Annotated in this window: 59 protein-coding genes and 1 tRNA gene (1 of these 60 running past the window's edge); 19 read left to right on the top strand and 41 right to left on the bottom strand. The window is 65.6% G+C overall.

All coding sequences use genetic code 11. The features are described 5' to 3' along the window. The 18 genes from ACTS1X_RS03130 to hisG all read right to left on the bottom strand — a co-directional run. Positions 1-463, bottom strand: a 463-nt coding sequence (locus ACTS1X_RS03130) for a DUF3422 family protein (RefSeq protein ID WP_442612925.1), incomplete at its 3' end; no start/stop codon positions are given. 156 nt (positions 464-619) lie between these two features. Further along, positions 620-695, bottom strand: a tRNA-Phe gene (locus ACTS1X_RS03135). Between the two features lie 40 nt (positions 696-735). Beyond that, the gene (locus ACTS1X_RS03140; RefSeq protein WP_442612926.1) at positions 736-945 is read right to left on the bottom strand and encodes a DNA gyrase inhibitor YacG; all 210 of its coding nucleotides are present in this window, start codon (positions 943-945) and stop codon (positions 736-738) included. 71 nt (positions 946-1016) lie between these two features. After that, the gene (locus ACTS1X_RS03145) at positions 1017-2066 is read right to left on the bottom strand and encodes a phosphotransferase family protein (protein ID WP_442612927.1); all 1050 of its coding nucleotides are present in this window, start codon (positions 2064-2066) and stop codon (positions 1017-1019) included. Between the two features lies 1 nt (position 2067). Further along, complete coding sequence (locus tag ACTS1X_RS03150; RefSeq protein ID WP_442612928.1) at positions 2068-3165, bottom strand: hypothetical protein; 1098 nt, start codon at positions 3163-3165, stop codon at positions 2068-2070. A gap of 59 nt (positions 3166-3224) precedes the next feature. Next, positions 3225-4229 carry a ribonuclease gene (locus ACTS1X_RS03155; RefSeq protein WP_442612929.1) on the bottom strand — a complete coding sequence of 335 codons (1005 nt, stop codon included), beginning with the start codon at positions 4227-4229 and terminating at the stop codon, positions 3225-3227. Then, entirely contained in the window at positions 4222-4794 is a 573-nt protein-coding gene (locus ACTS1X_RS03160; protein ID WP_442612986.1) for a Maf family protein, read from the bottom strand. The genes ACTS1X_RS03155 and ACTS1X_RS03160 overlap by 8 nt, the downstream gene beginning before the upstream one ends. 25 nt (positions 4795-4819) lie before the next feature. Further along, entirely contained in the window at positions 4820-5038 is a 219-nt protein-coding gene (infA, locus tag ACTS1X_RS03165; protein WP_176869654.1) for a translation initiation factor IF-1, read from the bottom strand. A 108-nt stretch (positions 5039-5146) separates the two neighbouring features. Continuing rightward, positions 5147-6007, bottom strand: a complete 861-nt coding sequence (locus ACTS1X_RS03170; RefSeq protein WP_442612930.1) for a cupin-like domain-containing protein — start codon at positions 6005-6007, stop codon at positions 5147-5149. Next, positions 6004-7218, bottom strand: a complete 1215-nt coding sequence (locus tag ACTS1X_RS03175) for a GNAT family N-acetyltransferase (RefSeq protein WP_442612931.1) — start codon at positions 7216-7218, stop codon at positions 6004-6006. The genes ACTS1X_RS03170 and ACTS1X_RS03175 overlap by 4 nt, the downstream gene beginning before the upstream one ends. Before the next feature lie 94 nt (positions 7219-7312). Further along, positions 7313-8173, bottom strand: coding sequence for a transcriptional regulator (locus ACTS1X_RS03180; RefSeq protein ID WP_442612932.1), 861 nt, complete (start codon positions 8171-8173; stop codon positions 7313-7315). Further along, on the bottom strand, positions 8166-9404 hold the full coding sequence (locus ACTS1X_RS03185; RefSeq protein ID WP_442612933.1) for a GNAT family N-acetyltransferase: 1239 nt from the start codon (positions 9402-9404) through the stop codon (positions 8166-8168). The genes ACTS1X_RS03180 and ACTS1X_RS03185 overlap by 8 nt, the downstream gene beginning before the upstream one ends. A gap of 291 nt (positions 9405-9695) precedes the next feature. Continuing rightward, positions 9696-11798: a sodium-translocating pyrophosphatase gene (locus tag ACTS1X_RS03190; RefSeq protein WP_442612934.1), complete on the bottom strand. Its 2103-nt coding sequence runs from the start codon at positions 11796-11798 to the stop codon at positions 9696-9698. 161 nt (positions 11799-11959) lie between these two features. After that, a complete protein-coding gene (thiL, locus tag ACTS1X_RS03195) occupies positions 11960-12901 on the bottom strand; it encodes a thiamine-phosphate kinase (protein WP_442612935.1) in 942 nt (313 codons plus the stop codon). A gap of 63 nt (positions 12902-12964) precedes the next feature. Further along, entirely contained in the window at positions 12965-13411 is a 447-nt protein-coding gene (gene nusB / locus ACTS1X_RS03200) for a transcription antitermination factor NusB (RefSeq protein ID WP_442612936.1), read from the bottom strand. After that, the gene (locus ACTS1X_RS03205) at positions 13408-13935 is read right to left on the bottom strand and encodes a DUF1993 domain-containing protein (protein ID WP_442612937.1); all 528 of its coding nucleotides are present in this window, start codon (positions 13933-13935) and stop codon (positions 13408-13410) included. Before ACTS1X_RS03205 ends, nusB begins: the two co-directional genes overlap by 4 nt. Positions 13936-13968: 33 nt before the next feature. After that, positions 13969-15261, bottom strand: coding sequence for a histidinol dehydrogenase (gene hisD / locus ACTS1X_RS03210; protein ID WP_442612938.1), 1293 nt, complete (start codon positions 15259-15261; stop codon positions 13969-13971). Next, positions 15254-15916, bottom strand: coding sequence for an ATP phosphoribosyltransferase (gene hisG, locus ACTS1X_RS03215; protein ID WP_442612939.1), 663 nt, complete (start codon positions 15914-15916; stop codon positions 15254-15256). The genes hisD and hisG overlap by 8 nt, the downstream gene beginning before the upstream one ends. Before the next feature lie 48 nt (positions 15917-15964). Here hisG and ACTS1X_RS03220 point away from each other — a divergent pair, with 48 nt between their 5' ends. Then, positions 15965-17008, top strand: a complete 1044-nt coding sequence (locus ACTS1X_RS03220; protein ID WP_442612940.1) for a DUF2332 domain-containing protein — start codon at positions 15965-15967, stop codon at positions 17006-17008. A 74-nt stretch (positions 17009-17082) separates the two neighbouring features. Here the strand turns inward: ACTS1X_RS03220 and ACTS1X_RS03225 are convergent, their stop codons facing one another. Further along, complete coding sequence (locus ACTS1X_RS03225) at positions 17083-17454, bottom strand: SPW repeat domain-containing protein (protein WP_442612941.1); 372 nt, start codon at positions 17452-17454, stop codon at positions 17083-17085. Positions 17455-17660: 206 nt separating this feature from the next. Here ACTS1X_RS03225 and ACTS1X_RS03230 point away from each other — a divergent pair, with 206 nt between their 5' ends. Then, positions 17661-18215, top strand: coding sequence for a TetR/AcrR family transcriptional regulator (locus ACTS1X_RS03230; RefSeq protein ID WP_442612942.1), 555 nt, complete (start codon positions 17661-17663; stop codon positions 18213-18215). Between the two features lie 9 nt (positions 18216-18224). Here ACTS1X_RS03230 and ACTS1X_RS03235 read toward each other — a convergent pair whose 3' ends face one another. The 3 genes from ACTS1X_RS03235 to ACTS1X_RS03245 all read right to left on the bottom strand — a co-directional run bounded on the left by ACTS1X_RS03235 (position 18225) and on the right by ACTS1X_RS03245 (position 20798). Next, positions 18225-19373 (bottom strand): EAL domain-containing protein, encoded by a 1149-nt coding sequence (locus ACTS1X_RS03235; RefSeq protein WP_442612943.1) that lies wholly within the window; start codon positions 19371-19373, stop codon positions 18225-18227. Between the two features lie 221 nt (positions 19374-19594). Continuing rightward, complete coding sequence (locus ACTS1X_RS03240; RefSeq protein WP_442612944.1) at positions 19595-20494, bottom strand: pirin family protein; 900 nt, start codon at positions 20492-20494, stop codon at positions 19595-19597. A 10-nt stretch (positions 20495-20504) separates the two neighbouring features. Beyond that, positions 20505-20798, bottom strand: coding sequence for a BolA family protein (locus ACTS1X_RS03245; RefSeq protein WP_442612945.1), 294 nt, complete (start codon positions 20796-20798; stop codon positions 20505-20507). A gap of 94 nt (positions 20799-20892) precedes the next feature. On the opposite strand from ACTS1X_RS03245, the gene ACTS1X_RS03250 reads away from it, so the two are divergent. From ACTS1X_RS03250 to cobT, 3 genes are read left to right on the top strand one after another with little or no spacing between them, the layout of a single operon-like run. Continuing rightward, entirely contained in the window at positions 20893-21429 is a 537-nt protein-coding gene (locus ACTS1X_RS03250; protein WP_442612987.1) for a J domain-containing protein, read from the top strand. A 22-nt stretch (positions 21430-21451) separates the two neighbouring features. Continuing rightward, on the top strand, positions 21452-22459 hold the full coding sequence (gene cobS, locus ACTS1X_RS03255) for a cobaltochelatase subunit CobS (RefSeq protein WP_442612988.1): 1008 nt from the start codon (positions 21452-21454) through the stop codon (positions 22457-22459). Between the two features lie 10 nt (positions 22460-22469). Next, positions 22470-24299 carry a cobaltochelatase subunit CobT gene (cobT, locus tag ACTS1X_RS03260; RefSeq protein ID WP_442612946.1) on the top strand — a complete coding sequence of 610 codons (1830 nt, stop codon included), beginning with the start codon at positions 22470-22472 and terminating at the stop codon, positions 24297-24299. 287 nt (positions 24300-24586) lie between these two features. Here the strand turns inward: cobT and ACTS1X_RS03265 are convergent, their stop codons facing one another. After that, the gene (locus ACTS1X_RS03265) at positions 24587-25057 is read right to left on the bottom strand and encodes a hypothetical protein (protein ID WP_442612947.1); all 471 of its coding nucleotides are present in this window, start codon (positions 25055-25057) and stop codon (positions 24587-24589) included. Positions 25058-25251: 194 nt separating this feature from the next. On the opposite strand from ACTS1X_RS03265, the gene ACTS1X_RS03270 reads away from it, so the two are divergent. After that, complete coding sequence (locus ACTS1X_RS03270; protein ID WP_442612948.1) at positions 25252-26250, top strand: esterase-like activity of phytase family protein; 999 nt, start codon at positions 25252-25254, stop codon at positions 26248-26250. A gap of 330 nt (positions 26251-26580) precedes the next feature. Here the strand turns inward: ACTS1X_RS03270 and rpmB are convergent, their stop codons facing one another. Then, positions 26581-26865 carry a 50S ribosomal protein L28 gene (rpmB, locus tag ACTS1X_RS03275; protein WP_442612949.1) on the bottom strand — a complete coding sequence of 95 codons (285 nt, stop codon included), beginning with the start codon at positions 26863-26865 and terminating at the stop codon, positions 26581-26583. A gap of 142 nt (positions 26866-27007) precedes the next feature. Here rpmB and ACTS1X_RS03280 point away from each other — a divergent pair, with 142 nt between their 5' ends. Both ACTS1X_RS03280 and ACTS1X_RS03285 read left to right on the top strand, forming a co-directional pair. Further along, entirely contained in the window at positions 27008-27232 is a 225-nt protein-coding gene (locus ACTS1X_RS03280; protein WP_442612950.1) for a hypothetical protein, read from the top strand. Between the two features lie 41 nt (positions 27233-27273). Continuing rightward, positions 27274-27729 carry a nucleoside deaminase gene (locus ACTS1X_RS03285; RefSeq protein ID WP_442612951.1) on the top strand — a complete coding sequence of 152 codons (456 nt, stop codon included), beginning with the start codon at positions 27274-27276 and terminating at the stop codon, positions 27727-27729. A 60-nt stretch (positions 27730-27789) separates the two neighbouring features. Here ACTS1X_RS03285 and ACTS1X_RS03290 read toward each other — a convergent pair whose 3' ends face one another. Continuing rightward, on the bottom strand, positions 27790-28440 hold the full coding sequence (locus tag ACTS1X_RS03290; protein WP_442612989.1) for an OmpA family protein: 651 nt from the start codon (positions 28438-28440) through the stop codon (positions 27790-27792). Positions 28441-28624: 184 nt separating this feature from the next. On the opposite strand from ACTS1X_RS03290, the gene ACTS1X_RS03295 reads away from it, so the two are divergent. Beyond that, positions 28625-29947, top strand: a complete 1323-nt coding sequence (locus tag ACTS1X_RS03295) for a hemolysin family protein (RefSeq protein WP_442612952.1) — start codon at positions 28625-28627, stop codon at positions 29945-29947. Positions 29948-29998: 51 nt separating this feature from the next. Next, on the top strand, positions 29999-30160 hold the full coding sequence (locus ACTS1X_RS03300; protein ID WP_442612953.1) for a hypothetical protein: 162 nt from the start codon (positions 29999-30001) through the stop codon (positions 30158-30160). Between the two features lie 14 nt (positions 30161-30174). On the opposite strand, the gene rpoN is transcribed toward ACTS1X_RS03300, so the two are convergent. The 6 genes from rpoN to ACTS1X_RS03330 all read right to left on the bottom strand — a co-directional run bounded on the left by rpoN (position 30175) and on the right by ACTS1X_RS03330 (position 35195). Then, positions 30175-31668 (bottom strand): RNA polymerase factor sigma-54, encoded by a 1494-nt coding sequence (gene rpoN / locus ACTS1X_RS03305; protein WP_442612954.1) that lies wholly within the window; start codon positions 31666-31668, stop codon positions 30175-30177. A 9-nt stretch (positions 31669-31677) separates the two neighbouring features. Continuing rightward, positions 31678-32457, bottom strand: a complete 780-nt coding sequence (lptB, locus tag ACTS1X_RS03310; protein WP_442612955.1) for an LPS export ABC transporter ATP-binding protein — start codon at positions 32455-32457, stop codon at positions 31678-31680. 84 nt (positions 32458-32541) lie between these two features. After that, complete coding sequence (locus ACTS1X_RS03315; protein ID WP_442612956.1) at positions 32542-33090, bottom strand: LptA/OstA family protein; 549 nt, start codon at positions 33088-33090, stop codon at positions 32542-32544. 5 nt (positions 33091-33095) lie between these two features. After that, positions 33096-33734: an LPS export ABC transporter periplasmic protein LptC gene (locus ACTS1X_RS03320; protein ID WP_442612957.1), complete on the bottom strand. Its 639-nt coding sequence runs from the start codon at positions 33732-33734 to the stop codon at positions 33096-33098. Continuing rightward, positions 33727-34344 (bottom strand): ribonuclease D, encoded by a 618-nt coding sequence (locus ACTS1X_RS03325; RefSeq protein WP_442612958.1) that lies wholly within the window; start codon positions 34342-34344, stop codon positions 33727-33729. Before ACTS1X_RS03325 ends, ACTS1X_RS03320 begins: the two co-directional genes overlap by 8 nt. A 32-nt stretch (positions 34345-34376) precedes the next feature. Continuing rightward, positions 34377-35195 carry a TerC family protein gene (locus ACTS1X_RS03330; protein ID WP_442612959.1) on the bottom strand — a complete coding sequence of 273 codons (819 nt, stop codon included), beginning with the start codon at positions 35193-35195 and terminating at the stop codon, positions 34377-34379. Positions 35196-35269: 74 nt separating this feature from the next. Here ACTS1X_RS03330 and ACTS1X_RS03335 point away from each other — a divergent pair, with 74 nt between their 5' ends. Together ACTS1X_RS03335 and ACTS1X_RS03340 are read left to right on the top strand one after the other, a co-directional pair. After that, a complete protein-coding gene (locus ACTS1X_RS03335) occupies positions 35270-35779 on the top strand; it encodes a DUF4870 family protein (protein ID WP_442612960.1) in 510 nt (169 codons plus the stop codon). A gap of 136 nt (positions 35780-35915) precedes the next feature. Further along, a complete protein-coding gene (locus ACTS1X_RS03340; RefSeq protein WP_442612961.1) occupies positions 35916-36623 on the top strand; it encodes a cold-shock protein in 708 nt (235 codons plus the stop codon). A 71-nt stretch (positions 36624-36694) separates the two neighbouring features. On the opposite strand, the gene ACTS1X_RS03345 is transcribed toward ACTS1X_RS03340, so the two are convergent. The 9 genes from ACTS1X_RS03345 to ACTS1X_RS03385 all read right to left on the bottom strand — a co-directional run bounded on the left by ACTS1X_RS03345 (position 36695) and on the right by ACTS1X_RS03385 (position 49445). Then, positions 36695-40045, bottom strand: a complete 3351-nt coding sequence (locus ACTS1X_RS03345) for an autotransporter domain-containing protein (RefSeq protein ID WP_442612962.1) — start codon at positions 40043-40045, stop codon at positions 36695-36697. A gap of 379 nt (positions 40046-40424) precedes the next feature. Next, positions 40425-43967 carry an autotransporter domain-containing protein gene (locus ACTS1X_RS03350; protein WP_442612963.1) on the bottom strand — a complete coding sequence of 1181 codons (3543 nt, stop codon included), beginning with the start codon at positions 43965-43967 and terminating at the stop codon, positions 40425-40427. A 262-nt stretch (positions 43968-44229) separates the two neighbouring features. Continuing rightward, positions 44230-45036 carry a hypothetical protein gene (locus ACTS1X_RS03355; RefSeq protein WP_442612964.1) on the bottom strand — a complete coding sequence of 269 codons (807 nt, stop codon included), beginning with the start codon at positions 45034-45036 and terminating at the stop codon, positions 44230-44232. Between the two features lie 317 nt (positions 45037-45353). After that, the gene (locus ACTS1X_RS03360; RefSeq protein WP_442612965.1) at positions 45354-46937 is read right to left on the bottom strand and encodes a cisplatin damage response ATP-dependent DNA ligase; all 1584 of its coding nucleotides are present in this window, start codon (positions 46935-46937) and stop codon (positions 45354-45356) included. 66 nt (positions 46938-47003) lie between these two features. After that, a complete protein-coding gene (locus ACTS1X_RS03365; protein WP_442612966.1) occupies positions 47004-47501 on the bottom strand; it encodes a DUF6265 family protein in 498 nt (165 codons plus the stop codon). Between the two features lie 127 nt (positions 47502-47628). Then, positions 47629-47799 carry a DUF1328 domain-containing protein gene (locus tag ACTS1X_RS03370; protein ID WP_442612967.1) on the bottom strand — a complete coding sequence of 57 codons (171 nt, stop codon included), beginning with the start codon at positions 47797-47799 and terminating at the stop codon, positions 47629-47631. Between the two features lie 130 nt (positions 47800-47929). Next, entirely contained in the window at positions 47930-48421 is a 492-nt protein-coding gene (locus tag ACTS1X_RS03375; protein ID WP_442612968.1) for a Dps family protein, read from the bottom strand. A gap of 119 nt (positions 48422-48540) precedes the next feature. Then, positions 48541-49107, bottom strand: a complete 567-nt coding sequence (locus ACTS1X_RS03380; RefSeq protein ID WP_442612969.1) for a TMEM165/GDT1 family protein — start codon at positions 49105-49107, stop codon at positions 48541-48543. Between the two features lie 11 nt (positions 49108-49118). Next, on the bottom strand, positions 49119-49445 hold the full coding sequence (locus ACTS1X_RS03385; RefSeq protein ID WP_442612970.1) for a hypothetical protein: 327 nt from the start codon (positions 49443-49445) through the stop codon (positions 49119-49121). Between the two features lie 190 nt (positions 49446-49635). Between ACTS1X_RS03385 and rpmG the strand changes: the two genes are divergently transcribed. Further along, positions 49636-49803: a 50S ribosomal protein L33 gene (rpmG, locus tag ACTS1X_RS03390; protein WP_116236689.1), complete on the top strand. Its 168-nt coding sequence runs from the start codon at positions 49636-49638 to the stop codon at positions 49801-49803. Positions 49804-49851: 48 nt separating this feature from the next. Here the strand turns inward: rpmG and ACTS1X_RS03395 are convergent, their stop codons facing one another. Continuing rightward, positions 49852-50214, bottom strand: coding sequence for a response regulator (locus ACTS1X_RS03395; RefSeq protein ID WP_442612971.1), 363 nt, complete (start codon positions 50212-50214; stop codon positions 49852-49854). 41 nt (positions 50215-50255) lie between these two features. Between ACTS1X_RS03395 and ACTS1X_RS03400 the strand changes: the two genes are divergently transcribed. From ACTS1X_RS03400 to ACTS1X_RS03425, 6 genes are all read left to right on the top strand, one after another. Beyond that, positions 50256-50534: a DUF3572 family protein gene (locus tag ACTS1X_RS03400; protein ID WP_442612972.1), complete on the top strand. Its 279-nt coding sequence runs from the start codon at positions 50256-50258 to the stop codon at positions 50532-50534. Further along, entirely contained in the window at positions 50531-51154 is a 624-nt protein-coding gene (locus tag ACTS1X_RS03405) for an HAD family hydrolase (protein ID WP_442612973.1), read from the top strand. Before ACTS1X_RS03400 ends, ACTS1X_RS03405 begins: the two co-directional genes overlap by 4 nt. Beyond that, complete coding sequence (locus tag ACTS1X_RS03410) at positions 51151-51621, top strand: RidA family protein (protein ID WP_442612974.1); 471 nt, start codon at positions 51151-51153, stop codon at positions 51619-51621. The genes ACTS1X_RS03405 and ACTS1X_RS03410 overlap by 4 nt, the downstream gene beginning before the upstream one ends. Then, positions 51614-52333 carry a glycerophosphodiester phosphodiesterase family protein gene (locus ACTS1X_RS03415; protein WP_442612975.1) on the top strand — a complete coding sequence of 240 codons (720 nt, stop codon included), beginning with the start codon at positions 51614-51616 and terminating at the stop codon, positions 52331-52333. The genes ACTS1X_RS03410 and ACTS1X_RS03415 overlap by 8 nt, the downstream gene beginning before the upstream one ends. Then, positions 52330-53478 (top strand): GNAT family N-acetyltransferase, encoded by a 1149-nt coding sequence (locus ACTS1X_RS03420; protein WP_442612976.1) that lies wholly within the window; start codon positions 52330-52332, stop codon positions 53476-53478. Before ACTS1X_RS03415 ends, ACTS1X_RS03420 begins: the two co-directional genes overlap by 4 nt. 89 nt (positions 53479-53567) lie before the next feature. Continuing rightward, positions 53568-54665 carry the 5' portion of a prolyl oligopeptidase family serine peptidase gene (locus ACTS1X_RS03425; protein ID WP_442612977.1) on the top strand. Its footprint extends 966 nt past the window's final position, so the window shows 1098 of its 2064 coding nt (coding positions 1-1098); the start codon lies at positions 53568-53570; the stop codon falls past the right edge of the window.

Below are 54665 nucleotides of genomic sequence, written 5' to 3' on the forward strand. Positions count from 1 at the left end.
AGAGCCGGACGTCCCCGTTGATATGGCAGGATACGAGATCGTCCCGCGAGAACGCCATGTCATCCAGCTTTCGCTCGGCATCCGCCTCGCTCGGCTCGACGAATATCCGCGTGGCGCGGACGACGGCGCCCGGCCAATTCTCCATCCACGCGACCAGCCTTTGCTGGCCTGCCCGCTCATCGGGCCCGATAATCGCCGTAATCGTCGACGCCTCCGTATGCTGCTCCCAGATGAACTGCGAGCCCGAATCGGTCGACGATGTCACGTGCCGCGATTCGGCGTCGACCGCGAACTCCATGCCGTCGGGCGCGGACCGCAGCATGCGATCTTCCTGCTGCCGCTGGTCTCCGCTGATCACCCAGACCATCTGAACGATTTCGCAGGGCGCCGGCACGGCCGCAAACCGACGCATATGCATTTCGCGGACGAGGCCGCGCCGGAGCGGATGTTCGGCAAAGGTCATTTCCGACCGATATCATATTGCGACGATAATGGGTGACAATCCTCGGTCGGGCGCGGGCCGACCCGGCGACGAATACCGGCCTGCCGCATGGACGGACCACCGCCGCTTCGCCGAACCGGCACGACGGAACCGTGCGGGCCTGTCTGTTCGAAAAAATGGTGCCCGGGGACAGAATCGAACTGCCGACACTGCGATTTTCAGTCGCATGCTCTACCAACTGAGCTACCCGGGCATCGCCGCCGGTCGGGCGGGAAACGCGCCTATAGGCTGGGTCAGCTATCGCTGTCCAGCCCGTTTGTGCGGCGCGCCAGAAGTTCGGGATCGGCCGGCGGGCCGGGGACGCGATAGCCGTCGCCCAGCCATTGCAGCAGATCGCGATTGCGGCATCCGTCGCTGCAAAAGGGTCTGTGCTCGGCGCTCGGCTTCGCGCCGCAGACGGGACAGGATTTGGATCGGTTGGTGCCGGGCATGACGGATTCCATATGGGGTAGCCCCGCCGGCTGGCAAGAAGGGATTTGCCTGCCGGACCGGACCGGCGGCCGGGCCCGATGGATCACAGCAGCGCGAGACTGTCGAGATCGAGGATCTGCCGCGCCGGGCGCTCGGCCATCACCGCGAACATCTCGTCGCCGCGCTCGGTGCGCTGGACGTTCATCGACGCGAAGATCGCCATGACGAAGCCGGAAAAGGCGCCGAGGCGATAGCCTTCACGGCATTGTCGCGGATCGGCGGGCGCGCCGAGCGCCTGGAGCTGCGCGACATAATCGTCGACGAGCCGTTCTTCCTCCGCCGCCCGCCGCGCCGGATCGGCGATGCTGGTCCCGATCAGATAGGCGATGTCGACGGGCCCCAGGCCGATGCCGACCGTCTGCCAGTCGACCACCGTCACCGCGCCGGTTTCGGGGTGGAACAGCAGATTGTCGATGCGGAAATCGCCATGCGTCACGGTCCGGGCGTCGGGGCCCCGGTCGAGATAATCGTCGAGCCGGGCGATGAACGCATCGCCCATCTCGAAGATCTCGGCGCCGAGCCGTCCCCGGTAGCGATCCTTGAAGCCCTGGTAGAGGCCGGGCAGCAGGGCCCGGACGAGATGCTTGTTTCCCGTACCGAACCGAAACCAGGCATGGTCGTCGAGCCGCGGCGAGTTCCAGAGCGGGGCGTGCAGCTTGGCCGCTTCCGCGATGGCGGCTTCGATCATCGGAATATCGGCGCCCCGGAGCTGGTCGCCTTGCCGCGCGGGCGCCATGTCGCCGAGCAGCAGCGCGAAATCGATCTCGTTTTCGGCGATTTCGGCATGATAGCAGGGCGGGCAGGCGACCGGGAGTTCGTCGGCGAGATCCTGGTACCAGCTGATTTCCAGCGTGTAATTGTGCACGGTCTTGGCGATCTGCCGACTGTCGGCATTGGCGCTCGGGCATTTGGCGACGATCCGATCGGGCCCGTCATGCCCGTCCCAGTCGAGCGTCAGCCGGAAACTGTCGCACATCTGTCCGGTGCCGATGGTTTTTGCGGTAAAGCCCTTGAGCGCGCCGGCCGGCGCGCCGAGCTTGTCCTCCAGCCAGGCGTTGGTGAACTGTTCGGGGCGGGTCGGTATCGCGTTCATTTCAGCCCGCCGGGTCCAGCAGGCCGCTGAAGCCGCTCGGCGCGTGCGGGCCGATCAGCAGCTGTTCGAGAACGCCATGGCCGCGATGCTCTTCTCCGGCCAGCGTCAGCGTCGCGCGGGCGAAGGCCTGGATGTGCCAGTGCAGCTGCTGATGCGGATCGGCGTCGGCCGCCGCGATCGTGTCATAGGCCGTTTCGGGCCCGCCATGATCCATGCCGTGGCCCCAGACCGGGTGGGTATAGCCCAGCCCGGACATGTGGAAGTCCGGGCCGACCGGCTCTATCCGGAGCGTCGCCTCGCCATCGGGCGTCAGCGAAACAAGCAGCGATTCGACGCGCCGCGTCTCGCCCGCATAGCGGACCTCGTACCGGATATGGTCGTAATCCGTCGCGCCGCTCTCCAAGGCGTCGACCACCGCCCGGCGGTTCCACCCGGCGCCCTCGGCATCGTCATTCGTATGGAAGAAGGTCGCGTGGCCGGGAAAGTTGAGCGGCGCCCAGAGCCAGTAGAATTGCGGCAGCGAACCCGCGGGCGGCGGCTGGGATTCCGGCGCGCCGACGGGGCGGATGCCCCAGCTCCGGTCGCGCGTTCCGAAATGCGTCCCGCCCGACAGCGCGTGGTCGCGGCCGTCGCAGCGGATCGTGCCGGACCAGCTCCCGCTCTGCGTCATGCGCGTATAGTCCATGAACATGCGCGGTCCGTTGCGGCGGGTGAAGCGCGGCTCCTCGATCGGCGCGTGGCGCGCGGTGAAGACGATATCGGCGGTGACCGGGCTGTCATTGTCCGAGACGGTCAGGCGCAGCTCCCGGAGCGGCTCGACGATCTCGATCCGGACCGGGCCGACCGCGAGGTCGAGCCGTTCCGATCCGAGCCGCCGCGAGGCGCGGATATTGTGCTGAACGCCGTCGATCAGCAGGCAGAAACTCGCATCGATGATATCGAGCTGCGGATAGAGGCCCATCGCCGCGGCGAAGAACAGGCTCCCGTCCCCGCTGTAACCGTTGAAGAAATAGCGGTCGTAGAAATTACGGTCGGTGCCCGCATGGGCGACCGGCTCCGGCGTCTGGTGCAGCGGATAATCGTCGCCCTTGGTCAGCATGTGCACTCCTCTCCCGCGGGGTACGTTGGCACATTATCGGCAACGCGCAAATAGCGGGGTCAGGCGGGATGCTCGGCGCTGGCATGGCCGTTCCACATGCCGATCGCCGGGTCGGGCCGGAGTGCGAGCGGCGCGCCGGTCCGCCGTTCGAGCGCCGCGCGCCATTCGCGCCGGTCTTCGAGATATGCGAGGATCGCCGGATGCGCGGTCAATGTGCGGGTGCCCGAACCCGCAACGCGTTCCGCCCGGCGCAGCAGCGCGCGCGCTGCGGTCGCGCCCGTCTCATATTGCGCCCGCTCGATCAGGGACGGGCGAATGCGGCGGCGGACGACCTGTAACAGGCCGAAACCGTTGACCGCCGTGCGCTCGAACGGCGCGGGCAGCGCGGCGTCGAGCGCGTCGGCGGCGGCCTGTCGGTCGGCTCTCGACGCAAGGCTCGGCAGGTCGATCACCGTCGATCCGCCGATGCCGAACTTTCGGATCGCGGCGCCCGCGGCCCGCGCTCCGGCGACCGCCAGCTCCGCGGGGGGAAGCGCGCCATCGACATCGATCACGGTCATCGCCGGGGTCAGCGCGATGCGCAGCGCGCCGCCCGGAAAGGGAACCGCGCCGGTCGCCGCCTGTTCGAGAAGTTCGGACCAGCCCGCCGCCTCGAGCGCATCGGGTTCATGGCCGGCCAGCGTTCGAACCGGGATGCCCGTCGCCGTCAGCCGGTCGCGGAGGGGCGGCGCCGGTGCCGCGCTGCTGCCCTTGGCTGCCGGTTTCGCCCGGGCGCGCTTTCTCCGTCCGGGTTCCGGGATCGCCGAGCGGACGATCTCGACGAGCACGGTCGCGCCCTCGGTCGCATCGGCGGGCAGCGGCGCGATCAGCGCCTTCTCGCCGCTGGCGAGCGCGAGCCGCCCCGTGCCCCGGCCGGGCAGGATTTCGGCAAGCCGCGCGTCGCAGATCGCGCCGGGCCGGGCCCCGTCGCTTTCGGGTTCGAGATGGGCTTCGACGATCGCGCCGTCCTCGACCAGCGCCGCGCGCGCCTCGCCGATTCCGTCCTCGTAGAGCCACTCAGCCAAGGGGATATCCGGCGCTTTCGAGCAGCGTGCGCGTCTCGTAGAGCGGTAGGCCGATCACGCCCGAATGGCTCCCCGCCAGGAAACGGACCCAGGCTTCGGCGAACCCCTGGATGGCATAGCCGCCGGCCTTGCCGCGCCATTCGCCGCGGGCGAGATAGGCGGCGATCTCGGCGTCCGTCAGCCGCTTGAAGGTGACGATCGTCGTCGAGAGCCGGTGGCGCGCCTGTCCGGTCGCATCGATCAGGGTCACCGCCGAGAGCACGCGGTGCCGCCGGCCGCTCAGCAGGGCGAGACAGTCGCGCGCCTCGCCCTCGTCTTCGGTCTTGGCGAGGATGCGGCGGCCGGCGGCCACGACGGTATCGGCGGCCAGCACCGGCGAGCCGGGATGGCGCGGCGCGACAGCGGCGGCTTTTTCCGCCGCCATGCGCATCGCATAGTCGCGCGGCAGCTCGCCGCTCCGGGGCGTCTCGTCGATATCGGCGGGGTCCGTTTCCGCCGGCTCCACGCCGATCCGGGCGAGCAGTTCGCGGCGGCGCGGGCTGGCGGAGGCGAGGACCAGGGACAGCGGGCGCATCGGCGCGCTTCCCGGCCTATTTGAAGCGATAGGTGATGCGGCCCTTGGTCAGGTCATAGGGCGTCAGCTCGACCAGCACTTCGTCGCCGACGAGCACGCGGATGCGGTTCTTGCGCATCTTGCCGGCCGTGTGGCCGAGAATTTCATGATCATTTTCGAGTTTGACGCGGAACATAGCGTTGGGAAGCAGTTCCACAACATGTCCGCGCATCTCGAGCAGTTCTTCTTTTGCCATATCCGTCCATATAGTCCCGAAAATTCGCGCTGCCATAGCGGGATAGCGCGCGAAAGGGAAGGTGTTGGCCGATTTCGGCCGATGGGCCGGAAACCGGGTCTGGATACCCTAGTCGCTGCGGCCGATCGTCCGGCGCGTCTTTTCGATCGTGCGCCAGGCGAGCGACTTGGCGCGGTTGCGGCGCGGGAAGCGCCGGGGTGCGGCCGGATCGAGCCCGAACCGGCGCATCAAAGCGTTCATCTGCCGCGCATATTGCTCCTCATAGCTCCACGCCGACCGCCAGGTGATCGACAGCGAGATCGACGGATCCGCACCGTTCTTCACCCAGTGCGGCGCCTTGACCGGAACGTAGAGCGCATCGCCCGGGGTCAACCGGAAGGCGGTGCCGCGCGCGGCGAAATCGTCCCGCCAGACGAGATTGTAATGGCCCTCGAGGTGAAACGCCTCATGCGCCTCGCCGGGCGCGAGCATTTCGTCGTCCGCCGGAAAGACGGTCATCCGCTTCTCGCCGGTCAGCTGCATCAGGATGTTGTGCTCCCCGTCCATGTGGAAGGGAGTCACCGAACCCGGCGAGGAGACGAAGATGAAGGCCTCGCGCCCGAGCATCGGGCCCGTCACCGGTTCGGCGACCGCGGCGATCTCGGCGAGCAGGCCATCGAGCAACCGGCCGTAATCGGGATCCTGGTCGGCCGCCTTGAACACCATCCAGCTGTTGTTGGTCGCGATCGAGCGGATCGTGTCGGCGGGCGACAGTCCGTTGGGCGGCGCTCCCGCGCGGCCCGGATCGATCGCGATATCGCCGCGGAAGCTGAGCATGTCGCCCGGCCGCATGCGGCCCGCCAGCGCGATCAGCGCATCCGGCTGCAGCAGGGGATGCCCGGCGAGCCGGTGCCGGAGCGGCATGGGCTGTTCGGGATAGGCTTCGGCCAGATCCGCGACGGCGGCTGGCAGGAAAACCGGTTCGCTCATGCCTTCTTCCCCGCCGCTCCGGCCGGTTGCGATTCGGCGGCTCCGGGGATCAGCTCGCGCAGTTTCCGCGAGCTTTTCTCCAGCGCCCGGGCTCCGGCATGGACGAGGCGGCGCTTGAGACCCTTGAGATCGACCGTGACGCGGACGATCGACCGGCGTTCGGACCAGAGGCTCTCCACCGGATGGCCCGGCGCCGTGCAGCTGTCCTGCCAGTCGATATCCGGATCGTCGAGCAGCCGCAGATTGTCGATCTGCAGCAGCAGGCCGGGCGAAAAGCGCGCATAGTCCTGATCGAAACAGGCCTTGAAACCGAACGCGCCGGGCCCGGCGCGCAGGCTCGTGAGCATCGCGATCGGCTTGCCGTCGAGTTCCAGCCGCAGGAAATGGAGGCGGTCGCGGGAAAAGGCCGCGGCCATCGTATCCCGGAAAAAGGCGGCGGCATCGGGGCAGCAGGCGAGCGCGGATCCCGCCTCGCCCTTCCAGCCCGAACGCTCCATTTCGAGGAAGTCGTCGCACCAGGCGGCAAGGTCTCCGGCGTCCTGCAACTCGCGCGTTTCGAGACGGCCGAGCTCGCCGAGCCGGCGGCGCAGCCGCCCGCATTCGTCGCGCCGCTTCTTGCGCAGATTCTGCTTCAGATAGTCGTCGGGCGACAGGTCGCTCGCGAGCAACGCACGTTCCTCGCGATGGACGATCGCGCACTCGCGGCCGAGCGATCGGGCGGCGTCTTCGAGACCCCGGTGCACGGGACCGTTTTCGACCAGCCCGTCGAAATGCAGGAAACCCCGCGCCCACTCGTCCTCGTCGAGCGCGGTGATCAGGGCCGTCCAGAATGTTTCTTCGCTGCCCCGGCGGACGAGCGGCGTGCCGAGAAACATGTTGGCATGCTGCCAATTCTCGACATGGTCGACGGTCAGCCGGCCATAGTCGCTCCGTCTGCCCAGCGGAGCGATACCGACAAGACCGTCATCGTCGTCGACGATCGCGATCCGGCACGCCTGGTCCCCGGCGGCATATCGTCGGCTGGCCTCGATGAACCAGCGCTCGGCGAACGGGTTGGGTTCGGCGGCATAGACGGCCAGCGCGTCCCAGGCCGGGCGCATCGGGGCGGGTATCGTGACGCCGTCATAAAGCGCGACCCGCACGGCGTCGGCGGGGTTCGCCCGCCGGATCTGCAGGCTGTGATTCAGCGAACGGGTTTCGGCCGGATGCATGCGCAAAAATTCCTCTCACGAATTTCGCACGGTCATAGCCGAATAGCGTTAAGCCGAGCCTAACCGTGATGCCGATACGAACCCGCGCATCGGTTCAGCCGCGCCGCGTGGCGCGCCGCGCCTTGTCGATCGTCCGCCAGGCCAGCGACTTGGCGTAATTCTGGTGCGGAAACCGCCGGGGCGGCGCCGGTTCGAGACCGAACCGGCGGAGCGTGGCGTTCATCTCGCGCGCATACATTTCGCGATAGGCCCATTCCGATTGCCAGGTGATCGACAGCGACAGCGAGGGCGCGGGGCCGTTCTTCACCCAGTGGGGCGCCTTGACGGGCACGTAGATCGCCTTGCCGGCGGGCAGGTCGAACGCCCGGCCCCGCGCCGCGAAATCGTCGCGCCATTGCAGGTTGCGATGGCCGCCGCGATGAAAGGCTTCGTGCGCCGTTCCCGGGGCGAGTTCCTCGTCATCGGCCGGAAAGACCGTCATCGTCTTGCCGCCCCTGATCTGCAGCAGGATATTGTGCTCCGGATCCATGTGGAAGGGCGTCACGGCGCCCGGCGACGAGAGGAAGACAAAACCTTCGAGCTTCAGCATCTCGCCCGTCACGGCGCGCACCACGGGTTCGATCTCGGCCAGCGTTTCGTGCAGGAAATCGCGATAGGCGGGGATCTGTTCGATGAATTTCAGCACCATCCAGCTGCCGTTGGTCTCGATGCTGTCGAGCGTCTCCTTGATGCCGAGTCCGTTCTCCGGCACGTCCGCCGGATCGATGCCGACCGGCAGGTCGGCGCGGTTATACTCGACGTCGATCGGCCGCATCGCGAGCGCCAGCTCGGTCAGCGCGGCATGGCTCAGCAGCGGATGATCGGCCAGCCCGTGGTCGAGCAGCGTCGGCGTTTCGGGATAGGCGCTCCGCAGCGTCGCGAGCGCCGCATCGCCGAATATCCGCGTTTCATCCATTGTGTCGTCCCTTCATCGTGCGCGCCGCGCGGCGCAGCCGGGCGGCGCCGTTCTCGGCGAGACGGCACGCCCGGAAGACCAGCGCGTCGCATGGCCCGCCGAGCGGCACCGATACGCGGACGATGTCGCGGCGTTGGCCCCACAGGCTGTCGATCATCGCGTGATCCTCGGCCGCGCAGCTGTCGAGCCAGTCGATGTCGCGGCGCTCGAGGATGCGCAGATTGTAGCGTTCGATAAGGACGCCGGGCGAATGGCGCGCATATCGCTCGTCGAACGCGATCTTGAAGGAGAAGCCTCCGGGCGGGGCGAGGAAGTTGATCAGCATCGCGATCGGCCGGCCGTCGAGATCGAGCCGGTGGACGTCGAGTTTGCCGGCGGCGTGCGCGCCGGCGGCGGCGATCCGGAGGAATTGCGCGAGGGCGGGGTCGCAGGCTAGCGCGGAACCCGCCCGGCCTTTCCAGCCATCGCTTTCGAGGCGCAGGAACGCGTCGATCCACGGTTCGGCATCGTCGTCCGGCGCCAGCGTCCGGTAGGCCAGCTCGCCCATTTCGCCGAGCCGGTTCTCCAGGCGGTTGAGTTCCTTGCGCTTCTTCTTGCGGATGTTCGCGTCCCAATAATCCTGCGGCGTCCGGTTGCTGCTGAGCAGCGCCCGCCGCGTCCGCTGCACGACATCGCAGGGGCGCTCCAATTGTGCCGCCGCCGTTTCGAGACCGCGCATGACCCGTCCATCGGCGGTCAGGCCCCGGACATGGAGCAGCCCCTTCGCCCAGCCGGCTTCATCCAGCCCGGTGAGAAGCGCTGTCCAGAATGGCTCTTCCATCCCGCGCCGGACGAGCGGGATGCCGAGAAAGCTGTTGTGATGTATCCAGTTCTGGACATTGGCGACCGGAATCCGGCCGTAGAAGGGCCGCACGGTGACCGGCATCAGGCCGACGAGCAGGCCGCTTTGCGACGTCACGACCGCAAGCCAGATATCGGCGGCGTTCGCCAGCAGCGCCAGCGCCGGCTGGAGAAACCAGCGTTCGGCGAAACTGTTGGGCTCCGCCGCCTGGTCGGCGAGCACCGTCCACTGGGCCGCTAAGCTCGCGGACAGCGAATCGGGCGCGTGGAAGGTGCAGACCAGTTTGGAACGATCGGTAACGCTGACCGGACGGGTCCGCGCGCCCAGCAGGGCGCGTTGGGGGACGAGGGTCGTTTCCGACGGGATCGAAAGGGCGTCGCCCGCATACATGCTATACTCTCCGGCTCTGGATCGACGGGATGTAGCGCAGGTTCGGTTAAATCTGTTCTTACGGGCGCGGTTAGCGGAGACGGTTAATCCGCCGACCATGGCGTCGGCGACGTCCCAAGAAAAAGCCCCGCCGGACGAATCCGACAGGGCCAAGGTTCAGGAAAGGTCTAGCTGTCATATTTTCGCCGCGATTGCAACAATCGCAAGCGCGGGCCGGTGCCGTGAACTTCCGTGATGAAGTTTCCGGCGAAAGGCCTTGTCGCGATTTCGCGCTCGCGAAATTCCGACGAACTAGTGCACGCCGCCGGCGAGCGCCGCGAGCAGCAGCAGGGCCACGATGTTCGTGATCTTGATCATCGGGTTCACCGCCGGGCCGGCGGTATCCTTGTAGGGATCGCCGACCGTATCGCCGGTCACGGCGGCCTTATGGGCTTCGGAGCCCTTGCCGCCATGATGGCCGTCCTCGATATGCTTCTTGGCGTTGTCCCATGCGCCGCCGCCGCTCGTCATCGACAGCGCGACGAACAGGCCGGAGACGATCACGCCGAGAAGCAGCGCGCCGAGTGCGGCGAAGCCGTTCTCCTGCCCGCCGACCGCCGTGATCACGAAATAGACCACGATCGGCGCGAAGACCGGGAGCAGGCTCGGTACGATCATCTCCTTGATAGCCGCCTTGGTGACGAGATCGACGGTGCGGGCATAGTTGGGACGGCTCGTGCCTTCCATGATGCCCGGATTGTCGCGGAACTGCGCGCGCACTTCCTCGACCACCGCGCCGCCGGCCCGGCCGACGGCCATCATGCCCATCGCGCCGAACAGGTACGGCAGAAGCGCGCCCAGCAGCAGCCCGACGATCACGTACGGATTGGAGAGCGAGAAATCGACGGTGACGTCCGGGAAGAATATCCCGAGATCGGTCGTGTACGCGCCGAACAGCACGAGCGCGGCGAGACCGGCCGAGCCGATGGCATAGCCCTTGGTCACGGCCTTGGTCGTGTTGCCGACCGCATCGAGCGCGTCCGTGCGGTTGCGCACTTCCTCGTCGAGTTCGGCCATTTCAGCGATGCCGCCGGCATTGTCGGTCACCGGGCCGTACGCGTCGAGCGCGACGACCATGCCGGCCAGCGCCAGCATCGAGGTCGCGCCGAAGGCGATGCCGATCACGCCCGCCAGCTGATAGGCGACGATGATGCCGATGCAGATCACGATGGTCGGCAGCGCGGTCGCCTCGAGGCTGACCGCGAGGCCCTGGATCACGTTCGTGCCATGGCCGGTTTCGGACGCCTTGGCGATCGACCGGACCGGGCGGAAATTGGTGCCCGTATAATATTCGGTGATCCAGATGATGATGCCGGTGATCGCGAGGCCCAGCAGCATGCAATAGAAGAGGCTCATGCCGGTGAAGCTGGTGTCCCCGATCGTGCCGAGCGTCGCGCCCATGTCGCCGACGGTAATCTGCGTCACGAAATAGAGCGCGATCGCCGACGTTACGGCGGTGACGATGAAGCCCTTGTAGAGCGCGCCCATGATCGAGTTGCTCGAGCCCAGACGCACGAAATAGGTGCCGAGGATCGAGGTCAGGATGCACAGCCCGCCGATCACCAGCGGCAGCGCCATCAGCGGCAGCAGGTTGTCGCTGGTGCCGAGCAGCAGCGCGATCAGCACCATGGTGGCGCCGACGGTGACGACATAGGTTTCGAACAGGTCGGCCGCCATGCCCGCGCAGTCGCCGACATTGTCGCCGACATTGTCCGCGATCGTGGCGGGGTTGCGGGGGTCGTCCTCCGGAATACCGGCTTCGACCTTGCCGACGAGATCGGCGCCGACATCGGCGCCCTTGGTGAAGATGCCGCCGCCGAGACGCGCGAAGATCGAGATCAGCGACGCGCCGAACGCCAGCGCGACGAGCGCGTCGACGACCGTGCGGCTGTTGGCTGCCTCGCCGAGCGGGCCGGTGAGAATGTAGAAGAAGACCGAGATGGCGAGCAGCGCGAGACCGGCGACGAGCAGGCCGGTGACGGCGCCGGCGCGGAAGGCGACGGTGAGGCCGCTCTGCAGGCTTTCGCTGGCGGCCTGCGCCGTGCGGACGTTGGCGCGCACCGAGATGTTCATCCCGATATAGCCGGCCACGCCCGACAGCACGGCGCCGAGCACGAAGCCGATCGCCGAGAGATAGCCGAGGAAGATACCGACGAGCACCGCGACGATAACGCCGACAAAGGCGATCGTGCGATACTGGCGGCCCAGATAGGCGCTCGCGCCCTCCTGGATGGCGCCGGCGATTTCCTGCATTTTTTCGTTGCCGGCGCTCGCCGCGAGCACCTGGCGGCTGGTCACGATGCCATAGAGCACGGCGAGCAGGCCGCACACGATGGCCGCGACAACAATCGTCATCGGTTCTAGAATCATTTGGGTTTAGCCCCCTTGGCAGTTGGTTTCCCGCATAGAAAGACGCGCCCGGGACCGGACGCGTGCGGAGTTAAGCGCGCTATAGAATGAGAGGCGCGGCCAGTGCAAGCCGGTTCGTCGGCACCCGGGCCGGCCGGCGGGTGCGCCTAATGTTCCCAGCCGAGTTTTTCCGGCAAGCGCAGCGGACGGCCGCCTTCCTGCAGCAGCAAGCCCACGCCCGCCTCGACCAGTCCGACGCACTGGATCTGCGCGTCGAGATCGTCGGCGACCCGTTCTATCTGGCGCCGGTTGCGCGGGGGCACGGCGAAGAGGAGCTGATAGTCGTCGCCGGTCGTGGCCGCTTCGAGCGACGCTTCGCGCGTATCGCCGCGGATGCCGACAAAGGCGTCCGACAACGGCACGTCGATGCTCTCGATCACGATCCGGACTCCGCTGGCTTCGGCCATGCGTTTCGCGTCGATCAGCAGCCCGTCCGATACGTCCATCATCGCCGAGACCAGGGGCGCGAGCTTCTGCCCGAGTTCGAGCTGGGGGATCGGCCGGCGATAGGCCTGGAGCAGCTCGTCCGGGCCCTCGATCTCGCGCTTGGCGATGGCGAGCCCGAGGCCCGCATCGCCGAGCGTCCCGCTGATCCACAGATCGTCGCCCGGCGCCGCGCCGTCTCGCCCGGGAACGAATTCCGCGTCGCCGATCGCCGTCATGCCGAACTGCCGCGCCGATCCGGGCGGTACCCGCACGGTGTCGCCGCCGATCAGCGGACAGGAAAAGCGGGCGAGCGCTTCTCCCAGCCCATCGGCGAAACGCGAATCCCATTCGGCATCGCCCGAAAGGCTGTAGGCCATCAGCGCGCCGGTCGGCTTCGCCCCCTTGGCGGCGAGATCGGAGAGATTCGCCGCGACGAGTTTCCAGCCGATCGATTCGGGTGGATCGCCGGGCAGGAAATGGATGTTCTCGACGATCACGTCGTGGGTGAGCACGAGGGTGCGGCCGCCATGGGTCAGGCTCGCTACATCGTCGGTCAGCCCGCGCGCCGCCGGATGCGTCGCAAACGGGCGCAACTGCTCGATAAAGTCCGATTCGCTGCTCATCGCGAAACTCGCTAGCAGAGAAAGCGGCCGGATATCTCTACAAATCCTTGACGGAAACGGACGCTAGGCGCGGACCTGCTTCGCGATCGCGTCGAGCAGGCCGTTGACGAAGCCTTTTTCGCGCTTTTCGTAAAAGGCGTCGGCGACATCGACATATTCGCCGATGATCGTGGCGACCGGGACATCGGGCCGGGCCAGCAATTCATAGGTCCCGGCGCGCAGTATCTGCTTTTGCGGCCGGTCGAGCCGGTCGAGCGACCATCCCTCGGCGAGCTTGCCGGCGATCAGCGCGTCGATTTCGGCGCGGCGGGCGTTGATGCCGGACACGATATCGTCGAAAAAATCGACCTCGGCCTCGGCGAATTCGACATCCTCGATGACCGCGCCGAGCCGGTGGTCGTGAAACTCCTTCAGCAGGCGGGCGAGCGGCGTGCCCTCCATCTCCTGCTGGTAGAGCGCCTGGACCGCGGCCAGCCGGGCGGCGGATCGGGATTGGGACCGCTGGCTCATCCGGCGGTCTTCATCCGCAGCTGGCCGAGAAAGTCGCGCTTGCCGATCTGTACGCCTTCCGCCCGCATGATGTCGTAGGCGGTCGCCGCGTGGAAGTAGAAATTCGGCTGGGCGAAGGAGAGCAGGAAATTCTCGGCGGTGAAGGGGATCACCATCTCGCCGAACGAGAACTGCATGTCCCGCCCCATGAAGGAATCGATTTCGGCCCGGTCGATCGCCCCGAGCGCCTCCGCGGCGGCGGCGAGCTTGCCCTTGAGCGCGGCGAAGCTGTCGGGCGGAGCCGACGTGTCGGGCGTGTAGTTGCCCGCCCGTACGCCTTCGATCGCGCCGAGCGAATGCTCGGAGACGCATTTCACCTGGTAGGAGAAGGGCAGCATGTCGTCGATCAGCCGCGCCTGGACGAAGTCCTGTTCCGGGCGCCCGGATTCGGCGCAGAAAGCCCGGGCCTTGTCGACGAGCGCGTCGACCGATCCGATGATCTGCAAATTTCCGGGAATGATCGCGTCGTAGAGGGAAAAGGCCATGTCGGACTCCTGATGCCGGGTTTGCGTTGCGGCTTAGCGTTGCGGCAGCCGCTTGGCGACCGATTGCGCATGGGCGGGCAGGCCTTCGGCCTCGGCCAGTTTCACCGCCGCGGGGCCGATGGCGGCCAGGCCGTCTTCTCCGCACTGGAGAAAGCTCGTGCGCTTCATGAAGTCGAGTACCGAAAGACCGGAGGAAAAGCGCGCGCGGCGGCCCGTCGGGAGGACGTGGTTGGGCCCGCCCACATAATCGCCGATCGCTTCGGGCGTCAGCCGGCCGAGAAAGACCGATCCGGCGTGCCGCACCTTCGCAAACAGCGGATCGGGATCGTCGACGGCCAGTTCGAGATGTTCGGGCGCAAGCCGGTCCGACAGCGCGATCGCGTCCTCGAGCGCCTCGACGCGGATGATCGCGCCATTGGCCTCCCAGCTCGCCCGCGCGGTTTCGCCGGTCGCGAGTTCGCCGAGCTGCGTCTCGACGGCGGCGGCCACCGCATCGGCGAAATCGGCGCTGTCGGTGAACAGGATCGACTGGCTCGTCGGATCGTGCTCGGCCTGGGAGAGCAGGTCGGCGGCGATCCAGTCCGGGTCGTTGGCGGCGTCGGCGATGACGACGATTTCGGAGGGACCGGCGACCATGTCGATGCCGACCGTGCCGTAGAGCTGGCGCTTGGCTTCGGCGACCCAGGCATTGCCGGGGCCGACGACGACATCGGCGCGCGGGATCGTGTCGGTGCCGAAGGCGAGCGCGGCGACCGCCTGCGCGCCGCCGATCCGGTGGATATCGTGGACGCCGGCGATCTCGGCCGCGGCGAGGATCAGCGGATTGATCTCGCCGCCCGGAGTCGGCGTCACCATCACGATGCGATCGACGCCCGCGACCATGGCCGGAATTGCATTCATCAGCAGCGAGGAGGGATAGGCGGCCCGGCCGCCCGGCACGTAGAGCCCCGCCGTTTCGACGGCCGTCCAGCGCGATCCCATCCGCACGCCGGCATCGTCGGTCGTTTCGCTGTCCTGCGGCTTCTGCCTTTCATGGAACGCGCGGATCCGGCCGGTCGCCAGCTCGAGCGCCCTGCGCAACGCGGGATCGAGCCCGTCCAGCGCCATGCAGCGCTGTTCCTTGGCGATCGCGAGATCGAGCGAGGCCGGATCGAAACCGTCGAATTTCCGGGTGTAATCCGCGACCGCCGCATCGCCGCGCGCGCGGACATCGGCGATGATCGCCGCGACGTCGCGCGCGACATCGGGGTCCGTTCCGCGCCGCGCCTCGACCAGGCTCGTGAAGCGCGTCTCGAACTCGCCGTCCGAGGCGTCGAGCCTAAGCACCGGCGCCGCCGCCCACGATTTCGCGGAACCGCTCGACCATCGGCAGGATCTCGGGCCGCGTCTTGAACGCCGCCCGGTTGACGATCAGCCGCGAGGTGACCTCGCACAGGACATCCACCTCGACGAGCCTGTTGGCTTTCAGGGTTCCGCCGGTCGAAACCAGATCGACGATCCGCCGGGTCAGGCCGAGCGCGGTCGCGATCTCCATCGCGCCGTTCAGCTTCACGCATTCGGCCTGCACGCCCTTCGCCTCGAAATGGCGGCGGGTGAAATTGGGATATTTGGTCGCGACGCGGATATGGCTCCATTCGCGTATATCGTCGCGCGCCGCCAAATTTTCGGGCTCGGCGACCGACAGCCGGCAATGGCCGATGCCGAGATCGACCGGCGCGTAGATTTCCGAATAACGGAATTCCTCGAGCACATCGGAGCCGACGATGCCGAGCTGCGCCGCGCCATGGGCGACGAACGTCGCGACGTCGAAGGCGCGGACGCGAATGATGTCGAGATCCGGATTGTTCGTGCCGAAGCGCAGCGCGCGGCTCTGCTTGTCGTGGAAATCGTCATTGGGCACGATCCCGGCCTCGGCGAGGATCGGCAGCGCCTCGTCGAGGATACGTCCCTTGGGGATGGCGAAGATGATCGGATCGGCCATGGCGGGGTGCGCTTTACTTGGGGGCGCTGCTGCGGGCAAGCTAGGCTTGTGAGCAAAAGAGAATCGGAAATCCGCGCAGCGTTCCGCGAACAGGCGGGTTTTTGCCGCGCCCTGGGCTCGGCGCTGACGGCGGATGCGCTCGACGCGGCGGCCGCGCATTTGAGCGCCGACACCCGAACCGGCGGGCGGGTCTTGGCCTGGCAGGGCGATCCGGCGCCGACCGCCGATGCGCTGGCGCTGCGGCTGGCCGGCGGCCTCCATGCCCTGGCGCGCTCCGGCAGGCACAGGGCGTTGAGCGACGCGTATCGCGGCACGGGCGATGTGGCGGCCGCGGTGGCCGATGCGCTGCGGGTTCACGACGGCTGGCTCGAACCCTGGCTCGATTCGCCGCCGCAGACCAATGAGCCGGGCCGGGCGGCGGCCGTCATGGCGGCGCTGCTCGTCGCCGCGCAGCGCTATCCGATTCCGGTCGAACTGTTCGAGATCGGATCGAGCGCGGGGCTTGTCCTCAATCTCGGCCGGTATCGCTACGATCTGGGCGGCACCCGAGCGGGCGATCCGGCATCGCCGCTGCTGCTGACGCCCGAATGGAGGGGCCCGCCGCCGCCGAGCGCCGATATCGAGATCGTCGCTCGGCGCGGCGTCGATCTGCGGCCGATCGACCTTTCCGATCCGGCCGCCGGCGAGCGGCTGGCGGCCTATTGCTGGGCCGACCAGAAACGGCGCGTCGACAATGCGGATAAGGCGATCGCGCTCGCCCGCCGCCATCCGCCGCCGATCGACAGGGGGGATGCCGCCGACTGGGTTGCGCGCACGCTCGCCGGACCACAGGAAGAGGGCCGGCTGCGCATCTTCTTCCACACGATCACGCTGCAATATCTGCCGGACGCGGCGCAGGACCGGGTGAAGGCGGCGATCGCCGAAGCGGGCGCGCGGGCGCGCGAAAGGCGGCCGTTCGGCTGGATTTCGTTCGAGCTGCCGAAATCGGGCAAGCCGGTGGAGTTGCGGCTCGGGCTGTGGCCGTCCGGCGACGATATCCTGCTCGCCAACGCCCATCCGCACGCGACCTGGATCAAATGGCTCGCGGGCTGAAACGGGACGGGGATGCAGGGCGAGGGAGAGGGAGGGGGCGGTCCGGCCTCGCCCTGCAAACTGGAAGGCTTCGCTCAGCTTTCGTCGATGGCGGGCGTCGGGCGCTCGCTGAGCGCCACGACGACGATGACGCCGCCCGCCATCACGAAATAATAATAGCTGGTGAAGGCTGCGAACCCGAACAGGAACGGCGCGGCCAGGAAGGCAGCGGCCGCGAGCAGGTCGAGGACGAGATGGACGCCGTACGACAGGACCCGTGCCGCGCCGAACGCATAATCGGTGAGCAGGCTGTACAGGACGAGACCCGCGCCGCCCGCGACCGAAAGCCACAGGGCGATCGGCGAGTCCGCGCCGAGACCCAGCAGGAAGGGCAGCACGATCAGCGCGGCGGCGGCGGTATAATCGAGCGCGCCATGGAGTGTCGGGGTGAGAAACTGCAACTTCATGTCGGACGATCCTTTCCTTGGGCGTTACGCCTTAAAGATACAGATCAGTATCGTTTCAGGCGGTGCCGGTCAAGAAAAAGATACGAACCTGTATTGTTTTTTGTAAGCCATTGACTATCAAGGGATTGACGACGGAAGAATCCCGCTGACAGGATGGCATGCATGTCCCGACCCACCGACAATCGGCACCAGAGGCGGCGCAATCCATGAAACGTGCGGAAAAGAAGGACCATCTTATCGAGATCGCGGGCGCGATGTTCGACCGCCACGGCTATAACGGCGTCGGCATCGATCGCATCATCGCCGAATCGGGTATCGCGAAGACGACCCTCTATCGCCATTTCAAGACCAAGGACGAGCTGATCGTCGCGGTGCTGGCGAAGAAGGACGAAGCGTTTCGCGACGCCATGCGGGACTATGCCGAAGCGCGCAGCGACAAACCCGCGGAACAGCTGCTGGCGACGTTCGATTTCCTCGAAGAGTGGTTCCACGACGAGGATTTCTACGGCTGCCCGTTCATGAGCGCGTCGAGCGAATTCAACGATCCGGATCATCCCGTCTTCCAGGAAGCGCGTACGCACAAGCAGTTGGTGGTGGACTTTTTCGAGGAGCTGGCGCGCGCCGCCGGACTGTCCGATCCGGCGTTCGCCGCCGCCGAGGTCAATCTGCTCCACGAGGGCGCGACGGCGGTCGCCCATGTGATGCGCGATCCGTCCGCCGCGCGCACCGCGAAGGCCGCTGCGGCCTGCCTTCTCGTCTGAATCCGTTTCCTAGCGCCAGACGGGGACGAGAAATTGCGGCGGCGCGGCGCGGCCCCAGTAGAAGCCCTGGCCGTAATCCGCCCCGAGCAGTCTCGCCTGTTCGAGCTGGACGTTCGTCTCGATGCCTTCGATGACCGATTTGGTGTGCCGGGCCCGGCAGAATTCGAGGATCCCGGTCAGCATCGACATCGGAATCCGCCCTTCGGCACAGGCCCAGAAGATGCTCTTGTCGATTTTCAGCTCCGAAAAAGGCAGCCGCGAAACGCGGTCGAGATTGGCCATTCCGGTCCCGAAATCGTCGATCGCGATACCGACGCCGAGACTCTCGAGCTCCTCGATCCTGCGGACCAGTTGGTCGAAATCCGCGAGGCGCGAATCCTCGGTCACTTCGACGATGATCCGCTGCGGCGCGACGCGGTAGCGCAGGATGGCCTCGTCGAGCCGCGCCGTGAAATGGCCGCCGGCCAGCACGGCGGCGCTGCAGTTGAGCGAGACCGTATGCGCGCGGCCCGCATGGCGCAGCGCGGAGGCGAAACGCACGGCCGTGCCGATCACGACTTCCGTCGCCGCAAATTCGACATCGACATCGACCAGTTGCGAGAAGATCAGCTCCGGGCTGATCGCGCGGCGGGGCCGGAGGCGGGTCAACGCCTCGAAGCCGACGATCGCGTTGCTCTTGAGATCATGCTTGGACTGGAACTCGACGGCCAGGTTCGGGATCAGTCGGTCGTTTGCGATCAGCGCCCGGATAAAGGCCTCGTCGCCCGCGCCTTCGGCCCGGCGGCCGGTCGGGCAGGTTTCGGCGAGTTCGGCCAGGGCGGCGGCCGAATAGGGCCGGTCGATCGTCCCGAGCACGTCCACGGCATTGTCGCGCGCCGCCTGGGTCGCAGAGCGCGACAGTTCGAGATTCCTGCTGTGCGCGACGATGAGGGGGATCGACGGAGCCGCGACGGCGACCTTCGGAAACAGGCCGAACGCGTCCTTGACGCTGGTTTCGGGATTGACGACGATCATGTCCGGGCCGAATGCGAGCCCCGCCGCCTGGTCTTCCGGAGAGGCGATGCAGGCGGTCGCCAACCCGCCCTGTTCGAGATCGTCCTGCAGCGACCGGGCAAATGCCTCCTCGTCTTCGAGGAACATGATGCGGGGTTCTGCCATGCTGTGCGGCTCCAGTCGGAATCACGCAGGATCGATCGCCCCCCGAATCCGGCGATGTGGTAATCCGAATTTCCAAGCCCCCACGGCCCTTTTGGAAACACGTCGTTTCGGAGTAATTCCAGCTATATACGCGCCGTGCAAGGGGGGAAGGTGGTTACCTTGGCGTTTAACAATGCCGTTCGCCGCAGCCCGTGCACGATCGGCGTCGATCTTTGCCGGGGTCAGGTCGACGACGACTGGGTCAGCGGTTCGTCGGGCATCGGAATCCGTTCCTCGCTGTCGCCGGGAACGACCGGGAAACGCTGCGCCTTCCAGTCCTCGACCGCCTGGCGGATCCGCTCTTTGCGCGACGAGACGAAATTCCAGTAGACGTGGCGCTTCGTCGCGAAGGCCTCGCCGCCGCACAGCATGACCTGCGCGCCGTTCGCCGAGCGCAGCGTCGCCGTCGTTCCCGGCTTGAGCACGTAGAGCGTCCGGCCTTCGAGCGCCGCGCCGTCCAGCGCCGCATCGCCCGATATGATGTAGACGCCCCGCTCGTCGGCGTCGGCGTCGATCGGGATGCTGCCGCCGGCGGACAGTTCGATCGCCGCATAGACCGTGTCCGCATAGGTGGTGACCGGCGCGCGCTCGCCCCAGAGCGTTCCCATGATGACGCGGGCCCGGGCGTCGCCATGATCGATGGTCGGCAGCTCCGCCTTGGCGACATGCTCGAAGGCCGGGTCCGTCTCTTCGTCGGCTTCGGGCAGCGCGAGCCAGGTCTGGATCAGCTTGAGCCCGGTCTCGATCGCCCGGTCGGCGTCCACGCTGCGTTCGGAATGGACGATGCCCCTGCCCGCCGTCATCAGGTTGACCGCGCCCGGCTCGATCACCTGTTCGGTACCCAGCGAGTCGCGGTGCATGATCCGGCCGTCGAACAGATAGGACACGGTGGCCAAGTTGATATGCGGATGCGGGCGCACATCGACGCCATTGCCGGGGGCCAGCGTCGCCGGCCCGGCATCGTCGAAAAAGACGAACGGCCCGACCATCGTCCGGCCCTTCGACGGCAGGACGCGGTTGACGGTAAAGCCGCCCAGATCGTGAGTGCTCGGGCTTATCGTCTCGACGATGGCGTCGGTCATGTCTTGCCTCTCACTCCGGCAGCTTGCTCGGCGCCCGCGCCTTGATCTGCAGCGCGTGGATGCGGTCCTTCAGCAGGTCGCCCAGCGCCCGGTTGACCGCGCGCTGCCGCTCGACCCGGTTCATGTCCTCGAACTGGAGCGCCACGATCTCGACCGTGAAATGCGATTCGCCGCTGCCGTCGTCCCCGGCATGGCCGCGATGCCGGGCGCTGTCGTTGATGACGCGCAGATAGGTCGGGCCGAGGGCCTCGCTCAGGCGCTTTTCGATTTCGGCGGCAACCGGGCCTTTCGATTCTTCGGTCATGGCTCCTATATAGGCATGTCGAACGAAAGGAGCACCCTTGGCCTCGCGCGCGCGCCATGAACGGTTTCACGGCCGGATCGATGACAGCGAACGGATGTGCGATCATCCGGGCTGCAGCGATACGGGCGCATTCCGCGCGCCCAAGACCGGCCACCGCCGCGGCGGGTTCGACGGGCCCGGCGACTATTACTGGCTGTGCCTCGATCATGTCCGCGCGTTCAACGCGGGTTACGACTATTTCGAGGGGATGAGCGAGGAGGAGATCTACAGCCAGCAGCGCCCCTGGTCGGGATGGGATCGCGAGACGCGCGCCTTCGCCGCCAACGGGGCCAGCCCGACGCCGCGCTGGCACGATTTCACCGACCCGCTCGACGCGATCGGGGCGCGCTTCCGGACGGGCGTCCGCAAGCCGCGGACCGACGGCAAACCGCTCACGGACCGCGATCGGGAAAATTTGCAGATTCTCGGTCTCGACGCGAACAGCGACCGGAAGACGCTACGGCGCCGCTATGCCGCGCTGGTTCGCCAATACCATCCTGACAAAAATGGGGGCGATCGGAGCCGGGAGAAGATGTTGCAGCGCGTTATCGACGCCTATACGCAGTTGAAGGACTCGCCCGTTTTTTCCTGATTTGCCGACGCTAGGACGAATGATGAATACCATTGCCAATACGCAGCCCGACAGCCGCGCCGAACCGATCATGGCCGAGCCGGACCTGATGGTGAACGTGCGCGAGCTGTTCGGCATCGATTCGGACATGCAGGTGCCCGCCTTCAGCGAGGCCGACGAGCGCGTGCCCGATCGCGACGAAAGCTATGTCTTCGATCCGGACACGACGCTCGCCATCGCGGCGGGCTTCGCCTTCAACCGGCGCGTCATGATCCAGGGCTATCACGGCACCGGCAAATCGACGCATATCGAGCAGGTCGCCTCGCGCCTCAACTGGCCGTGCATCCGGATCAACCTCGATTCGCATATCAGCCGGATCGATCTGGTCGGCCGCGACGCGATCGTGCTGCGCGACGGCCAGCAGGTCACGGAATTCAGGGAGGGCCTGCTCCCCTGGGCGCTGCAGACGCCGACCGCGCTCGTCTTCGACGAATATGACGCGGGCCGGCCGGACGTGATGTTCGTGATCCAGCGCGTGCTGGAAACCGACGGCAAGCTGACCCTGCTGGACCAGAACCGCGTGATCCGCCCCAATCCCTGGTTCCGCCTGTTCGCGACGTCGAACACCGTCGGGCTGGGCGATACGACGGGCCTCTATCACGGCACGCAGCAGATCAACCAGGGCCAGATGGACCGCTGGAACATCGTCGTCACGTTGAACTATCTGCCGGCGGCGACCGAGGCGAAGATCGTGCTCTCGAAGAACGAGCAATATGACAATGAAACGGGCCACAAGACGGTCGACGACATGGTCAAGGTCGCCGAACTGACCCGCCAGGGCTTCATGGCCGGCGATATCTCGACCGTGATGAGCCCGCGGACCGTCATCACCTGGGCGCAGAACGCGACGATCTTCGGCGATGTCGGCTTCGCCTTCCGCCTCAGCTTCCTCAACAAGTGCGACGAAGCCGAGCGCCCGCTGGTCGCCGAATATTATCAGCGGGTATTCAACACCGACCTGCCGGAGAGCGTGGTGGGGAGCGCGGACTAGACAGCTGCCCATGGCCGATCCCAATCCCCTCGACGAACTGAAGGCGGTGCTCGCCGGCGCGGCGAGGGCGATGGCCGGGGATCCCGAGGTCGAGCTCGCCTTCACCGCCGACGTGCCGGTCTCCAGCGGACGCCATATCAAGGTGCCGATGCCTTCGCGCGGGCTGCCGCCCGACCAGGTCGCCGAGGCGCGGGGATTCGCCGACTCCGCGGCGCTGATGCTGCGCTATCACGACGATGCGATGCACGCGTCGGCGCGGCCGGGCGAGGCGATTGCGCGATCCTGCTTCGATGCGATCGAAAAGGCCCGGGTCGAGGCGCTGGGCGGGCGGCGCTATGCGGGCGTGCGCGGCAATCTGGCCGAAGCGCTCGATCACCGGCTCAAATCCGATCCGATCTCCAAGGCGCGCAACCGCGACGAGGTGCCGCTCGCCTCGGCGGTCGCGCTGATGGTGCGCGAACGGCTGACCGGCGAGGCGGCGCCCGAGCGCGCCCGGGCCGGGCTCGATCTCGTGCGCGACTGGATCGAGGAGAAGGGCGGCGCCGATCTCGATGCGCTCGAAATGCTGCTCGACGACCAGCGCGGTTTCGCCGAGCTGACGACCCGGCTGCTCGAGGATCTCGACCTGATCGACGGCGACATGCAGCCCGACGATGCGGACGAGGGCGGCGACGAGGACGAGGGCGAAGACGAGGACGAAGGCGATACCGACGAGTCCGACGAGGGCGATGCCGGCGCCGAATCGCAGGCCGATGCGCGCGCCGAGACTTCGGAAGAGGAGGGCGATGACGGCGACGGCGAATCGCTCGACGACGAATTCGGCGACATGGACGGCGATCCGATGGACGAAGGCGAGGAGGGCATGCTGCCCGTCCGCCTCAACCGGCCGTTCAGCGAGCTGACGCCCGAATTCAACTATCGCGCCTATACGACGCAGTTCGACGAAACGATCGCGGCCACCGAGCTGTGCGACGAGGAAGAACTCGGGCGGCTGCGCGCCTATCTCGACCAGCAGCTCGTCCACCTGCAGGGCGCGGTGACGAAGCTCGCCAACCGGCTGCAGCGGCGGCTGATGGCGCAGCAGTCGCGGTCCTGGAATTTCGACCAGGAGGAGGGGCTGCTCGATGCGGCGCGGCTCTCGCGCGTGATCGTCAACCCGGCCCATTCGCTGTCCTACAAGGTCGAGACCGATACCGAGTTTCGCGATACGGTCGTTACCCTGCTGATCGACAATTCGGGCTCGATGCGCGGGCGGCCGATCTCGATCGCGGCGATCTCGGCCGATATCATGGCGCGGACGCTCGAGCGGGTCGGCGTGAAGACCGAGATCCTCGGATTTACGACCCGCGCCTGGAAAGGCGGGCAGGCGCGCGAGCAATGGCTGGCCGACGGCCGCCCCGCGAGCCCGGGCCGATTGAACGATCTCCGCCACATCATCTACAAACAGGCCGACGAGCCCTGGCGCCGCGCGCGCAAGAGCCTCGGCCTGATGATGCGCGAGGGGCTGCTCAAGGAGAATATCGACGGCGAGGCGCTGTTATGGGCGCATAACCGGCTGATCGCGCGGTCCGAGGAACGCCGGATCCTGATGGTGATCTCGGATGGCGCGCCGGTCGACGATTCGACGCTGTCGGTGAACAGCGGCAGCTATCTCGAAAAGCATCTGCGCCAGGTGATCGCCTGGATCGAAAACCGGTCCCCGGTCGAGCTCGTCGCGATCGGCATCGGGCACGACGTGACCCGCTATTACGAACGCGCGGTTACGATCATGGACGCCGAACAGCTGGGCGGGACGATGGTGGAACAGCTGGCAAGCCTGTTCGACGAGCCGCCGAAATAGGGCCGCGCCGGCAACGCGCTTGCAATGTTGGAAAATGTGGAGTGCAGTCGGGCGCGGACCGGTCGGCGTACGGGCCGTTTTCGGGGCGCCGGATCGATCCGGAAAATAACCGGCTGTGTGTTAACTATGTAAACTTTGCACGGCATTCTCGCGCGCCGGACGGAATTCGGGGGCCGGCGCAGATACGCGCGCCGGACGGAATTCGGGGGCCGGCGCAGATACGCGCGCCGACCCCCTCATCCTCGATACGCAACCCGAGGATTAGCCTGTTTGGGCAGTCGGTCGGCCTAGCAGTCGCGATCGATCGCGCGGCCCGCGAGTGCGCCGGCCACGCCGCCGATAACGGCGCCCGCGGTGCCGTCTCCGCGCCGGCCGTAGCGGCCCCGGTCGCCGCGCGCGATCTCGCGGCCAAGCAGCGCCCCGGCGATGCCGCCGATGATCGTGCCGCCCGTGCCATTGTCGCGGCAGCGGCCGCGATAGTAGCGCCGGTCGCGATAGTCGCGCCGGCTGTACCGGCGGCCGTCATAATAGTCGCCGCGCCGGTAGCGCTGCCGGTCGTAGCGGCGATCATATCGCCGGTCGTAGCGGTCGCCGCGCCGATAATCCCGCCGATCGTAGCGGTCGTCGTAACGATCGTCGTAGCGGCTCTCGTAATAGCGGCCGTCATAATAGCCGTCCCCCGCATGGGCCGCGGCGGGCACCAGCATCGTTCCGGCGAGCGCCGCGGTTGCGGCCAGGGCGATTTTCTTCAATGCCATCTCAAATCTCCAAAGCGTCTTCAAAAGCCGTCTCACATCTGGCGTGGCGGGTTTCGCTCCAGGCAGCTCCCGTCGACGCATCGCCCTTATGGATGTGGTTAGCGGAACCTTGTCTGAACGATGCTGTTGTCCGCCGTTCAGCTTGGCCCGTGTTTCGGCTGTGCGGTCGCCCGTGCCGATGGTAGGGAATGGCGATGATCCGCCGTATCGCCGCCGCCCTTTCGATTTTCCTCGTCGCCGGATCGATTCTCGTCATCGGCCAGGGCGCGGGAGCACCGGCCGACGGGCCGTTCGCGATTCATGCCGAGCCGGTCGTGCTGGATCCCGCCGATCCCGGGCGCCGCGATATCGGGGGGCTGCGCTATCTCGGCGGCTGGGTGCTGACCAGCGACGATCCGGATTTCGGCGGTATCTCCGCCATGGCGCTGGCGGGCGACGGTTTTGTGGCGGTCAGCGATGCCGGCGGCCTGTTCCGTTTCGCGCTCGACGGGGACGCGATTTCCCGGGCCGACATCGCGCGCCTGCCGACCGGGCCCGCGCCCGAAGATGGCGGCCCGGTCCGCAAGCGCGATCGCGACGCCGAGGCGCTCGCTCATGATCCCGAAACCGGGTGCTACTGGGTCGCCTTCGAGCGTGCCAACGGCGTGTGGCGCTTCGACGCGGAGTTCGCCGCGTCCGATGCCGACCATGCGCCGGGTGCGATGGAGGACTGGCCGAACAATGGCGGCGCGGAAGCGATGGTAAGGCTCGACGACGGCCGGTTCCTGATCTTTTCGGAAGCCGGCGACGGCCCCGGCGATTCGCGCGAGGTCCTGCTCTTTGCCGGCGATCCGAGCGAGCGCGGCGATGCGCCGGTCCGGCTCGGCTATCGCCCGCCCGGCGACCATCGGATCACCGACGCAGCCCTGCTGCCCGACGGACGGCTGCTCGTGCTCAATCGCGATTTCAGCCTGGTGGCGGGCGTCTCGGTGATCGTGTCGATCGTCGCGCTCGACGATTTGGCGGCGGGGACCATCCTGACCGGGAATGTCGTCGCACGATTCGATCCGCCGCTGACCGTCGACAATATGGAGGCGCTGGCGGTCGATGCGCGCGATGGGCGGACGATCGTCTGGATGGCGTCGGACAACAATTTCAATCCGCTGCAGCGCAGCCTGCTGATGCAGTTCGAACTGATCGAGGACGCGCGGTGATTCGCCGCCCGCGTATCAGGGCGCGATGCGCCCGGAGAAAATGGTGGGCAGGGTAGGGGTTACACCTACATCAGACCGTAATCCGCGGCCTGCTCTGATTGAGCTACCCGCCCGAGCCGATAGCTTTTGCCTATCTCGACGATTTGGCAAGGCTATGACCGGCGACGGGCGGCGCCTGTCCCGATCATGGACAGCCGTCGGTCTTGGCCGGCCCTGTCGGATTGTCCAACGGAATGAGCGGCTTGTCGGGCTGACGGACGCTGCATATGCGCGTCCGGACCGGAAATCCGGGCGAAGACAGAGCGTTTCGGGCGGCGCGCGGGCCGGGTGTCAGGCGGCCTGTTTGCCGGCGATCTCGCGCTTGACCTTGCGGGCCTTGGGGCTGAGCTTGTCGTCGGCCGTCTTCAGCAGCCAGTTGTCGAGCCCGCCGACATGTTCGACCGAACGCAGTCCGTTGGTCGACACGCGGAACTTGAAGCTCCGTTCGAGCGCTTCGGACATCAACGTGACATTCTGCAAATTCGGCAGAAACGTCTTCTTCGTCCTGTTATTGGCGTGGGACACATTCATTCCCACCAGCCGACCCTTGCCGGTCAGTTCGCAAATACGCGACATAGTCTCAATCCTGAAATCACGGGTTTCCCGGAAAGCGGCGCAGATAGCCATACCGGCCCGTTTCGTCAAGCGCAGCAGTAGCCAATGGGAACCTTTGGCGGTAAGGCCGGTTGGTGCATTTTGGCACTCAAGGAGAAATTTTATGCGTATCGCTTTTGCACTTGCGCTGCTGGCAGTTCCGCTGGCCGCGTGCGACGTGGATCAGACCGAAGAGGCCGAACTGCCCGAGGTCGATGTCGAAGGCGGCAATATGCCGGAGTTCGAGGTCGATACCGCCGACATCGAAGTCGGCAGCGAAACGATGGAAGTCGAAGTGCCGACAATCGATGTCGAGCCGGCCGATGCGGGTGACGAAGCGCCCGAATAACAATATTGTTCACGGGGGCAGCGAAAGACTAGGCACGGGCCATGGCATTTCCGCTGCCCCCGCCCATGCACCGCGCGCTCGAACTCGCCGAACTGGCCGCGAAGGCATCCGAAGTGCCGGTCGGCGCGGTGATCACGCGCGGCGGTGATATCGTCGCGGAAGCCGCGAACGGTATGCGCGCCAGCGGCGATCCGACCAGCCATGCCGAAATGCGCGCGATTCGCGCCGCGCTCGCCGAGCTGGGCACCGGCCGGCTCGACGGCTGCGACCTCTGGGTCACGCTTGAGCCGTGCGCGATGTGCGCCGGCGCCATCGCCCATGCCCGGCTCGACCGGCTCTATTACGGCGCGCCCGATCCCAAGGGCGGCGCGGTGGAACACGGCCCGCGATTTTTCGCCCAGCCCACCTGCCATCACCGGCCCGAAATCTATCCGGGAATCGGGCAGGAACGGGCGGCGGCGCTGCTCACCGAATTCTTCCGTGAAAGGCGCGATTAGAGAAAAGAGGGCGCCCGGCATGTGCCGGACGCCCTCGATATTGTCCGCATAGGACGGCGGTCAGTCGCCGACCGCGTTCACGTCCTGCTGGGTGATCGGCACGATGCGGATCTCGACGCGGCGGTTCTGCTGCTTGCCGGCCGCCGTCGCATTGCTCGCGATCGGCTGGCTCTCGCCAAAGCCTTCGGTCGCGATCCGCGCGCGGTTGACGCCGCGGCTCGCCAGATAGCTGGCCACCGACTGCGCCCGCCGGTTCGACAGGTCGAGATTGTAGCTGTCCGACCCGTCCGAATCGGTGTGGCCGTACACGTCGATATAGGTTTCCGGATAGCTGGAGAGCGTCTGGGCGATCTCGTCCAGCGTCGTCCGGAACTGCGGGCGGATGGCGCTCGAATCGACATCGAACTCGGCAACTGAACCCGGCATCTGGAGATAGAGATTGTCCCCCTCGCGGATGACGTTGGTGTCGGTGCCCGCGGTCGCCTCTTCCAGCTCGCGCTGCTGCCGGTCCATATAGGTGCCGATCGCGATACCGGCGACCGCGCCGAGGCCCGCTCCCACGATCCGTTCGGTCCGGTCGCGGCGCCCGCCGACGAGGTCGCCGAGCAGATAGCCGCCGACCGCGCCCGCGACGCCGCCGATGGCCGCGCGCGAAATTCGCTGGTTTCCGGTTTCCGGATTGGTGGTGCAGGCGGTGGTCGCGCCGAGCATGGCGATCGCCGCCGTTCCCGCCAATAGCCCCTTTGAAAGTCTCACTGTCTGTCTCCTCCACTCTGATGGGATGCTTAACCAAAAGCCTCAATGCGCCGCTTGTTCCCCGTCAATCGTGAACAGAAGCTGATCATGCGCTTGTCCCGCCAGACAAAAGCGGGCAAATGGGCGGAACCCGTCCATCATGCCACCCGATCTATCACCCTTTCCCTGGTTCGATCTCTGCATCATTCTTGCATTGGTCCTGCTCAACGGCGTCTTCGCGATGTCCGAACTCGCGATCGTCTCGTCGCGCCGCGCGCGGCTTCAGGCGATGGTCAAGGACGGCCGTTCGGGCGCCCAGACCGCGATCGATCTCGCCTCCGAACCGGGGCGCTTCCTGTCGACCGTCCAGATCGGCATCACGCTGATCGGCATTCTCGCCGGCGCCTATTCGGGCGCCAGCCTGGGCGGGCCGGTTGGCGACCGGCTGGCGTTGCTGGGTGTCGAACCGCCGATGGCGCAGACGCTCGGTTTCGCGCTGGTAATCGTTCTGACGACCTATGCGTCGCTGGTGATCGGCGAGCTGGTTCCGAAACAGCTGGCGTTGCGCAATCCGGAGCGGGTCGCGGTGGTCGTCGCGCTGCCGATGCGCTGGCTGGCAACCTTCACGGCGCCGCTGGTATGGCTGATGGACCGCACCAGCGCGCTGATCTTCCGCCTGCTCCGCATGAGCCGCAAACCGCAGTCCAGGGTCACCGCCGAAGAGCTGCACATGCTGGTGGCGGAGGCGACGAAGTCGGGCGTGATCGAGGAGAGCGAGCGCGCGATCATATCGGGCGTGGTCCGGCTTGCCGACCGGCCCGTCCGCGAGGTGATGACGCCGCGGACCGAGGTCGACTGGATCGAAGCCTCGTCGAGCCCCAACGAGATCCGCGAAGCGCTGCTCGCGACCCCGCACACGCGGCTGCCGGTGGCCGAAGGGTCGGTCGACGAGATCATCGGAGTCGTCCAGGCGCGCGATATCGTCTCGGCGCTGTTCGAGGGGCGTTCGCTCGATCTGCGCCAGCTGATGCGCGAGGCGCCGATCGTTCCCGACCAGGTCGACGCGATGGATGCACTCGAGGCGTTGCGCGAATCGGATGTGCCGATGGCGCTGGTTCACGACGAATATGGTCATTTCGAGGGGCTGATGACGCCGCTCGACCTGCTGATAGCGGTGGCGGGCGAGTTCGTGTCCGATCAGGAGATCGGCACCGACCCGGCCTTTGTCGAGCGGGCCGACGGCAGCTGGCTCTTTTCCGGTTCGCTGGCGGCCGACAACATGGCGGAAAAGCTCGGCATCGATCTGCCCGAGGACCGCGACTACGCAACCGTGGCGGGGTTTGCGCTGTCGGTACTCAAACGCCTTCCGACGACCGGCGAGCTGTTCGAACGCGACGGCTGGCATTTCGAGGTGGTCGACATGGACGGCCGCAAGATCGACAAGCTGCTCGCGCAGCGATCCAAGACGGCCGATCGCACTTGAAGCCCGACACCTGATGTATTACATATGTAATACACCAAGTGGAGAAAAACCGTGTTGCGGATAATCCTGTCGATCATCGCAGCGATCATATTGCTGGTCATTGCCGTCAACGTCGTGAAATCGGTGTTCGCGCTGGTTTTCTACGGTCTCGCGCTGTTTCTCGTCGGCTATGTGGTCTGGTACTTTCTCAGCGGGTCGAAACGCGGCGGATAACGGCTGCCGGACCATCAGGCCGCGCGGCTGCTGAGCTTCTTCTGGCGCCGCCGTTCGACCGAAGAGCCGATTCCCATCGCTTCGCGATATTTCGCGACCGTGCGGCGGGCAATATCGAAACCCTTGTCCCTGAGCAGCGCGACGAGCTTGTCGTCCGACAGGATCTTGTCCTCGTTCTCGATCAATGTGCGGATATGGCTCTTCACGGCCTCCGATGAGGCCGCCTCGCCGTCTTCGCCCGTCCTGATACCGCTGGTGAAGAAATATTTGAGCTCGAATATCCCGCGGTCGCAGGACAGATATTTGTTCGACGTCGCCCGGCTCACGGTCGATTCATGCATGTCGATCGCCTCGGCGATCTCGCGCAGGGTCAGCGGTTTGAGATGGGTCACGCCTTTGCGGAAAAAGTCCGTCTGGCGCTTCACCAGTTCGCCGGCCACCTTGACGATCGTGCGCGCGCGCTGGTCGAGCGCCCGGGTCAGCCAGTTGGCGTTGGCGAGGCATTCGTTGAGCCAGGCCCGGCTCTCTTCATCGTCGCCGGCTTCCGACATTTCGTGATAATAGCTGCGATTGACGATCAGGCGCGGCAGGGTCGCGTTGTTGAGTTCGACGGCCCACCCCGTCTTCCCCGGCGCGACGAAGATATCCGGCACGACGGCCTGGACCGGTTCGCCGCCAAACTGGCAGCCGGGCTTGGGATCGTAGTCGCGCAGCTCGGCGATCATATCGGCCATGTCCTCGTCGTCGACGCCGCACATCCGCTTCAACCGCCCAAGCTCGCCACGCGCCAGCAGATCGAGATTGTCGATCAGCCGCGCCATGGCGGGATCGTAGCGGTCGGCCTCGCGGGCCTGGATGGCCAGGCATTCCGACAGGTCGCGCGCGCCGACCCCGGTCGGTTCGAACGTCTGGATCACACCCAGCACCCGCTCGAGATCGGCCATCGGGACGCCGAGCTGATGCGAGAGGCGAAGCAGGTCGGCGCGCAGATAACCGGTTTCGTCGATCCGCTCGATAAGCTGGCCCGCGATCAGATACTCCTGCCCCGACAAGGTGCCGCCGGCCTGGGCGAGCAGGTGATCGTGCAGCGATATGTCGGCGGCGGCGAACAGGTCGAGATCGGGGCCGTCCTCGCCGCCGCTGCGTCCGTCGATCCCGGTCATGCCGAGCGCGCCGTCCATCCCGGCGTCGGATCCGCTATCGTCGGAGAGCGCGCTTTCCTCGATATCGAGCCGGGCCTCGTCGTCGGCGCCACCGTCGCGGACGAGTGTGTCGGCGGTCGCCGGATCGGGCGCGTCCCCGAAGCCGTCGCCTTCTTCGCCCGGCGTCGCCGCTTCGCGCTGCTCGTCGCCGGCGGCATCGAGCAGCGGGTTCTTCTCCAGCTCCTCGGCGATGAATCCTTCGATTTCGAGATTCGACAGCGCCAGCAGCTTGATCGCCTGCTGGAGTTGCGGCGTCATCACCAGAGACTGGCTCTGCCGGAGGTCGAGGCGTGGTCCTAGTGCCATGCCGGCACCCTAAACTGTGAACCCTTCGCCGAGGTAAAGCCGTCGTACCTCGTCATTGGCGACCAGATCGTCGGGAGAGCCTGAAAACAACACCTTACCGTCATAGATGATACAGGCCTGGTCGACGATACCCAGCGTTTCGCGGACGTTATGATCTGTGATCAGCACGCCGATATTGCGGTTTTTCAGATCGGCGACGAGTTCGCGGATATCGGCGATCGAGATCGGGTCGATCCCGGCGAACGGTTCGTCGAGCAGCATGATGGACGGGTTCGCCGCCAGTGCCCGCGCGATCTCGCAACGCCGCCGTTCGCCGCCCGACAGCGCCATCGCCGCCGAATCGCGCAGGTGAGCGATCGAAAATTCCTCCAGCAGCTTTTCGAGCCGTTCGGCGCGCGCGTCGGGATCGGGTTCGCTCATCTCGAGCACGGCCGCGATATTCTTTTCCACGCTCAACCCGCGGAAGATCGAGGTTTCCTGGGGCAGATAGCCGAGGCCGAGGATCGCGCGGCGATACATGGGGAGGCCCGTAATGTCGGCGCCATCGAGCATGATGCGCCCGGAATCGGGCCGCACCAGTCCCATGATCGAATAGAAGCAGGTCGTCTTGCCCGCGCCGTTCGGACCGAGCAGGCCGAGCACATGGCCGCGCCCGATATGCAGCGAAACGTCCGACAGGACCTGTTTCTTGTCGTAGGATTTGGCGATCGATACGACCGACAGCCCCTCGGTCTCGGTATCGAGCCCGGCAGGAGTCTCCGGAGGATCGATGATCTCGGCTTTGTTCATGGTTTCGCTATTTGGCATCATCCGTGCATGTTGGGAAGCAGCCGGGAGGTTTCAATTGTCCCGGCCGGTTTCGTCCCGATTAGCCTAGTTGTTCCGCTGGGGCACGGTGAACCGGCCCGTCACGCGTCCGGTTTCGGTTCCTTGCGTGACGATGCCGTCGCCACCCTGGGATCGGCCGTCGATGACCGCCCGTCCCGTATCGAGATCGATGACCAGGCGACCGCCGCGGATTACGTTGCCCCCTTGGTTCAGCTCGACGCCGCCGATCAGCGTGATCAGCCGGCGGTTGAGGTCGTAGACGCCGAACTGGCCGCGCGCGGTTTCGCTCGGGCTGCGGACGAACACCCCGCCGCTTGCATCGAGCCGCTGCACTTCGACACCGCCCGCGACGCTGCCCGAATAGGCGACCGTGATGCGCGCGGCATCGAGCGACAGGTTGCCCTGGCGCACCTGGACGTTGCCGGAAAAGATCGCGCGGTCGGCCCGATCCTGCACCTCGATCCGGTCGGCCGCGACGTCGACGGGTGCATTGGTGTTGAGGCCGCCAAGCGCCGACTGGCTCGAGGCCGGCACGGCGGCCAGCATCGTCAGTGCGAATCCGGTGACAAGCGGCAGAAGAGGGGATCGGGTCATGACCGCTATCTGCCCGCGCCTTGGACGATGCGCAAGCGTGCGTCGCCTTCGAGAAAAACCGTGCGTGTCGGCAGGTCGACCCGCATGCTGTCCGCGCTGAAGACCCCAAGCGGAATCTGGCCGTCGACCTCGCCCGCGCTGCGCATCTCGCGCTCGTCGAGCCGCACCAGCACGTTGCTCGTCCGCAACCGATAACCGTCGGCGGCCCGGAACTCGAGCGGACCGTCTATGGTGACGATCTCGTCCTCGAGATCGTAGAATCCGCGATTGGCGACGATGAAGGCAAGTCCGTCTTCCAGTTCGAGCTGGGCCGACAGATCCTCGAGCTCGACGATCGGGGTCGCCGAGCTGCGCTGCAGGGCCGAGGCCGCGTTCAGTTCGAACGGCCGGCCGGCGCCGTCGGCGCCGCTGTACCGGGCGGCCTCGACGCGCAGCCGCTCCGAAGCGATTTCGACATTGTCGCGCGACAGGAGAAAGCTCAGCTCGTTGCTCTGTTGCAGCGGGGCCATTGCGAGAAACGCGGCGAGAATGCCGATCGCGCCGGGCAGGATGACCTGCAGATATTTGACGATCCGGTCGTGCCGCCCGCCGGGCGCCGCCCAGTGCTGGCGGCGGTCCAGCCTTTTTCTCGCTGCCTCAGACATGGGCGAAGATGTCGATCTCCGGCCAGCCGGCGAGATCGAGGCGCGCCCGGTGGGGGAGGAAATCGAAACAGGCCTGGGCGAGGTGCATGCGTCCCTCGCGCTCGAGCCGTTCGTCGAGCTGTTCCTTCAGCCGGTGCAGAAACCGGACATCGGATGCCGCATAGTCCTTCTGCGCGTCGCTCAGATCCGGCGCGCCCCAGTCCGACGATTGCTGCTGCTTGGATATCTCCGCGCCCAGCAGTTCGCGGCAGAGCTCCTTGAGGCCGTGCCGATCGGTATAGGTGCGCACGAGCCGCGAGGCGATCTTCGTGCAATAGACGGGTGCCGCCGTGACGCCGAGATAATGCTCGATCGCGGCGAGATCGAACCGGGCGAAATGATAGAGTTTGAGCCGCTCGGGATCTCCCAGCAGCGCCTTCAGATTGGGAGCCGCATAGTCGCTGTCGGGCGCGAAACGCACCAGATGCTCGTCGCCGCCGCCGTCGGAGAGCTGGACGACGCACAGCCGGTCGCGCGGCGTCTGCAGCCCCATGGTTTCGGTGTCGATGGCGATCGCGCCGGCGCCCAAGGCGCCGGCGGGCAAATCTTCTTCGTGAAAATATACGGTCATGCCAGCGCACATAGGCGCAATGGCCCGGGCGCTCAATGGCTGGCGGTCTGTTCCCCGGCCACGCCCGCCTCGGCCATACGCCTCTGCCGCGCGCGCCGTGCCATGATGTTGAGCGTCTCGACCCCGGCGGCGAACGCCATCGCGGCGTAGATATAGCCCTTCGGAATATGGACGCCGAACCCGTCGGCGATCAGCACGAAACCGATCATCAGCAGGAAGGACAGGGCGAGCATCACGACCGTCGGGTTGCGGTCGATGAATTCGGCCAGCGGATCGGCGGCGATCAGCATGACCGCGATGGCGACGAGGACCGCGACGATCATGATCGGCAGCTGGTCGGTCATGCCGACCGCCGTGAGGATCGAGTCCACCGAGAAGACCATGTCCAGCAGCAGGATCTGGACGATGACCGTGGTGAAGGTCATCGTCGCCTTGCCCTTCTTGTCGAGCATGGTGCCCGAGGGTTCGGTGTCCATCGCGTGATGGATTTCCTTGGTCGCCTTCCAGAGCAGGAACAGCCCGCCCGCGATCAGGATCAGGTCGCGCCAGGAAAAGGCGGTTTCGAACGTCGGCTCGCCGTGAACGCCGGGCGTGCCCGCAATGCCGAGATCGAACACGACCTGGGTCGCCTGGACGATCCAGGCGATCATCGACAGCAGGGCAAGCCTGAGTATCAGCGCCAGCGAGATGCCGATGCGCCGCGCCTTTTGCCGCTGCTCCTCGGGCAGTTTGTTGGAAAGGATCGATATGAAGATGAGATTGTCGATCCCGAGCACCACTTCGAGCACGATGAGCGTGAGCAGGGCGGCGATATTGGCGGGATCCGTAAAGACGGCGAGCAGGCTATCCATGGCGCGATCATTGCCTTGCGCATCGCGACCGTGCAAGCTTCGGCGCGCCAAAAGGCGTGAAGAAGGGAGAAAGGATGGGCGACGAACGCAGCCGGGGCGGCAAGCTCGAGGTCGATCCGCCCAACACGTCCGCGCCGCCGCGGCAGGCGCGGGAAACGGTGCGTCCGAGGTCCGGAGGGCCCGAAATGGCGGCGGGGCGGTCCACAACCGGCCAGCGGCGGAGCGCTGCGCGCCCGGCCGCGGCATCCGACACGAACAAGCCGGTCATCATCGCCATTCTCTACCTCACGAGCATTGTCCTCGGAATAACCGGGCTCGTGGCGTTCATATTGGCGCTGGTGTGGAAGTCGGAACCCGGCGAAGGCTGGGAGGCCTCTCACTATGACTACCAGATCATGACGTTCCTGCTGTGGCTGGGTACGACGATACTCGGGATCATCCTGATTTTCACGATTATCGGGGCGCTGATCGGCATTCCGCTGCTGTTTCTGGCGCTCGTCTGGCTGCTTGTTCGTGCGATCATGTCTCTCATTCGCGCGCTGAACCGGGAACCGATGCCAAATCCGGGGACCTGGCTGGCGTAAATCGCTCGCGAAAGCGGCGTTTTTCCGCTATACCGAATCACGGTACGGCAGATTCGTGCCATGAAGTTGGCGCGCACCGCCCGGCGCGAGCTCCTTCGGTTTTGAGCTTTGGGCGAACGGGAAGACTTTAGGACAAATGAGTTTCGACAGGGACCGGCGGGGACGCCGAAAGGACAAGCGCGACAGTTTCGGCGACGAAAACTACCAAGGCTATAACGAACCGAGCGGTTTCGGCGGAGGCCGGGAGTCCGGCGGTTTCGAAAATCGCGGTGGCGGCGGTGGCGGTGGTGGCTACCGCGGCGGCGGCAGTGGCGGCGGTTATCGCGGTGGCGGTGGCGGCGACCGGATGCCGGCGCAGATCGTCGGCGAAGGCAAGGGTGTCGTCAAATTCTTCAACGCGCAGAAAGGCTTCGGTTTCATCGTCCGCGACGATGGCGGCGAGGACGTGTTCGTGCATATCAGCGCGGTCGAACAGGCCGGCCTGACCGGCCTAGCCGAAGGCCAGCCGCTGAGCTTCAATCTGGTCGATCGCAACGGCAAGGTTTCGGCCAGCGATCTCGTGATCGACGGCGAACCGCTGCCGGTGCCCGAGCGGGAAGATCGCGGACCGCAGCGCCAGCTGACCGGCGAAAAGGCCAGCGGCACGGTCAAGTTCTTCAACAGCATGAAGGGCTTCGGCTTCATCCAGCGCGACGATGGCCAGCCCGATGCTTTCGTGCATATCAGCGCGGTCGAGCGCGCCGGCATGCCGACGCTCAACGAAGGCGACCGGCTCGACTTCGAGCTTGAGGTGGATCGGCGCGGCAAGCATGCGGCGGTCAACCTGCAGCCCAAGCACGACTGAGCCGCTTGGGAACAAAAAAAAGGCCTCGGCAGATCGCTGCCGAGGCCCTTTTTGTCTGGACGAACCGCGTCTCAGAAGCGGAACGACAGCTCTGCCACCGCCCGGTCGTCTCGTTGCAGATCGCGCCCGAAATCGGTTTCGAATGCGGTGGTCAGGGAGAGGTTGCCGCGTTCCAGGCTGATCCCGCCGCGTACTTCCGCCCATGCCGTATCCGAACCGACGCCCGGCAGTATGATGGGAACATCCCGCGCCTGGGCGAAGCGAACCGCCATTCCGCGATCGTCCTGGCTCAGGGCATGGACATAATCGGCGGACAGTCGTGGCCGCACCGACCAGCCGCTGTGCCCGATATCGGCCTGGCCCTGGAAGTTGAACCCGACCCGTCCTTCGAGCCGCCGTTCGCGGATGTCGTCGATCGCCAGAGCGATTTCGGATCCCGCCTCGCTATAGCCCTCGACCTCGGCGCGCGTGTAGCGAACCGCCGCCCGCGGCGTCAGCTCGAACCCCCGCGCGACGCCGATATTCACGCCCGTTTCGATGCTCGCGGCATAGCTGGAAGCGCGGGTATCGTTGCTGAACCGGGCGCTTTCGAAGCCGCCGGTGACGAAACGCGCGGTTTCGATGTCGGTGACCGATGCCGAACCGAGGCCGGCTACATAGGCGCCGCCGCCCAGCCGGTAGGACGCGTAGGCCAGCGCCTGGTTGGTTTGCAGTTGCGCCTCGGAGCCCTGCAATGTGGACCGGCCGTTGATGAAAGCGGACGCGCCGCCCACCGTAAGATTGTCGGTCAGTTCGACCTCGAGTCCCATTGCGATATGCCAGTTCGCCTGGGCGTCCGAACGGCTGCCGAAGCGTGTCGCCGTGCGGCTGTTCTCGAAACCGCCGGAAATGAAGCCGCTTACATTGTCAGGCAGAGCCCCCAATGTCCGGCCGGCCGGGACGATCCGTCCGGTGAAACTCGCGCCGGTCGCGGCGCTGCGCGAAAGCGACGCGTTGCCCGCGGCGATGCCGATCGTTTCCGGCGCGCCGACGATGCTGAACGTGCCCGGCTGATGCTTGCGCGTGCCGAGAAGCGACAGACGGTCCGAAACGAGGCCGAGCATCAGCTCGTTCTGTCCGGTCCCGACGGCCATGGTCTCGTTGACGATATGGGGAGATAGCCCGTCGAGAGTCGCTGTGAGGCTGGCGGCGTCCATGACGTCGATCGCGCCGTAGAAGCCGGCCAGCGAATCGTAGCTTCCGCCCCGCAACCGGTCGAGCCCGCCGGCGAATGCGCTCGCGAATGCGCTGCCGGTGCTGATATTGTCGGCCAGCCTTCCCGCTTCCAGCGTCACGACGACATTGTTGTCGCCATAGCTGAGAACCGGGCGCAGGATGCCGATCCCGCCCAACGCCTGGTCGAAGGTGCCGTCGACACCGCCTTCGGCCGTCAGGATCTCGAACGACTGGTTCCAGCGGGGCCGCGGACCCAGGCCGCGCGAGAAGAAGGCGATGCCGCCGAGCGCGGCGACGCCGCTGTTGTCGGCATCTCCGGTGACTGCGATCCGGTCATTGGCCGTGCGCGTGAGGTCAAAGGCGGTGATGGTGCTCGAGCCGAGAATGAGATCGCCCTGCACGGTAAGGGTGCCGGTCCGGAAACCCGCCGGCGTGACGAGGCTCGATATGGCGGTCAGATATGTCGGGTCGATCGTGCCGCGACCGCTCAATATGCCGCCGATGACCAGGGCCTCCCCCGTCTGCAGCAATCCGTCGACGCGGGTCCGGCCGCCGATCTGGTTGTAATCGGCAACGACCGTGAGTGCACCGTCTTGACGAATGACGAGCGATGCAAATCCGGCCACCGTCAAACGATCGATCTCCACCGCCGTCGACAGGTAAGTCGTGCCGAAATTGTCGAGCGTGACATCGAAATACCGCGCCCGGACGCCGTTGGCGGGGTCGGGTTCGATATTGTCCGGTACGAACCCGGTGGCGCCCGGCAGCCCGTTTTCGATGGTCGGGTCGGGCAGCGTCGCGGCCGAGACAGCCGTCGACGCCTGACCGGCAATCGCTTGCGGCGCCTCGGCGAAAGCCGTTTGCACTCCTCCGGGTAGCGAGAGATCGGCGCGGCCGATCCCCGATATCGTCGTCGCTCCGCCAGCCGTTGGCGAGCCGTCGACGATGACGGTCCCGTCATTCAGATCGAGACAGATATCGTCGGGCGGAAGCTGGTTGCAGACCTGGCCGAAATCGGGTTCCGTACCGGCCGTGCCGAGCCCGGGTTCGGACGGCGTGCCGGTGACCAGATTGCCCTCCTCGTCGATGATCCGATAGGCCGGATCCTGCAAAGACACCCAATGGTTGGGATTTTCCCAGCGTCCGCTGCCCCGCCGCGCGCCGACATAGCGATACGGATTCACCTCGGCGATATAGTCCCAGAACAGGAACAGCGGCTGGTAAAAGCTGGTCGTGCCGTAGGAGCTGAACGGCTGCTCCGCGAAAAAGCGGCTGCCGCCCGATAGGACGCCGATGACGACCTCTTCGTCGAACGTTTCATCGAGGATTAGCGGTCCTCCGGAATCGCCGCCTGCCGTCGTGCCTTCATTGGGCAGCGCATCGTCCTTCAACACGTTGAAATCGAACTCGTTCGCGCCCGGCGTGCCGCGGGCCGGATCGTCGAAGTCCGTGAAATACAGATTCTGAGGCAGGGTAGGGTCGACAGGGCCGAACAGGAAACTGTCGATATCATCGAGCGACGTCAGCGCCCCGAGAAAATTCTCGGCCGCCCTCCGGCGGAAATCGATCCCGTCGACCGATCCCTCCGTCGCGTTTCCGGTCGCGCCATATCCGGTGATCGTAACATGATAGCCGGTGCCGGTTTCGTCTTCGATCGAGCCGGGAGCGGGCAGGGCGGAGAATAGCAGCGCCCAGGTCGGAATGCCGGTGGCCGGCATGTCCAGCGTCGCCACCGCGATATCGGCTTCGAGGAAACCGAGGCCGAAAATGTCCGTCAGCGATTCCGGACTGTACTGAACTTCATTGACGTTGAAGATGTTGACGGCAGGGTTGCTGGCAAAGCCGTTGTTGATCCAGTTGATGATCGCCGGGAGATTGTCGACCTCGAATCCGAAGCTGATGGGAACTCCACCGGTGTTCGATCCATAGGCGTCTTGCGGCCGCGAGTTGACGCAATGCGCGGCAAACAAAACGGTCCGCGGATTGATCAGCGAACCCGTGCAGAGTCCGACCGTCCCGTCGCCGTTCCAGACGGTCATCTGCCCGATGCCGTTCACCCCGCCTTCGGTATCGACGATCGATTCCGCGTCCGTGTTGTTGTTGGGTACGATTGCCTGGGCCGGCGCCGCCACGAGGAGCGACAGCGCGATCGCGCCGGCGGCGGTGCCGGTTGAGAGAGCGGTTGAGCGTGATGCGGAAGTCGACATGGTAACGAGCCCCTTTTTCTGATCCCTGATCGAAAAAGAGTAGAACCGATTTTGGAAAACGAACAAGATTAATCTTTTACTAACAAAGTGTTACGGAATTTTGCGGTTGCGTAAGCGGAGCCTGTAATAGTTCCTCCATCGGGCGCGGCGCCGGGCTTCCGGCGGCATTGCATCGCAAAATTTTGGGGTCGCGATCAGGCTCGCCGACGATCAGAAAGTTTACGGAACCGGTAAACTCGCTCGGCCCTTTCGCCGTGCGACTCGGTTCGGAACGCAGATGGCGAGATGCCTCCGCCGGTCTGTATGCGCTGTGCCAGCCGGGCATAGAAAAAGGCGCCCCGGCGGTGTGCCGGAGCGCCTATTTCGAGCGTTTCGCTTTCTAGAAGCGGAACGTGGCGGTTGCCCGATAGGTCTGGTTGCGCACGTCGTTGCGCCACAGCGTGCTGTCCACCGCGAAGTCGATATCCACAGAGTCGGTAACGATCTGCAGACCGCCGCTGAGTTCCACCCAGTTGCTGTCCTGCGCCACGCCGAGCGCGAAAGGAGCGAACGCCCCGCCGCTGCCGCCGACAAAGTTGGCGAGGAACACGGCCGGCGTGTCGGCGAAGTCGTGCACATAGGTGGCATTGAACCGCGGCCGGACGGAGCCCGTATCCGCCGTGACATCGATACCCAGACGGCCCTGAAGGCTGTCCAGCGTCGCGCCGCGGCGGAACTGCATGGCGGGACCGCCGCCGGTCTCGGACGAATTGCCGAAGCCCAGATAGCCGTAGCGCAATGCCGCATTCGGCGTGAAGCGGACCGTTCCGGTGCCGAATTCCTTGCCCAGCATCACTTCGGCCGCGACCGCCAGCGCGTCTTCCTGGAGCGCCAGGTTGAACGTGTTCGGCCCGACCGCGACGGTGCGCTGCGTTTCGTTGTCGAACACGCCGGCGCTGGCCTGGCCCGACAGGATCAGACCGTTGGACATTTCCCAGGAGCCGTACAGCGTGCCCTGCCACAGCTGGCCGTCGGTCGTCTGGCCGGCCGAAGCATTGGCGTCCAGATCCGAGAAGGACAGCGAGTAGCCGATCAGCACATGCTCGCTCGCCATATGTTCGATACCGGCGGCGAGGAAATAGCCGTCGAACTGGTCGCGGCCCGTCGAGATCGCGGCCGGCATGGCGCGCGAGCTGCCGTCGATATAGCCGCCCGCGAGATAGATCGCCATCGACTCGTCGATGCCGTGATCTTCCATCATCGAACCTTCGTTATGGCTGTCCATGGCGATCTGGCTCTGCCACGGCGCCCCGAGATTGCCTGCGGCCGCGACCTGGATGGGTTCGCCGATCGAGGCGACCGTGCCGCCCTGGAACCCGCCCGAACGTGCGGCGCGGAGACGATCGCGGTAGAAACGCGACATATTCTCTGTCGCCGCCATGCCGATCGCCGTCCGCGTCGTCTCCGTGATCGGAGCGAGGCCCTCGAGCGTCGACTGGATCGTCGCCGCATCGGTGAAATCGAGGAAGCCGTAGATTTCGGGGAAGCCGCCCGCGCGGCTGCGGTTGCCGTCGAGGATCGCCGCATAGGCGGTTTGCACGGCGGATGCCGGGTCAACGACATCGGCATAGCTGCCGACATCGATCCGCACCTCGACCGTATTCGCGGTATAAGCGAAGATCGGCTGCAGGATCGCGCTCAGCGTTCCGTCGTTGAACGTCCCGGTGACGCCGCCGCCTGCCGTCAGGAAGGTATAGGCCGCGTCGCTCGTGTAGATGGTGCCGGGCACCGCCGCGAAGGCGACGTTGCCTCCGACATCGGCCTGGCCCGTCACGGCGAGGACATCCGTGATGGGCGCCGCGCCGAGGTCGATCAGCAATGTCGAACCGGAAGCGAGGACCAGATTGCCGTCCACGGTCAGCGTGCCGATGCTGCCCATGCCGCCGGGGGCGATCATGCCCGCGACGCTCGTCAGGAACGGCGTCTGCACAGTGCCATTGCCCGAAAGCATGCCTGCAACCAGCAGATAGTCGCCAGGGGTGGAGAGGGATCCGTCGACATTGATTCCACCACCGGTCTGGGTGACGTCGATCAGCGACGTCAGGTCGCCCCCCGTGGCGATATCGAGGCCGGCAGCGCCGGTCACCGTCAGCCGGTCGATCGTGACCGCGCTGCTCAGCGTCGTCACCCCGGCCTCGCTCAACGTCACGTCGAAATAGCGGCCGTTCACGCCGCCGGCGACGTCGGCATCGATATTGTCTGGCACGAACCCGGTGGCTCCGGGCAGGCCGTTATCGAGCGTCGGGGCGGGGTTAGGGCCCGCCGCGAACTCGGGCTCGCCGCCGCTGATGCCCTGGGGCTGCTCTTCAGCGGTTTCCGCGCCGTCGCCTTGGGCCTCGTTCTCGACGAGATCGACGCCGTTGTGCGGCGCTTGGACGGCGAAATCGACCCCGTTCTGCGACTGATGCTCGGCACCCATGATCATGCCGGCGCGTGCGCCGGGGGCGCCTTGCGCTGCAACGGTCGGCGATTCGGCGCCCGCATTCGGCGCAGCCGCAGCAGCTTCGTCGCCGCCAGTTGGGCTTTCACCCGGGCTCAGCAGGTCATCGACATTGGCTGTGCCAATACCTGATTGCACGGTCCCGCCGGACTCGCGGGCCGGCGGCGTCGGATCGCCGCTCTCGAGATCCTGGCAGGCATCGCCGGGATTCGCTCCCTCGGGATCGAAACAGACTTCGCCAAAGTCAGGCGAACCGCCCTCGGGTCCGGCGCCCGGCGAAGTCGGCAGGCCGTTCACGACCGCGCCGGTCGGATCGATGATCCGGTAGATCGGGTCGAGTTCGGTCACCCAGTGATTGGGGTCTTCCCAATTGCCGTCGCCGGCCACCGCGCTGACATAGCGGTACGGGTTCGTCGCAACGATATAATCCCAGTAAAGATAGAGCGGCTGGTAGAAGCTCTCCGTGCCGTAGCTGGAGAAAACCTGCGGGCCGAAGAAGCGCGTACCGCCAGACAGGACGCCGATCTGCAGGTCTTCGTCCGACAGGTCGTTGTTGGCCGCGTCGAGGATCAACGGGCCGCCGGAGTCGCCGCCGGCCGTCGTGCCTTCGCGCTCGCGTGGTTCATCTTTGTAGAGGTTGAAATCGAACGGATTGGTCTTGTTCGGATCGTCGAAATCGAGGCGATACAGGCTCTGCGGCAGATCGCCGAACGGATTGCCGAACAGGAACTCGTTGCGCTCGTCGAACGAGGTCAGCGCGCCGAGCATGTTCTCGGCGGCGCGGCGGCGCCAGTCGATGCCTTGCGATGCGCCCGTAGTCCCGCTGCCCGAACGGCCGTAACCCGTGATGTTCACATGATAGCCGGTGCCGTCCTGGTCGGTGATCTGGTCGGGGGTCGGCAGCGGCGAGAAGAGCAGCGCCCAGGTCGGGATCGTCGAACGCAGCGTCTGCGTGGCCGGATCCAGTTCGCTGGTCACGGGCCGTGAGAGGCTGGCCAGCGCGATATCGGCTTCGAGAAAGCCCAACGCCGCCGGATCGTCCAGCGACCGCGGATCGTAGAAAATCTGCGCGATGTCGTAGACGGCGAGGCCAGGATTGGAGGTGAAGCCGTTGTTGATCCAGTCGATGAAACCGGGCAGCGCATTGTCGTCGAACGAGAAGGCCGACCGGATGATCGTGCCATAATCGCTTTCAGGGCGGTCGTTCACGCAGTGCGCGGCAAACAGGACCGTACGGGGGTTGATCAGCGTCCCCGTGCAGACAAAGCCGTCATCGCGGAAGAACATGCCGACGCCGTTCACCCCGGTGTCGTCGATGATTTCGTCCGGCGTGAAATTGTCGTTGGGAACGATCGCCTGTGCCGGTGCAGCCAGTGCGAGCGCGATTGCGCCGCATGCTGTGGTCGTAGCAAGCGAGAGGATACGGGTTGATTTGGTCGGCATGGTCGGTGCCCCTTTTTTGGAAGTCACGGAATAGTAAACTCTGTCGATATTTTTGGCGGTCCGTTAGGGATTCAGCAAGAATTTTCCGGGGTTCGCGGAAACGACTGGAATCAGTCGTTTTCCGCCGCCGTGGCCTTGTATTGCACCGTTCCGGTGATGCAAATTTGCATCACTTTCCACCCGGTGCAACCGTCTGCAAACAAAAGAAAAGCAGGACGACCGGCATCGACCGTCCTGCTTTATCGATTTTGGCCAGACGATGCTATTCGACGCTGAGCGAATAGGTGCCCGTCGCGCCGCCGCCCAGGGTGGTCGCGCGGATCATCAATGTCCCGCTGTCCTGGAAGGTCACCGTGAGCCGGGAGTCCAGTCCCAACGATTCCTCGCCATCGCCCGCTGCCCCGTCGTCATTGCTCTCGACCACCGCGAAGCCGAGCGGAGTGAGGCCGCCGATTTCCAGAAATGCGTCGAAATCGCCCGATCGCAGCGTCACCGTTCGCGTGTCGCCTTCCCGGCCGCGCAGCTCATAGAGCGCATAATGCCGGTCCTGCCCGCCATAGCTGTCGGGCGAATAGGTGGGGCTGTCCATGCTCAGCGTTCCGTTCAAGGTCTGACCGGCGAGGATGCGGATCGGCGGCGGCGGCGGTGGTGGCGGCGCCATTTCGCTGACCTCGATCGTGTAGTTTCCGGTCGCATCGGCGCCGAATGTCCGCGCGCGCACGATATAGGTTCCGGTTTCCGGGAAAGTGAAAACGAGCCGCGAATTGAGCCCCTCTCCGCCGTCGTCGTCGACGAACATCTGGATGAACTCGTCGCCCTCCATCCGCCCGATCTCGAGCAGCGTGTCGAAATCGTCGGACTGCATCGCGATGGCGATCCGGTCTCCCGCAGAGCCGGTCACCGTGTAACTGTCGAGATAATAGTCGTTGCTCGTCACGCGTTCGCTCTCGCGCGTCAGTTCGCCCTCCGAGCTGCTGCCGGTCGGGAGGGGTGTCTGGGCGCCGGCCGCTGCCGGCAATGCTGCCGCGAGTGCGGCGGCAAGGGCGATCTTGGATAGCTGGATCTTCATTGCGTTCTCCCTGTCATATGGAGCTGCTCGGCTCCTTTTCCTCTGCGCAACCCGAATATGCCTATCGATGAGGCGTTCTGTATGAGCGATGAACGGTTTAACGCACAATCAGGATCGCACCAAACCATATCGTCATCATGGCTGCTTTCCGGCTGATAGTCACGCGCTCGCCGACGAGGGTGATCGAGATCACGGCCGCGGTGATCATTCCGGTTTCGCGCAGCGCGACGAACCTCGCAGCCGTGCTCCGCAAAACGCATCCGGCACCAGGCCGAAGGTACCCAGCGACAGGAGTTCGGATGTCGCCGTGCCGGGTCCTAGTCGATCATCGCCTGCAACGTCGCAATCGTGTCCGCCTCCGCCGCCGGCTTGTCACGGCGCAGCCGGGATATCCGCGGGAAGCGCATCGCCAGCCCCGATTTGTGGCGTTTCGATTCATGGATGGAATCGAATGCAACCTCGACGACGAGGATCTTGTCGACCTCGCGCACCGGCCCGAAGCGGCCCACCGTATTGGAGCGCACGAACCGGTCGAGCCATTTGAGTTCCTCGTCGGAAAAGCCCGAATAGGCCTTGCCGACCGGATGGAGTTCGCCGCCCGCGGTCCAGCAGCCGAACGTATAGTCGGAAAAGAAGCTCGATCGCTTGCCCGATCCGCGCTGCGCATACATGATCACGCAATCGGCAGTCAGCGGATCGCGCTTCCATTTGTACCAGAGGCCGGTCTTGCGGCCGGCCAGATACGCGCTGTCTCGGCGCTTGAGCATCACGCCCTCGATCGCCGCGTCGCGCGCGCTTTCGCGCAGCGCGGCCAGCGCGCCGAAATTCTCGGCGTCGATGACGGACGAGAGATCGAACCGGTCATCCGGCAGGCGCGGAACGAAGGCCTCGAGCCGTTCGCGTCGCGCCGTCCAGGAGAGCGCACGCAGATCCTCTCCCCCATCGAACAGGATGTCGTAGAGCCGGACGAAGGCCGGAAACTCGGCCTGCATTTTCGCCGAGACAGTCTTCCGCCCGAGCCGCTGCTGGAGGGCATTGAAGCTCGCCGCGCCGCCCTCGGCACCGCCCTGCTTTTCGCCGCGGACAAGCAGCTCGCCGTCCAACGCGCCGGTCTCGCGAAACGCGTCGGCGATATCGGGGAAGCTGTGCGAGATATCGTCGCCGGTGCGGCTGAACAGACGTGTCTCGCCCGCGACATTGACGAGCTGGACACGGATTCCGTCCCATTTCCATTCCGCTGCGAACTCGTCCATCGACACCGTTGTTTCGCCAAGCGGATGGGCGAGCATGAAAGGGCGGAACACCGGGATGTCGTCGATCGAAGGCTGGTCGCCGCCATCGCCCCAGGCGAACAGCTCCGGATAGGGCGGCCGCAGGCCGTGCCAGACTTCCTCCACGGCCTCGACATCGAGATCGAAAGCCTGGGCGAAGGCGGTCTTGGCGAGCCGCGCGGATACGCCGACGCGCAAACCGCCCATTGCCAGCTTCAGCAGGGCGTAGCGGCCCGGCGGATCGAGCCGGTCGAGCATATCGGCTAGCGCGGCCGGCGCGTCCGCGCGTCCGAGCCGCATCAATCGCTCTATCACGGTGGAAATCCGAAGATCGTCATCTTCGTCGTCGGCCGTCTCGCGGGCCGGCCAGATCAGCGACACGGTCTCCGCCGTATCCCCCACATAGTCCCGGCTCATCCGGAACAGTACGGGATCGACGCGCTCGTCGACGATCGCCTTCACCGCCGCCCGTTTAACCCCCGGTATGTCGACGGCGCCGGTCAGCGCCGCCAGCGTCCAACCGCGATCCGGATCGGGTGTCGACCGCAGATAATCGGCGATCAGCCGCAGCTTGGCGTTGCGGGAGCGGGTATAGACAAGCCGGTCGAGTAGCTGGGCAAAGCGGCGCATGATCAACGATATAGGGGCGGTTTGTGTCGTCGTGCTAGGTTTCGACGACCATCGGAGCGCGGCGTCCTAGTCGATCCGCGTCAGCTCGAACGTCTCGATACGCGTTTCTTCCCCGCTGCGCAGGCGCAAATAGATGCGCAATCCCTCTTCGCCGACCCGTTCATAGGTCAGGCCCGAGAAATAGGCGGTGTCGCCTTCGATCGCGACGAGGGGAAATTCGACCGCGGACTCCGCGCTATTGTCCTCCCAGCCCGAAAGGTCGCGATTGAAATGCTTGAGGCGGAGAATCAGCGATCCATCGCGTTCGACGAACTGGAGGATTTCGTAGAATTGCAGCGCGCCGTTGCTGCTCTGGTGAAAAATTCCCGCCATCTGGCCGTTGACCGGAGGCAGCCAGGCTTCATGGCTTTCTCCGCCGAGCCCGGTACCCTCCCAGCTGCCGACGAGCCAGGCGATCTGTTCGAGCGTGGCGGGGGGCGAGGTCGCGTCGCCAAGCGACCGCACTTCCTGCGCCGCGAGCGAGCCGGGCAGCAGCAGGGACGCCAGGATAATGAGCGTGCGCATGATTATGTCCTCCCCTCGGTCTTCTTTTTATATCACCGGGCATCGAATATCAAAAGGAAAAGGGCCGGCTCGATGGCCGGCCCTTTCGGTCTTCTGTGTCGCGGCGACGCGAAAAGAAGCAAGGCTGCTAGACCCTCCGGCTGCCCATCAGGTGCATGACGAAGAACAGCAGGAAAACCGCAAGCGCGACATAGAAAAGAATCTTCGCGATGCCGACAAATGCGCCGCCGATGCCGCCGAAGCCGACCAGCGCGAGGACAAGACCGAGCACGAGAAAGATGAGCGCCCAACGTAGCATGTGTTTCTCCCGTTATTGATCCCCTACCAACCGGCGGGGGCGGCGAGAGTTCCCTTTTCGCGATGACCGGTAAATGAAAGGGGCCGGTCCCGAGGAACCGGCCCCGATGGTTTCGGCGGGCGTCGAAGGCTTAGCCGGTCCGGCCAGCCTCGAACAGGAACCAGGCGCGCTCTTCGGCCTGATCCGTCCAGTCGTCGAGCAGCCCGTCGGTCGCATTGTCGCCGGCGGCCTCCGCGGCCTCCTTCGCTTCGCGCAGTGCTTCGACGAGCTTGAGATTGTCCTCGCGCAGCTCGGTCAGCATGTCGGCGGCGCTGACGAACTCCTCGTCATTGTCGCGGATCGTCTGGTGACGCGCGATGTCGCCGATCGAGCGCAATGTCGTGCCGCCGGTCTTGCGCACGCGCTCGGCGATATCGTCGGTCGTAGCGAGTATCGCCGCCGCCTGTTCGTCGAGCATCAGATGATAGTCGCGGAAATGCGGGCCCGAAACATGCCAATGGAAATTCTTGGTTTTCAGGTAGAGCGCATAGCTGTCGGCGAGAATCCGGTTCAGCGCCTGGGCGACGTCCTTGAGCTTGTTGTCGTTGAGATCCGTCGGTGTCGCGAGATTTGCTTGTGCCATGATGATTGGCCTCCAATTTTGTGTTTTTCGATACTGCCTGATTAACGCGCATATAGCGGTTCGGGTCCCGAAAATCGCGCTATTCGGGCCGAAAACTCTCACTCTCTATAATCGAAAAACTAGATTAAAAAAAACGCATTGATCGCAATTATCGATGAAATAAGGAGAAACAGGGCGCCGACGCACTTGCGGACTGTCGGCACCGGCAGCTTTTCGCGGAAAGCGCTGCCGAGCATCACGGCCGGCGCGCAGCCGAACACCACGCCGAGCGTTGCCCCGACCGCGGTGAAGACCCAGTTCGGCGAGATGGCCCCGAAGCCGGCGGTAATGAATTGCGTCTTGTCCCCGAATTCCACGGCGAGGAACGCCGTGAAGCTGGTCGCCAGCGCGCCGATTTTCCAGCCTTGCCCGGCATCGGGATCGCGGAAGGGAATGAAGGCGCCGAGCGCGGCGAACAGGAAACCAAGTGCCAGAAACAGCAAGGCGGCGTCCGGCGCGATCATCTGCGTCAACAGCGATCCGCCAAAGGCCGCCAAGCTCATATTGATCGCAGCGGCGGCCGCGATGGCGAGCAGGATCGAAACCGGTTTGGCGAACCGCGTGGCCAGGAGCATCGCGAGAATCTGGGTCTTGTCGCCCCACTCCGCGACAGCTGCGGCCACCAAGGGCAGAAAAAAAGCGTCCATCCGGCCAGGCGTCAGCCTGTCAGCCGAACCGAGATGGCGGCGAGCATCGCGTCGCGCGTCTGTTCATCGTCGGCGGCGGCGCACCCGGTCGCGAGCTTGAGCTGGTCGAAATAGAGGCCGAAGGCCGTCGCCTGGCGGTTGCGGGCGATCGAACGCTCGAACGCGTGGGCGATGCCCTCGATAGCGACGAGACGGTGCGCGACGGCCGTCGCGCGGATTTCGTCGATCGCCTCGTGCAGCGCGGGCAGCGTCATCGATCGGCAGTCCTGTTCGAGCCGCTCGATCTGGGCATGGAGGCTGGCACAAACCGGCAGGCGGGCATCGTCGCGAAGCTGCATCGTCTTGGCTCCTTGGTGTCGTGATACCGTTGTGCGCCATTATGGTTAGCAAAGTGTTAATCGGGCTCCGCAGCCGTGTCCGGCTTGACAATCCGGCGCTCGACGGGCAGATGCGCGCGCTTCGGGCAAGCGATGACTCGATATCCGTCAGCGCGCCCTGCACAGCTCATTATTTGAAAAGGTTCGGGTCATGGCCAAACCGGCGACCGTGAAAATCAAACTCGTCAGCTCGGAAGGTACGGGATTCTTCTACGTAACGAAGAAGAATCCGCGCAACCTGACCGAAAAGATGGTCATGCGCAAATATGATCCCGTCGCGCGCAAGCATGTCGAGTTCAAGGAAGCCAAGATCAAATAGGCTGGAGCGGCGCTGTCGCCGCTCGCTATCTCCGCGGGCGTTCCCGTTTTAGATCAGCGCGCGTACTTCCTCGATGAATTTCACCACCGATATGGGTTTCGAAACATAGCTTTCGGCGCCGGCGTCGCGGATTCGCTCCTCGTCGCCCTTCGCCGCATAGGCGGTTACCGCCATGATCGGGATCGCCTTGAGACCGGCATCCCTCTTCAGCGCCCCGATCAGATCGAGCCCGCTGACATGCGGCATCTGGATATCCATGATGATGAGATCGGGCACCTTCGCCTTGGCCGTCTGCAGCGCTTCGCGTCCGTCGCTCAGCGGTTCCGGTTCGAAATCATGCGCGCGCAAGAGATCGCAAAAAAGTTTTCGATTGAGATCGTTGTCCTCGACAACGAGCACCTTTTTCGCCACTTGCCACCCCGGTCGGTTGTTCGGGAAATATCTAGGCGATGATGGCGGACGATACAAATGGCGATACGCCAACCGACGCGGCGGCCCTCGCCTTGCGCGCGCTCGCCTGGGTCCTGAGCGAGGAAGACCGGGCGCAGCGCCTGTTGGCGCTGACCGGGCTGACCGCCGATCATCTGCGCGCGGCGCTCGGCGAACCCGCGACGCTGGCCGCCGTGATCGGGTTTCTCGAAGCGTATGATCCGGACCTGATCGCTTGCGCTGCGGCGATTCGATCCTCACCTGAGGACCTGGTCGCCGCACGGAGGGAATTGGAAGCATGAGCCGACCGCTCGTCATTTGCGATTGCGATGAGGTGCTGCTCCACATGGTGAGCCATTTCGGCGACTGGCTGGACGAGGCGCATGATCTCGATTTCGTGCTCGAAGGCGGCAATTTCATCGATGCCGTGCGTCCGCGCGACGGCAGCCCGCCGCTGCAGGGCGAGGAGATCCGGCCGCTTCTCAACGGCTTTTTCGATACCGAGATGCACCGCCAGACGATCGTGCCGGGAGCCAGCGAGGCGCTGGTTTCGATTTCCGAATATGCCGAGATCGTCATCCTCACCAATTTGCAGGACGAGTTTCGTACCGCGCGCGCCAAACAGCTCAGCCGGTTCGGGATCGAATTCCCGGTCCATACCAATCAGGGCGGCAAGGGCGACAAGGTCGAGCGATTGCTTGCCGAACATGCCCCGCCGCTTGCCTTTTTCGTCGACGATCTCGGCGTCCATCACGAATCGGTGGCGCGCACCGCGCCGCAGGTCTGGCGGCTGCACATGATCGCCGAACCGTCGCTCGCGCCGCACGTTCCGCCCGCCGACCATGCCCATGCGCGGATCGACGACTGGCACGAGGCCCAGCACTGGATTATTGATCGGATCACGGAAGGAGAATCGGCATGAGCGGCGAAATCGAGGCACGGCTGGCGGAGATCGGCCTGACGCTTCCCGAGCCCGCGGCGCCCGTCGCCGCCTATGTACCCGCGGTGGAGCAGGGCGGGTTCCTGCATATCTCCGGCCAGCTGCCGTTCGCCGACAATGGCGATCTGATGCTGGGCCGCCTCGGCGAGGATCGCGATGTCGCCTATGGTCAGAAGGCCGCGCGCGCCTGCGCCACGATGCTGGTCGCCCAGATGAAGGCGGCGCTCGGCGATCTCGACCGGGTCGAGCGGATCGTGAAACTCGGCGTGTTCGTCAACTCGGACGGCCGCTTCACCGATCAGGCGAAAGTCGCCAATGGCGCGTCCGAACTGATGCAGGAAATCTTCGGCGAGCCCGGGCGTCATGCCCGCAGCGCGGTCGGCGTGCCGGTCCTGCCGCTCGGCGTCGCGGTCGAGATCGATGCCATCGTCGCGGTCTCGGATGGCTGATCTCGGCTTCCTGACGCGCGCACCCTTCGCCCATCGCGGGCGGCACGGGGACGGCGTCGTCGAGAACAGCCGCGCCGCCTTCGAAGCGGCGATCGCCGCAGGCCACGGCATCGAGACCGATGTCCAGTCCAGCAAGGACGGCGTGGCGATGGTGTTCCACGACTATGAACTCGACCGGCTCACGCGAAAGACGGGGCCGGTCATCGAGCGCAAGGCGGCGAAGCTCGCGAAGATCCGTTTCAAGAACAGCGACGAAACCGTGCCGCGGCTGACCGAGATGCTCGATCTCGTGGCCGGGCGCGTGCCGGTCCTGATCGAATTAAAGGTGAAGAACCGCAAGGTGAAGAAACTCTGCCGGTCGGTCGCCGACGCGCTGGACCGTTATGACGGCGAGGCGGCGGTCATGTCGTTCAATCCCGAGGTCGGACGCTGGTTCGCCCGCAACGCGCCGTCCGTCGTTCGCGGCCTGGTCGTGACCGAGCATGACGAAGTCTCGCTGGCGGCGCGTCTCAAGGGCCCCATGCAGCGCTCGCTTTCGGTGTTCCGCGCCGAGCCCCAGTTCCTCGCCTATGACATACGCGACCTGCCGTCGGCATTCGCCGAGTCCCTGCGCCAACAGGGCATGCCGGTCGTGACCTGGACCGTCCGGACTGACGGCGAGCGGGCGTGCGCCGCCGAGGGGGCCGACCAGATCATCTACGAAAACCCGTGAGCGAGGGCGATCCCGAGCCGATCGTCGCGCGGATCGCCGACGGTGTCGGATCGCTCGACGCGGCAGAATGGGATGCCTGTGCCGGCGGCGACAATCCGTTTCTCAGCCATGCCTTCCTTTCGATACTCGAGGAATCGGGCAGCGTCTCGTCGGAAACCGGCTGGCAGCCGATTCCGGTGTCGATCGAAGGGGCGGACGGCATCCTCGACGCCGTCGCGCCGGCCTATGTCAAAAGCCATAGCCAGGGCGAATATGTGTTTGACCATGCCTGGGCCGATGCCTGGGAGCGGGCGGGCGGACGCTATTATCCCAAGCTCCAGGTCGCGGTGCCGTTCACCCCGGTGCCCGGGCGGCGCCTCCTGGCGCGCGATCCGGGCCGCAATCCCGCGCTGATCGCCGCGCTCGAGACGATCGCGCGCGACAACGGCCTGTCCTCGGCTCATGCGACCTTCATCGCGGCGGAAGAGATCGTCTGGTTCGAAAATGCCGGTTGGCTGATCCGCGAAGGCAGCCAGTTTCATTGGGAGAATGAGGGCTATGCCGATTTCGACGGTTTTCTCGGCGCGCTCTCCTCTCGCAAGCGCAAAGCGATCCGCAAGGAACGCCGCCGGGCCGTCGAGGGGCTGGAGATCGAACATGTCACGGGCGCCGACCTCAGCGAAGACCATTGGGATATCTTCTGGGATTTCTATCAGGACACCGGGATGCGCAAATGGGGGCGGCCCTATCTGACCCGCTCCTTCTTCTCCCTGCTCGGCGAGCGGATGGGCGAACGGACACTGCTGATCCTGGCCCGGCGCGACGGCGAACCGATCGCCGGCGCACTCAACCTGATCGGTGCCGATACGCTGTACGGCCGCTATTGGGGCTGTCTCGTCGACCTGCCCTTTCTCCATTTCGAGCTCTGCTATTATCAGGCGATCGACGCCGCGATCGCGCGCGGGCTGCAGCGGGTCGAGGCGGGCGCGCAGGGCGCACACAAGCTGGCCCGCGGCTATCGCCCCGTACCGACCTGGTCGGCCCATTACTTTCCCGATCCCGGTTTCCGCCGCGCGGTCGCCGATTTCCTCGCCGCCGAACGCCAGGCCGTCGAGCGCGAGATCGAGTTTCTCGGGGGAATGACGCCGTTCAGAAAGGCGGACTAGAGCGAGGTCGGTCGAACATTGGTGGTGCAGGATGGCGGACTGCCGACCATTATGCTTTAGATATCCGCGACAGCGGCAAGGGGATGTCCATGTTCAAGCGATTCTGTGCGGCCTTCTGGCTGGTGTTTGCGGTTCCGGCTTTCGCGCTGCAGGCGGACGGACCCGAGCGGTATTTCACGGGCGCCGACCTCTTCTCGCTCGAGGTTGCGGCCGATCCGCAGATTAGCCCGGACGGTCGCTGGATCGCCTATGTCCGCCGCTCCGGCGATATCATGACTGATCGCTTCCGGTCGACGATCTGGCTCGTCGACACGCGCTCAGGCGAGCAGATGCCGATCGCGGCGGGACCGGGTTCGCATATGAGTCCGCGCTGGTCGCCCGACGGCAGCAAGCTCGCCTATATCTCCTCGGCCGAAGGCGATGCCTCGCAGCTCTTCGTGCGCTGGATGGAAAGCGGGGAGGCGGTGCGGCTGACGGGATTGGCCAACGCGCCCGGCAGCATCGCCTGGTCGCCGGACGGCAGCCGGATCGCCTATGCGATGCTGGTTCCCGGGGCGTCCGAGCCGCTCGGTACGCTGCCGGAAGCGCCCGAGGGCGCCGAATGGGCGGAGCCGCTCGATGTGACGACGGCGATCGGCTATCGCGCCGACGGTGCCGGCTATCTCCAGCCGGGTTTCGAGCAGATCTTCGTGGTGCCCGCCGATGGCGGCGCGGCGCGCCAGCTCAGTTTCGGCGATTATCATCATGGCGGCCCCCTGTCGTGGACCGCGGACGGCCGATCGATCCTGTTCAGCGGCAACCGCTCGCCCGACTGGGAACTCGATCCCATCGAGAGCGAGGTCTATGCGCTCGACATAGCCACGAGCACGATCACCGCGCTGACCGATCGCGACGGGCCCGATGCGAACCCCGTCGTCTCGCCGGACGGCCGCCATATTGCCTGGCTCGGCTTCGACGATCAACGGCTCGGCTACCACAACACGCTGCTCTATGTGATGGATCGGGACGGCTCCAACCGGCGCGCGCTCACAGGCGCGCTCGACCGCAGCGCCAACAGCCCTGTCTGGTCGGCCGACAGCCGCGCCATCTATTTTTCCTATGACGATCATGGCGAGACCAAGGTCGCGCGGGTCTCCCTCTCCGGGACCGTCCGGACGGTCGCCGAGGGCCTGACCGGCGCGACGCTC

The organism is Parasphingopyxis sp. (assembly GCF_052168275.1).
In the GTDB taxonomy this organism is placed as follows: Bacteria; Pseudomonadota; Alphaproteobacteria; order Sphingomonadales; family Sphingomonadaceae; genus Parasphingopyxis.

What these genes read in the sequence shown, in the direction of transcription:
- ACTS1X_RS03150 (WP_442612928.1), bottom strand. Translation starts at nt 3,165, where the DNA reads ATGCTGACCAAGGGCGACGATTATCCGCTGCACCAGACGCCGGAGCCG.
- ACTS1X_RS03230 (WP_442612942.1), top strand. Translation starts at nt 17,661, where the DNA reads ATGAAACGTGCGGAAAAGAAGGACCATCTTATCGAGATCGCGGGCGCG.
- ACTS1X_RS03245 (WP_442612945.1), bottom strand. Translation starts at nt 20,798, where the DNA reads ATGACCGAAGAATCGAAAGGCCCGGTTGCCGCCGAAATCGAAAAGCGC.
- ACTS1X_RS03365 (WP_442612966.1), bottom strand. Translation starts at nt 47,501, where the DNA reads ATGCGCACGCTCATTATCCTGGCGTCCCTGCTGCTGCCCGGCTCGCTC.
- ACTS1X_RS03250 (WP_442612987.1), top strand. Translation starts at nt 20,893, where the DNA reads ATGTGCGATCATCCGGGCTGCAGCGATACGGGCGCATTCCGCGCGCCC.
- ACTS1X_RS03380 (WP_442612969.1), bottom strand. Translation starts at nt 49,107, where the DNA reads ATGGACGCTTTTTTTCTGCCCTTGGTGGCCGCAGCTGTCGCGGAGTGG.
- ACTS1X_RS03405 (WP_442612973.1), top strand. Translation starts at nt 50,531, where the DNA reads ATGAGCCGACCGCTCGTCATTTGCGATTGCGATGAGGTGCTGCTCCAC.
- ACTS1X_RS03145 (WP_442612927.1), bottom strand. Translation starts at nt 2,066, where the DNA reads ATGAACGCGATACCGACCCGCCCCGAACAGTTCACCAACGCCTGGCTG.
- rpmG (WP_116236689.1), top strand. Translation starts at nt 49,636, where the DNA reads ATGGCCAAACCGGCGACCGTGAAAATCAAACTCGTCAGCTCGGAAGGT.
- ACTS1X_RS03240 (WP_442612944.1), bottom strand. Translation starts at nt 20,494, where the DNA reads ATGACCGACGCCATCGTCGAGACGATAAGCCCGAGCACTCACGATCTG.
- ACTS1X_RS03415 (WP_442612975.1), top strand. Translation starts at nt 51,614, where the DNA reads ATGGCTGATCTCGGCTTCCTGACGCGCGCACCCTTCGCCCATCGCGGG.
- ACTS1X_RS03340 (WP_442612961.1), top strand. Translation starts at nt 35,916, where the DNA reads ATGAGTTTCGACAGGGACCGGCGGGGACGCCGAAAGGACAAGCGCGAC.
- ACTS1X_RS03330 (WP_442612959.1), bottom strand. Translation starts at nt 35,195, where the DNA reads ATGGATAGCCTGCTCGCCGTCTTTACGGATCCCGCCAATATCGCCGCC.
- ACTS1X_RS03385 (WP_442612970.1), bottom strand. Translation starts at nt 49,445, where the DNA reads ATGCAGCTTCGCGACGATGCCCGCCTGCCGGTTTGTGCCAGCCTCCAT.
- ACTS1X_RS03180 (WP_442612932.1), bottom strand. Translation starts at nt 8,173, where the DNA reads ATGGATGAAACGCGGATATTCGGCGATGCGGCGCTCGCGACGCTGCGG.
- ACTS1X_RS03370 (WP_442612967.1), bottom strand. Translation starts at nt 47,799, where the DNA reads ATGCTACGTTGGGCGCTCATCTTTCTCGTGCTCGGTCTTGTCCTCGCG.
- ACTS1X_RS03170 (WP_442612930.1), bottom strand. Translation starts at nt 6,007, where the DNA reads ATGAGCGAACCGGTTTTCCTGCCAGCCGCCGTCGCGGATCTGGCCGAA.
- ACTS1X_RS03295 (WP_442612952.1), top strand. Translation starts at nt 28,625, where the DNA reads ATGCCACCCGATCTATCACCCTTTCCCTGGTTCGATCTCTGCATCATT.
- ACTS1X_RS03325 (WP_442612958.1), bottom strand. Translation starts at nt 34,344, where the DNA reads ATGACCGTATATTTTCACGAAGAAGATTTGCCCGCCGGCGCCTTGGGC.
- ACTS1X_RS03360 (WP_442612965.1), bottom strand. Translation starts at nt 46,937, where the DNA reads ATGCGCCGCTTTGCCCAGCTACTCGACCGGCTTGTCTATACCCGCTCC.
- ACTS1X_RS03265 (WP_442612947.1), bottom strand. Translation starts at nt 25,057, where the DNA reads ATGGCATTGAAGAAAATCGCCCTGGCCGCAACCGCGGCGCTCGCCGGA.
- cobT (WP_442612946.1), top strand. Translation starts at nt 22,470, where the DNA reads ATGGCCGATCCCAATCCCCTCGACGAACTGAAGGCGGTGCTCGCCGGC.
- thiL (WP_442612935.1), bottom strand. Translation starts at nt 12,901, where the DNA reads ATGAGCAGCGAATCGGACTTTATCGAGCAGTTGCGCCCGTTTGCGACG.
- ACTS1X_RS03225 (WP_442612941.1), bottom strand. Translation starts at nt 17,454, where the DNA reads ATGAAGTTGCAGTTTCTCACCCCGACACTCCATGGCGCGCTCGATTAT.
- ACTS1X_RS03140 (WP_442612926.1), bottom strand. Translation starts at nt 945, where the DNA reads ATGGAATCCGTCATGCCCGGCACCAACCGATCCAAATCCTGTCCCGTC.
- nusB (WP_442612936.1), bottom strand. Translation starts at nt 13,411, where the DNA reads ATGAGCCAGCGGTCCCAATCCCGATCCGCCGCCCGGCTGGCCGCGGTC.
- ACTS1X_RS03235 (WP_442612943.1), bottom strand. Translation starts at nt 19,373, where the DNA reads ATGGCAGAACCCCGCATCATGTTCCTCGAAGACGAGGAGGCATTTGCC.
- ACTS1X_RS03400 (WP_442612972.1), top strand. Translation starts at nt 50,256, where the DNA reads ATGGCGGACGATACAAATGGCGATACGCCAACCGACGCGGCGGCCCTC.
- ACTS1X_RS03315 (WP_442612956.1), bottom strand. Translation starts at nt 33,090, where the DNA reads ATGACCCGATCCCCTCTTCTGCCGCTTGTCACCGGATTCGCACTGACG.
- ACTS1X_RS03355 (WP_442612964.1), bottom strand. Translation starts at nt 45,036, where the DNA reads ATGAAGATCCAGCTATCCAAGATCGCCCTTGCCGCCGCACTCGCGGCA.
- rpmB (WP_442612949.1), bottom strand. Translation starts at nt 26,865, where the DNA reads ATGTCGCGTATTTGCGAACTGACCGGCAAGGGTCGGCTGGTGGGAATG.
- ACTS1X_RS03335 (WP_442612960.1), top strand. Translation starts at nt 35,270, where the DNA reads ATGGGCGACGAACGCAGCCGGGGCGGCAAGCTCGAGGTCGATCCGCCC.
- ACTS1X_RS03270 (WP_442612948.1), top strand. Translation starts at nt 25,252, where the DNA reads ATGATCCGCCGTATCGCCGCCGCCCTTTCGATTTTCCTCGTCGCCGGA.
- ACTS1X_RS03285 (WP_442612951.1), top strand. Translation starts at nt 27,274, where the DNA reads ATGGCATTTCCGCTGCCCCCGCCCATGCACCGCGCGCTCGAACTCGCC.
- ACTS1X_RS03375 (WP_442612968.1), bottom strand. Translation starts at nt 48,421, where the DNA reads ATGGCACAAGCAAATCTCGCGACACCGACGGATCTCAACGACAACAAG.
- lptB (WP_442612955.1), bottom strand. Translation starts at nt 32,457, where the DNA reads ATGAACAAAGCCGAGATCATCGATCCTCCGGAGACTCCTGCCGGGCTC.
- ACTS1X_RS03205 (WP_442612937.1), bottom strand. Translation starts at nt 13,935, where the DNA reads ATGGCCTTTTCCCTCTACGACGCGATCATTCCCGGAAATTTGCAGATC.
- ACTS1X_RS03175 (WP_442612931.1), bottom strand. Translation starts at nt 7,218, where the DNA reads ATGCATCCGGCCGAAACCCGTTCGCTGAATCACAGCCTGCAGATCCGG.
- ACTS1X_RS03410 (WP_442612974.1), top strand. Translation starts at nt 51,151, where the DNA reads ATGAGCGGCGAAATCGAGGCACGGCTGGCGGAGATCGGCCTGACGCTT.
- ACTS1X_RS03290 (WP_442612989.1), bottom strand. Translation starts at nt 28,440, where the DNA reads ATGCTCGGCGCGACCACCGCCTGCACCACCAATCCGGAAACCGGAAAC.
- hisG (WP_442612939.1), bottom strand. Translation starts at nt 15,916, where the DNA reads ATGGCCGATCCGATCATCTTCGCCATCCCCAAGGGACGTATCCTCGAC.
- ACTS1X_RS03190 (WP_442612934.1), bottom strand. Translation starts at nt 11,798, where the DNA reads ATGACGATTGTTGTCGCGGCCATCGTGTGCGGCCTGCTCGCCGTGCTC.
- ACTS1X_RS03185 (WP_442612933.1), bottom strand. Translation starts at nt 9,404, where the DNA reads ATGTATGCGGGCGACGCCCTTTCGATCCCGTCGGAAACGACCCTCGTC.
- ACTS1X_RS03280 (WP_442612950.1), top strand. Translation starts at nt 27,008, where the DNA reads ATGCGTATCGCTTTTGCACTTGCGCTGCTGGCAGTTCCGCTGGCCGCG.
- infA (WP_176869654.1), bottom strand. Translation starts at nt 5,038, where the DNA reads ATGGCAAAAGAAGAACTGCTCGAGATGCGCGGACATGTTGTGGAACTG.
- ACTS1X_RS03345 (WP_442612962.1), bottom strand. Translation starts at nt 40,045, where the DNA reads ATGTCGACTTCCGCATCACGCTCAACCGCTCTCTCAACCGGCACCGCC.
- rpoN (WP_442612954.1), bottom strand. Translation starts at nt 31,668, where the DNA reads ATGGCACTAGGACCACGCCTCGACCTCCGGCAGAGCCAGTCTCTGGTG.
- ACTS1X_RS03320 (WP_442612957.1), bottom strand. Translation starts at nt 33,734, where the DNA reads ATGTCTGAGGCAGCGAGAAAAAGGCTGGACCGCCGCCAGCACTGGGCG.
- cobS (WP_442612988.1), top strand. Translation starts at nt 21,452, where the DNA reads ATGAATACCATTGCCAATACGCAGCCCGACAGCCGCGCCGAACCGATC.
- ACTS1X_RS03350 (WP_442612963.1), bottom strand. Translation starts at nt 43,967, where the DNA reads ATGCCGACCAAATCAACCCGTATCCTCTCGCTTGCTACGACCACAGCA.